Source organism: Paenibacillus artemisiicola (assembly GCF_017652985.1).
Lineage (GTDB): Bacteria > Bacillota > Bacilli > Paenibacillales > Paenibacillaceae > Paenibacillus_Z > Paenibacillus_Z artemisiicola.
In genome coordinates this window covers 55,940-111,429 of sequence record NZ_JAGGDJ010000015.1, presented here as the reverse complement: position 1 = coordinate 111,429, position 55,490 = coordinate 55,940, and the positions used below count along the sequence as shown (strand labels likewise).

The 55,490-nt window shown below is 64.0% G+C and carries 58 protein-coding genes and 1 pseudogene (2 of these 59 running past the window's edge); 40 read left to right on the top strand and 19 right to left on the bottom strand.

The annotated features are described in order from the left end of the window. Positions 1-583, bottom strand: partial view of a LysR family transcriptional regulator gene (locus I8J29_RS18370; protein ID WP_208848988.1) — the 5' portion only. The gene continues 296 nt to the left of window position 1, outside the view; 583 of the gene's 879 nt are visible here — the first part of the coding sequence; its start codon is at positions 581-583; its stop codon lies beyond the left edge, outside the window. Positions 584-707: 124 nt separating this feature from the next. Here I8J29_RS18370 and zwf point away from each other — a divergent pair, with 124 nt between their 5' ends. From zwf to I8J29_RS18310, 12 genes are all read left to right on the top strand, one after another. Continuing rightward, positions 708-2,231 (top strand): glucose-6-phosphate dehydrogenase, encoded by a 1,524-nt coding sequence (gene zwf, locus I8J29_RS18365; protein ID WP_208848972.1) that lies wholly within the window; start codon positions 708-710, stop codon positions 2,229-2,231. Then, positions 2,209-4,200, top strand: coding sequence for a transketolase (gene tkt, locus I8J29_RS18360; protein WP_208848971.1), 1,992 nt, complete (start codon positions 2,209-2,211; stop codon positions 4,198-4,200). Before zwf ends, tkt begins: the two co-directional genes overlap by 23 nt. Positions 4,201-4,352: 152 nt before the next feature. Continuing rightward, positions 4,353-5,018 (top strand): fructose-6-phosphate aldolase, encoded by a 666-nt coding sequence (gene fsa, locus I8J29_RS18355; protein WP_090641890.1) that lies wholly within the window; start codon positions 4,353-4,355, stop codon positions 5,016-5,018. A 43-nt stretch (positions 5,019-5,061) separates the two neighbouring features. Continuing rightward, positions 5,062-6,408, top strand: a complete 1,347-nt coding sequence (locus tag I8J29_RS18350) for a glucose-6-phosphate isomerase (RefSeq protein WP_208848970.1) — start codon at positions 5,062-5,064, stop codon at positions 6,406-6,408. 16 nt (positions 6,409-6,424) lie between these two features. Continuing rightward, positions 6,425-7,837: an NADP-dependent phosphogluconate dehydrogenase gene (gene gndA, locus I8J29_RS18345; protein WP_208848969.1), complete on the top strand. Its 1,413-nt coding sequence runs from the start codon at positions 6,425-6,427 to the stop codon at positions 7,835-7,837. A 154-nt stretch (positions 7,838-7,991) separates the two neighbouring features. Next, positions 7,992-9,482 carry an ABC transporter substrate-binding protein gene (locus I8J29_RS18340; protein ID WP_208848968.1) on the top strand — a complete coding sequence of 497 codons (1,491 nt, stop codon included), beginning with the start codon at positions 7,992-7,994 and terminating at the stop codon, positions 9,480-9,482. A gap of 96 nt (positions 9,483-9,578) precedes the next feature. Next, positions 9,579-9,749, top strand: coding sequence for a hypothetical protein (locus I8J29_RS18335; RefSeq protein WP_208848967.1), 171 nt, complete (start codon positions 9,579-9,581; stop codon positions 9,747-9,749). A gap of 131 nt (positions 9,750-9,880) precedes the next feature. Continuing rightward, the gene (abc-f, locus tag I8J29_RS18330) at positions 9,881-11,818 is read left to right on the top strand and encodes a ribosomal protection-like ABC-F family protein (protein ID WP_208848966.1); all 1,938 of its coding nucleotides are present in this window, start codon (positions 9,881-9,883) and stop codon (positions 11,816-11,818) included. Positions 11,819-12,131: 313 nt separating this feature from the next. Beyond that, a complete protein-coding gene (locus I8J29_RS18325; RefSeq protein ID WP_208848965.1) occupies positions 12,132-12,593 on the top strand; it encodes a DUF2269 family protein in 462 nt (153 codons plus the stop codon). Positions 12,594-12,703: 110 nt separating this feature from the next. Beyond that, positions 12,704-13,690 (top strand): zinc-binding dehydrogenase, encoded by a 987-nt coding sequence (locus I8J29_RS18320; protein ID WP_208848964.1) that lies wholly within the window; start codon positions 12,704-12,706, stop codon positions 13,688-13,690. Between the two features lie 111 nt (positions 13,691-13,801). Beyond that, the gene (locus I8J29_RS18315) at positions 13,802-13,978 is read left to right on the top strand and encodes a YjfB family protein (protein WP_208848963.1); all 177 of its coding nucleotides are present in this window, start codon (positions 13,802-13,804) and stop codon (positions 13,976-13,978) included. 62 nt (positions 13,979-14,040) lie between these two features. Then, complete coding sequence (locus I8J29_RS18310; RefSeq protein ID WP_208848962.1) at positions 14,041-14,400, top strand: DUF1304 domain-containing protein; 360 nt, start codon at positions 14,041-14,043, stop codon at positions 14,398-14,400. Between the two features lie 83 nt (positions 14,401-14,483). On the opposite strand, the gene I8J29_RS18305 is transcribed toward I8J29_RS18310, so the two are convergent. After that, positions 14,484-15,887 (bottom strand): S-layer homology domain-containing protein, encoded by a 1,404-nt coding sequence (locus I8J29_RS18305; RefSeq protein ID WP_208848961.1) that lies wholly within the window; start codon positions 15,885-15,887, stop codon positions 14,484-14,486. Positions 15,888-16,339: 452 nt separating this feature from the next. On the opposite strand from I8J29_RS18305, the gene I8J29_RS18300 reads away from it, so the two are divergent. Continuing rightward, complete coding sequence (locus I8J29_RS18300) at positions 16,340-16,765, top strand: VOC family protein (RefSeq protein ID WP_208848960.1); 426 nt, start codon at positions 16,340-16,342, stop codon at positions 16,763-16,765. 170 nt (positions 16,766-16,935) lie between these two features. On the opposite strand, the gene I8J29_RS18295 is transcribed toward I8J29_RS18300, so the two are convergent. Beyond that, complete coding sequence (locus I8J29_RS18295; protein ID WP_208848959.1) at positions 16,936-18,009, bottom strand: lactonase family protein; 1,074 nt, start codon at positions 18,007-18,009, stop codon at positions 16,936-16,938. A 372-nt stretch (positions 18,010-18,381) separates the two neighbouring features. On the opposite strand from I8J29_RS18295, the gene deoD reads away from it, so the two are divergent. Next, complete coding sequence (gene deoD, locus I8J29_RS18290) at positions 18,382-19,095, top strand: purine-nucleoside phosphorylase (RefSeq protein WP_208848958.1); 714 nt, start codon at positions 18,382-18,384, stop codon at positions 19,093-19,095. Positions 19,096-19,345: 250 nt separating this feature from the next. Here the strand turns inward: deoD and I8J29_RS18285 are convergent, their stop codons facing one another. After that, positions 19,346-20,197, bottom strand: a complete 852-nt coding sequence (locus I8J29_RS18285; RefSeq protein WP_208848957.1) for a helix-turn-helix transcriptional regulator — start codon at positions 20,195-20,197, stop codon at positions 19,346-19,348. Positions 20,198-20,360: 163 nt separating this feature from the next. Here I8J29_RS18285 and I8J29_RS18280 point away from each other — a divergent pair, with 163 nt between their 5' ends. After that, the gene (locus I8J29_RS18280; protein ID WP_240546295.1) at positions 20,361-21,746 is read left to right on the top strand and encodes an MFS transporter; all 1,386 of its coding nucleotides are present in this window, start codon (positions 20,361-20,363) and stop codon (positions 21,744-21,746) included. Here the strand turns inward: I8J29_RS18280 and I8J29_RS18275 are convergent. Together I8J29_RS18275 and I8J29_RS18270 are read right to left on the bottom strand one after the other, a co-directional pair. Further along, positions 21,663-22,667, bottom strand: a complete 1,005-nt coding sequence (locus tag I8J29_RS18275) for a LysR family transcriptional regulator (RefSeq protein WP_208848955.1) — start codon at positions 22,665-22,667, stop codon at positions 21,663-21,665. The genes I8J29_RS18280 and I8J29_RS18275 overlap by 84 nt on opposite strands. A 171-nt stretch (positions 22,668-22,838) precedes the next feature. Next, a complete protein-coding gene (locus tag I8J29_RS18270) occupies positions 22,839-23,762 on the bottom strand; it encodes a LysR substrate-binding domain-containing protein (protein ID WP_208848954.1) in 924 nt (307 codons plus the stop codon). A 112-nt stretch (positions 23,763-23,874) separates the two neighbouring features. Between I8J29_RS18270 and I8J29_RS18265 the strand changes: the two genes are divergently transcribed. The 4 genes from I8J29_RS18265 (at position 23,875) to I8J29_RS18250 (ending at position 26,531) form a co-directional block, all read left to right on the top strand. Beyond that, positions 23,875-24,246: a CidA/LrgA family protein gene (locus tag I8J29_RS18265; protein WP_208848953.1), complete on the top strand. Its 372-nt coding sequence runs from the start codon at positions 23,875-23,877 to the stop codon at positions 24,244-24,246. Then, a complete protein-coding gene (locus I8J29_RS18260; protein ID WP_208848952.1) occupies positions 24,243-24,926 on the top strand; it encodes an LrgB family protein in 684 nt (227 codons plus the stop codon). Before I8J29_RS18265 ends, I8J29_RS18260 begins: the two co-directional genes overlap by 4 nt. Before the next feature lie 14 nt (positions 24,927-24,940). Next, on the top strand, positions 24,941-25,855 hold the full coding sequence (locus I8J29_RS18255; RefSeq protein ID WP_208848951.1) for a DMT family transporter: 915 nt from the start codon (positions 24,941-24,943) through the stop codon (positions 25,853-25,855). 121 nt (positions 25,856-25,976) lie between these two features. Beyond that, positions 25,977-26,531 carry a DUF6199 family natural product biosynthesis protein gene (locus tag I8J29_RS18250; protein ID WP_208848950.1) on the top strand — a complete coding sequence of 185 codons (555 nt, stop codon included), beginning with the start codon at positions 25,977-25,979 and terminating at the stop codon, positions 26,529-26,531. Between the two features lie 113 nt (positions 26,532-26,644). On the opposite strand, the gene I8J29_RS18245 is transcribed toward I8J29_RS18250, so the two are convergent. Together I8J29_RS18245 and I8J29_RS18240 are read right to left on the bottom strand one after the other, a co-directional pair. Then, complete coding sequence (locus I8J29_RS18245) at positions 26,645-27,544, bottom strand: SDR family oxidoreductase (RefSeq protein WP_208848949.1); 900 nt, start codon at positions 27,542-27,544, stop codon at positions 26,645-26,647. A gap of 143 nt (positions 27,545-27,687) precedes the next feature. Then, positions 27,688-28,221, bottom strand: a complete 534-nt coding sequence (locus tag I8J29_RS18240; protein ID WP_208848948.1) for a hypothetical protein — start codon at positions 28,219-28,221, stop codon at positions 27,688-27,690. A gap of 169 nt (positions 28,222-28,390) precedes the next feature. Between I8J29_RS18240 and I8J29_RS18235 the strand changes: the two genes are divergently transcribed. Next, on the top strand, positions 28,391-29,197 hold the full coding sequence (locus tag I8J29_RS18235) for a hypothetical protein (RefSeq protein WP_208848947.1): 807 nt from the start codon (positions 28,391-28,393) through the stop codon (positions 29,195-29,197). A 121-nt stretch (positions 29,198-29,318) separates the two neighbouring features. Here I8J29_RS18235 and I8J29_RS18230 read toward each other — a convergent pair. Continuing rightward, a pseudogene (locus tag I8J29_RS18230) lies at positions 29,319-30,205 on the bottom strand (LysR family transcriptional regulator). A gap of 131 nt (positions 30,206-30,336) precedes the next feature. Here I8J29_RS18230 and I8J29_RS18225 point away from each other — a divergent pair. The 4 genes from I8J29_RS18225 to I8J29_RS18210 all read left to right on the top strand — a co-directional run bounded on the left by I8J29_RS18225 (position 30,337) and on the right by I8J29_RS18210 (position 32,690). After that, positions 30,337-31,008 (top strand): O-methyltransferase, encoded by a 672-nt coding sequence (locus I8J29_RS18225; RefSeq protein WP_208848946.1) that lies wholly within the window; start codon positions 30,337-30,339, stop codon positions 31,006-31,008. Positions 31,009-31,202: 194 nt separating this feature from the next. Then, positions 31,203-31,694, top strand: a complete 492-nt coding sequence (locus I8J29_RS18220; protein ID WP_208848945.1) for a MerR family transcriptional regulator — start codon at positions 31,203-31,205, stop codon at positions 31,692-31,694. A 13-nt stretch (positions 31,695-31,707) separates the two neighbouring features. Then, on the top strand, positions 31,708-32,145 hold the full coding sequence (locus tag I8J29_RS18215; RefSeq protein ID WP_208848944.1) for an SRPBCC family protein: 438 nt from the start codon (positions 31,708-31,710) through the stop codon (positions 32,143-32,145). Between the two features lie 74 nt (positions 32,146-32,219). Further along, entirely contained in the window at positions 32,220-32,690 is a 471-nt protein-coding gene (locus tag I8J29_RS18210) for an SRPBCC family protein (protein ID WP_208848943.1), read from the top strand. 194 nt (positions 32,691-32,884) lie between these two features. Here I8J29_RS18210 and I8J29_RS18205 read toward each other — a convergent pair whose 3' ends face one another. Continuing rightward, positions 32,885-33,088 carry a hypothetical protein gene (locus I8J29_RS18205; RefSeq protein ID WP_208848942.1) on the bottom strand — a complete coding sequence of 68 codons (204 nt, stop codon included), beginning with the start codon at positions 33,086-33,088 and terminating at the stop codon, positions 32,885-32,887. A 375-nt stretch (positions 33,089-33,463) separates the two neighbouring features. Here I8J29_RS18205 and I8J29_RS18200 point away from each other — a divergent pair, with 375 nt between their 5' ends. From I8J29_RS18200 to I8J29_RS18190, 3 genes are all read left to right on the top strand, one after another. Continuing rightward, positions 33,464-34,309, top strand: a complete 846-nt coding sequence (locus tag I8J29_RS18200; protein ID WP_208848941.1) for an aminoglycoside adenylyltransferase domain-containing protein — start codon at positions 33,464-33,466, stop codon at positions 34,307-34,309. Between the two features lie 226 nt (positions 34,310-34,535). Then, positions 34,536-34,988: a DUF4362 domain-containing protein gene (locus I8J29_RS18195; RefSeq protein ID WP_208848940.1), complete on the top strand. Its 453-nt coding sequence runs from the start codon at positions 34,536-34,538 to the stop codon at positions 34,986-34,988. A gap of 93 nt (positions 34,989-35,081) precedes the next feature. Beyond that, positions 35,082-35,420: a hypothetical protein gene (locus I8J29_RS18190; RefSeq protein WP_208848939.1), complete on the top strand. Its 339-nt coding sequence runs from the start codon at positions 35,082-35,084 to the stop codon at positions 35,418-35,420. 102 nt (positions 35,421-35,522) lie between these two features. On the opposite strand, the gene I8J29_RS18185 is transcribed toward I8J29_RS18190, so the two are convergent. From I8J29_RS18185 to I8J29_RS18160, 6 genes are all read right to left on the bottom strand, one after another. Beyond that, the gene (locus I8J29_RS18185) at positions 35,523-36,218 is read right to left on the bottom strand and encodes a metal-dependent hydrolase (RefSeq protein WP_208848938.1); all 696 of its coding nucleotides are present in this window, start codon (positions 36,216-36,218) and stop codon (positions 35,523-35,525) included. Positions 36,219-36,469: 251 nt separating this feature from the next. Continuing rightward, positions 36,470-37,276: an anti-sigma factor gene (locus tag I8J29_RS18180; RefSeq protein WP_208848937.1), complete on the bottom strand. Its 807-nt coding sequence runs from the start codon at positions 37,274-37,276 to the stop codon at positions 36,470-36,472. After that, positions 37,273-37,848 carry an RNA polymerase sigma factor gene (locus I8J29_RS18175; RefSeq protein ID WP_208848936.1) on the bottom strand — a complete coding sequence of 192 codons (576 nt, stop codon included), beginning with the start codon at positions 37,846-37,848 and terminating at the stop codon, positions 37,273-37,275. The genes I8J29_RS18180 and I8J29_RS18175 overlap by 4 nt, the downstream gene beginning before the upstream one ends. 75 nt (positions 37,849-37,923) lie before the next feature. Next, positions 37,924-38,883, bottom strand: coding sequence for a cupredoxin domain-containing protein (locus tag I8J29_RS18170; RefSeq protein WP_208848935.1), 960 nt, complete (start codon positions 38,881-38,883; stop codon positions 37,924-37,926). Between the two features lie 25 nt (positions 38,884-38,908). After that, positions 38,909-40,498 carry a plastocyanin/azurin family copper-binding protein gene (locus I8J29_RS18165; RefSeq protein ID WP_208848934.1) on the bottom strand — a complete coding sequence of 530 codons (1,590 nt, stop codon included), beginning with the start codon at positions 40,496-40,498 and terminating at the stop codon, positions 38,909-38,911. A 112-nt stretch (positions 40,499-40,610) separates the two neighbouring features. Further along, a complete protein-coding gene (locus I8J29_RS18160) occupies positions 40,611-41,024 on the bottom strand; it encodes a hypothetical protein (protein ID WP_208848933.1) in 414 nt (137 codons plus the stop codon). A gap of 199 nt (positions 41,025-41,223) precedes the next feature. Here I8J29_RS18160 and I8J29_RS18155 point away from each other — a divergent pair, with 199 nt between their 5' ends. The 4 genes from I8J29_RS18155 (at position 41,224) to I8J29_RS18140 (ending at position 44,619) form a co-directional block, all read left to right on the top strand. Next, the gene (locus tag I8J29_RS18155; protein ID WP_208848932.1) at positions 41,224-41,676 is read left to right on the top strand and encodes a MarR family winged helix-turn-helix transcriptional regulator; all 453 of its coding nucleotides are present in this window, start codon (positions 41,224-41,226) and stop codon (positions 41,674-41,676) included. A gap of 63 nt (positions 41,677-41,739) precedes the next feature. Continuing rightward, on the top strand, positions 41,740-42,564 hold the full coding sequence (locus tag I8J29_RS18150; RefSeq protein WP_208848931.1) for an NAD(P)H-binding protein: 825 nt from the start codon (positions 41,740-41,742) through the stop codon (positions 42,562-42,564). 310 nt (positions 42,565-42,874) lie between these two features. Further along, positions 42,875-43,348 carry a MarR family winged helix-turn-helix transcriptional regulator gene (locus tag I8J29_RS18145; RefSeq protein ID WP_208848930.1) on the top strand — a complete coding sequence of 158 codons (474 nt, stop codon included), beginning with the start codon at positions 42,875-42,877 and terminating at the stop codon, positions 43,346-43,348. A 56-nt stretch (positions 43,349-43,404) separates the two neighbouring features. Beyond that, positions 43,405-44,619, top strand: a complete 1,215-nt coding sequence (locus I8J29_RS18140; RefSeq protein ID WP_208848929.1) for an MFS transporter — start codon at positions 43,405-43,407, stop codon at positions 44,617-44,619. 119 nt (positions 44,620-44,738) lie between these two features. Here the strand turns inward: I8J29_RS18140 and I8J29_RS18135 are convergent, their stop codons facing one another. Continuing rightward, entirely contained in the window at positions 44,739-45,923 is a 1,185-nt protein-coding gene (locus I8J29_RS18135; RefSeq protein ID WP_208848928.1) for an oxalate decarboxylase family bicupin, read from the bottom strand. Positions 45,924-45,938: 15 nt separating this feature from the next. After that, complete coding sequence (locus I8J29_RS18130; protein ID WP_208848927.1) at positions 45,939-46,682, bottom strand: cupin domain-containing protein; 744 nt, start codon at positions 46,680-46,682, stop codon at positions 45,939-45,941. Positions 46,683-46,868: 186 nt separating this feature from the next. On the opposite strand from I8J29_RS18130, the gene I8J29_RS18125 reads away from it, so the two are divergent. After that, positions 46,869-48,215, top strand: coding sequence for a TolB family protein (locus tag I8J29_RS18125; RefSeq protein ID WP_208848926.1), 1,347 nt, complete (start codon positions 46,869-46,871; stop codon positions 48,213-48,215). 77 nt (positions 48,216-48,292) lie between these two features. On the opposite strand, the gene I8J29_RS33860 is transcribed toward I8J29_RS18125, so the two are convergent. Continuing rightward, entirely contained in the window at positions 48,293-48,691 is a 399-nt protein-coding gene (locus I8J29_RS33860) for a BclA C-terminal domain-containing protein (protein ID WP_338113210.1), read from the bottom strand. On the opposite strand from I8J29_RS33860, the gene I8J29_RS33855 reads away from it, so the two are divergent. The 8 genes from I8J29_RS33855 to I8J29_RS18085 form a co-directional block, all read left to right on the top strand. Then, positions 48,654-49,346 carry a hypothetical protein gene (locus tag I8J29_RS33855; RefSeq protein WP_240546294.1) on the top strand — a complete coding sequence of 231 codons (693 nt, stop codon included), beginning with the start codon at positions 48,654-48,656 and terminating at the stop codon, positions 49,344-49,346. The two genes, I8J29_RS33860 and I8J29_RS33855, sit on opposite strands and share 38 nt — an antisense overlap. Before the next feature lie 340 nt (positions 49,347-49,686). Beyond that, the gene (locus I8J29_RS18115; protein ID WP_208848925.1) at positions 49,687-50,814 is read left to right on the top strand and encodes a tetratricopeptide repeat-containing glycosyltransferase family 2 protein; all 1,128 of its coding nucleotides are present in this window, start codon (positions 49,687-49,689) and stop codon (positions 50,812-50,814) included. After that, complete coding sequence (locus I8J29_RS18110) at positions 50,811-51,503, top strand: class I SAM-dependent methyltransferase (protein ID WP_208848924.1); 693 nt, start codon at positions 50,811-50,813, stop codon at positions 51,501-51,503. The genes I8J29_RS18115 and I8J29_RS18110 overlap by 4 nt, the downstream gene beginning before the upstream one ends. A gap of 13 nt (positions 51,504-51,516) precedes the next feature. Then, on the top strand, positions 51,517-52,116 hold the full coding sequence (locus I8J29_RS18105) for a methyltransferase domain-containing protein (protein WP_208848923.1): 600 nt from the start codon (positions 51,517-51,519) through the stop codon (positions 52,114-52,116). Positions 52,117-52,321: 205 nt separating this feature from the next. Then, positions 52,322-53,305 (top strand): helix-turn-helix transcriptional regulator, encoded by a 984-nt coding sequence (locus I8J29_RS18100; RefSeq protein ID WP_208848922.1) that lies wholly within the window; start codon positions 52,322-52,324, stop codon positions 53,303-53,305. A gap of 112 nt (positions 53,306-53,417) precedes the next feature. Further along, entirely contained in the window at positions 53,418-54,023 is a 606-nt protein-coding gene (locus I8J29_RS18095; RefSeq protein WP_208848921.1) for an SRPBCC family protein, read from the top strand. A 120-nt stretch (positions 54,024-54,143) separates the two neighbouring features. Further along, a complete protein-coding gene (locus I8J29_RS18090; protein ID WP_208848920.1) occupies positions 54,144-54,896 on the top strand; it encodes an ABC transporter ATP-binding protein in 753 nt (250 codons plus the stop codon). Next, positions 54,893-55,490, top strand: the beginning of a protein-coding gene (locus I8J29_RS18085) for an FtsX-like permease family protein (protein ID WP_208848919.1). It continues 1,367 nt past the right edge of the window; 598 of the gene's 1,965 nt are visible here — the first part of the coding sequence; the start codon lies at positions 54,893-54,895; its stop codon lies beyond the right edge, outside the window. The genes I8J29_RS18090 and I8J29_RS18085 overlap by 4 nt, the downstream gene beginning before the upstream one ends.

Below are 55,490 nucleotides of genomic sequence, written 5' to 3'. Positions count from 1 at the left end.
GGATGATGGGGTATTCCAGCAGCTCCTTCATCGTCAGGACCTCGCCCTTCAGCTCGGCGTACAGGTTGCCCGCCACGAAGCAGTCCTGGAGCTGGATGCCTTTCAAGACCTCGATCTGCTCGTCGACGATCGGCATCCGCACGACGCCGACGTCGATGCGGCCTTCCTTCAGGAACGAGATCGTCTCCGGCGTCGTCCCGTGATTCAAGTGCAGCTTGATTCCGGGATGCTTCTGATGGAATTCCTCGAGAAAGGGAAGCAAATAATGCTTGAACAGCGAGTCGCTGCCGCCGAGCCGCAGCTCGCCGCTGTCGAGGTTTTTGAGGGCGGCCATCTTCTCTTCCGCGATCGAGATCAGAATTTGCGATTTCTCGATGTACGAATACAAGATGCTTCCTTCCTGCGTCAACGCCACGCCTTTGGAGTTACGGTAGAAGAGGGTGAGACCGAAGCTGTCCTCGAGCTGCTTGATCGCATGGCTGACGCTCGGCTGCGTCAAGTACAGCGCTTTGGCGGCCTGCGTGAGGCTGCCCGTTTTGGCGGCCCAGTAAAACACCTTGTACAGCTCGTAGTTATTGGTCATAGACATGGTCTATAGCTCCTGTGAAATATATTAATTACTTGTATAGATGTTAATCGTATTATAGTTGAACCAAGGAAGAGAAACCAGCATTTCAGAGAAAGCACGCCGGAAGGAGTCATGAACCATGGAGGCAACGACGTTTGTCTTGTTTGGAGCTACGGGGGATTTGGCGAAACGCAAAATATATCCCGCTTTGTATAATCTGTTCGTCGACGGAAAGCTGCCGAATGCTTTCTCCGTCGTCGGGCTGGGAAGAAGGGAGCTGACCGACGAGACGTTCCGGGAGAACGTCGCCCGGTCGCTCCGGAGCTTCTCGCGCCGCGAGGCGAACGAAGGCGAGTCGCTGGACGCGTTCCTGAACGCGTTCCGCTACAACGTCCTCGACATCGGCCGCAAGGAGGATTACGAGAAGCTGCTGCGGCTGGTCGAAGCGCGCGAAGCGGAGCTCGGCGCCGCGCCGAACCGTCTCTTCTACTTGTCGGTCGGTCCCGAATTCTTCGAGACGATCGCCGCGAACATCCGCGATAGCGGGCTCGGCTCCGCCGACGGCTGGAAACGCCTCGTCATCGAGAAGCCGTTCGGCCACGATCTGCAGTCCGCCCGCGACTTGAACGCGAAGCTGAGCCGCTCGTTCGCCGAGGACGAGATTTACCGCATCGACCACTATCTCGGCAAGCCGATGGTGCAGAAGCTGGAAATTCTCCAGCAGGCGAATCCGGTGCTGCAAGCGCTCTGGACGAACCGGCACATCGCCAACGTGCAGATCACGGCGAACGAGACGGTCGGCGTCGAGGAGCGCGCGGGGTATTACGATCACGTCGGCGCCGTCCGCGACATGTTCCAGAACCACATGCTGCAGCTGCTCATGATGCTCGCGATTCATCTGCCGCACAACAGCACTTCGGACGAAGTGCGCACGAAGAAGCGGAAGGTGATCGAGGCGCTCGAGCCGCTGGCGAAGGAAGACGTGGCCGCCAACGTCGTCCGCGGGCAGTACGCGGCGGGCGAGATCCAAGGCAAGCCGGTCGTCGGTTACACGTCGGAGCCGGGCATCGCGGCGGATTCGGCGAACGACACGTTCATCGCCGCCGAGCTGCACATCGACGATTATTTTTGGCGGGGCGTGCCGTTCTATATTCGGACCGGCAAGCGGATGAAGGAGAAGTCGACGCGGATCGTCATCGAATTCAAAGAGCTGGCCGGCGAGCATACGCAGTCGGACGACAAGACGAAAGCGCCGAACCTGCTCGTCTTCGAGATCAGCCCGAACGAAGGCATCACGCTGCAGCTGAACACGCGGGACCCGCAGCATAAAGGCGAATTCCAGCCGATGCTCGTCAACTTCCACACGAGCCAGCAGGACGTGCCCGAAGCGTACGAGAACCTGATCCACGACGCGCTGCAGGGCGATCCGACGTTCTTCGCGCACTGGGACGAAGTGGAGCTGTCCTGGAAATGGGTACAGCCGATCCTCGACGCCTTCAAGGACGATCTCGTGCCGCTTCGGACGTACGCGGCCGGCACCTACGGCCCGGCCGAGGCCGACGAGCTGCTCGCCCGCAACGGCCACCGCTGGCGGTTCGACGACGCCGACAATCAAACCCAAACGAAAGAAGGAGCCACCTATGCCTACCACGCAAACCATTGACCAACTCGCCATCGATACGATCCGGACCTTGTCGATCGATGCCATCAACGCCGCCAACTCCGGCCATCCCGGCCTGCCGATGGGCGCCGCGCCGATGGCGTACGCGCTCTGGTCCCGCCAGCTGAACCATAACCCGGCGCACGCCAAATGGTTCAACCGCGACCGCTTCGTCCTCTCCGCCGGGCACGGCTCGGCGCTGCTGTACAGCTTGCTCCATCTGTCCGGCTACCAAGTATCGCTGGACGACCTGAAGCAGTTCCGCAAGCTGAACAGCAAGACGCCGGGACATCCGGAATACGGCCACACGGACGGCGTCGACGCCACGACGGGGCCGCTCGGCCAAGGAATCGCGATGGCGGTCGGCATGGCGATGGCGGAGGCGCATCTGGGCGCCAAGTACAACCGCGACGGCTTCCCGGTGGTCGACCATTACACCTACGCCCTCGTCGGCGACGGCTGCTTGATGGAAGGCATCTCGTATGAAGCGATGTCGATGGCGGGCCACATGAAACTGGGCAAGCTGGTCGTCTTGTACGATTCCAACGACATCTCCCTCGACGGCGATCTGAACCTCTCCTTCGGCGAGAACGTCCAGAAGCGCGCGGAGTCGGCGCAATGGCAGTACCTGCGGGTGGAGGACGGCAACGACGTAGCGGCGATCGCGAAGGCGATCGAAGCGGCGAAGCAAAACGAAACGCAGCCGACGCTGATCGAGATCCGCACCGTCATCGGGTACGGCAGCAAGGTGGCCGGCACGAACAAGGCGCACGGCGCGCCGCTCGGCAAGGAAGAGGGCCAAGCGACGAAAGCCGTCTACGGCTGGAACTACGAAGAGGAGTTTTACGTGCCGGAAGACGTCAAAGCGCATTTTGCGGAGCTGAAGCATAAAGGCGCGGCCAAAGAAGCAGAATGGAACCGACTGCTCGAAACGTACAATGCGCAGTATCCGTCGCTCGGCGGGGAGCTGGCGAACGTCATCGACGGCAACGTGACGATCGACGCCGCGGACGTGCTCACGTTCGACCCGGCCAAGACGGTCTCGACCCGCGTGGCCAGCGGCAACGCGATCAATCACTTCGTGAAGCTCGTGCCGTCCATCTTCGGCGGCAGCGCCGACCTGTCCCACTCGACGATGACCGAAATCGGCGGCGAAGGCACCTTCGCGATCGACTCGTACGCCGGACGCAACGTCTACTTCGGCGTCCGCGAGCACGCGATGGGCGCGGCCGGCAACGGCATGGCGCTGCACGGCGGCGTGAAGCCGTTCGTCAGCACGTTCTTCGTCTTCAGCGACTACCTGCGGCCATCCATCCGCTTGGCGGCGCTGCAGAAGCTGCCCGTCACGTACGTCTTCACGCATGACTCCATCGCGGTCGGCGAGGACGGCCCGACGCACGAGCCGGTCGAGCACCTCGCGGCGCTGCGCACGATTCCGGGCTTGACGGTCATCCGTCCGTCGGACGCGAACGAAACGGCCAGCGCCTGGGCGTACGCGCTGCAGCAAAACGAAGGTCCGGTCGCCCTTATTCTGAGCCGCCAGAACCTGCCGGTATACGAAGCGACCAAAGCGAACGTCGGCGACGTCGCGAAGGGCGGCTACGTCCTGACGGAAACGAACGCCAATCCGGACGTCATCCTGATCGGCACGGGCTCCGAAGTATCGCTGGCGGTGAGCGCCAAGGCCGAGCTCGAGCGCGAGAACCTGTCGGTCCGCGTGGTCGCCATGCCGAGCCGCGAGCTGTTCGAGCGCCAGGACGACGCATACAAGCAAGCGGTGCTGCCGGCTTCCGTCACGAAGCGCGTAACCATCGAAGCGGGCATCTCGCTCGGCTGGGACCGGTACGCCGGGCCAAGCGGCAAGGTGCTCTCGATCGACACGTTCGGCGTGTCGGGTTCGGGGAACGACGTGATGGCGCACTTCGGCTTCACGACCGGCAACGTCGTCAAAACGGCGAAGAGCTTGCTCTAGGAGCTGCTTTCCGATTATCGACGATACGCCAACTGTCCGATTTCTAAAAATTTCGTTCCGATCCGATCATGAGGATGTCTGCCGCGTCCGCCGGCCGCGAGCCGGCGGACGGGGCTCAATCATAAAAAACCCTATCCGGAGGTAATGAAACCATGAAATTTTTCATCGACACCGCTAACCTGGCCGATATCAACAAAGCGTACAAAATCGGCGTTCTGTCCGGCGTAACGACGAACCCGTCCCTGGTCGCCAAAGAAGGCGTGAAATTCGAAGACCGCATCGAGGAAATCCTGAAGGCCGTGCCGGAAGTCGAATCCGTCTCCGCGGAAGTGACGCCGGACGCGCTGACGGCCGAAGACATGATCGCGCAAGCGAATGAATTGATCAAGATCAACAACAACGACAAGAACATCACGATCAAGCTGCCGATGACGCTGGCCGGCCTGGAAGCTTGCCGCTACCTGACCAAGAAAGGCGTCAAGACGAACGTCACGCTGATCTTCACGGTCAACCAAGCGCTGCTCGCGTCGCGCGCCGGCGCGACGTACGTATCGCCGTTCCTCGGCCGTCTGGACGACATCTCCGAAGACGGCGTGCAGCTGGTGCAAAAAGTAGCCGAGCTGTTCCGCGTGCATAACCTCGATACCCAAATTATCGCGGCTTCTGTCCGCCACCCGGACCACGTCACCCGCGTCGCGATGGCCGGCGCGCATATCGCCACCGTGCCGTTCTCGGTCATCGAGCAAATCTCGAAGCACCCGCTGACGGACGCCGGCATCGAGAAGTTCGCCGCCGACTGGCAGAAAGCCGTTCGTTAACCCATACAGATAGAAGCCGACAGGCAGGAGGAGAGAAACCGTAATGGGGATTAAATTCGATTATTCGAGCGCGTTGTCGTTCATCGGTCAACACGAAGTGGATTATTTCGGCGAGTTCGTGAACGTGGCGCATCGCATGCTGCACGAGAAGCAGGGGCCGGGCTCCGATTTCCTCGGCTGGGTGGATCTGCCGCTCCAATACGACAAAGCGGAATTCGCGCGGATCAAGGAAGCGGCGGCGCGCATTCGCGGCAATTCCGAAGCGCTGATCGTCATCGGCATCGGCGGCTCGTACCTCGGCGCGAGATCCGCGATCGAAGCGCTGTCGCATACGTTCCACAACCAGATGAAGGGCAATACGCAGGTGTACTTCGCCGGCCAAAACATCAGCTCCACCTACATCACGCATCTGCTCGAGCTGTTGGAAGGCAAGGACATCTCCTTGAACGTCATTTCCAAGTCGGGCACGACGACGGAACCGGCGATCGCCTTCCGGATTCTTCGCGACTACATGGAGAAGAAATACGGCAAGGACGAAGCGCGCAAGCGGATCTACGCAACGACCGACGCCGCGAAGGGCGCGCTGAAGAAGCTGGCCGACGACGAGGGCTACGAGTCGTTCGTCATTCCCGACGACGTCGGCGGCCGGTACTCCGTCCTGACGGCCGTCGGCCTGCTGCCGATCGCCGCCGCCGGACTCGACATCGACCGGATGATGGAAGGCGCGGCCGCGGCCGCGAAGACATACAACAACGCGGATCTGGCGACCAATGAGAGCTACCAATACGCCGCCGTCCGCAACGCCCTCTACCGCAAAGGCAAATCGATCGAGCTGCTGGCGAACTTCGAGCCGTCCCTGCACTACGTGTCGGAATGGTGGAAGCAGCTGTTCGGCGAGAGCGAAGGCAAGGATTTGAAGGGCTTGTATCCGGCCTCCGTCGATTTCACGACCGATCTGCACTCTATGGGCCAATACGTCCAGGAGGGCCGGCGCGATCTGATCGAAACCGTGCTTGCGGTGAAGAAGCCGAAGGTCGAGCTGACGATCGAGAAGGACGCGAGCAACCTCGACGGCCTCAACTTCCTGGCGGGCATGACGATGGACGAAGTGAACAAGCAAGCGGCCATCGGAACGCGGCTCGCGCATGTCGACGGCGGCGTGCCGAACCTGATCGTCGAGCTGGACGAGCTGAACGAATACACGTACGGCGAAATGGTCTATTTCTTCGAGAAAGCCTGCGGCATCAGCGGCTTGCTGCTCGGCGTGAACCCGTTCGACCAGCCGGGCGTCGAAGCGTACAAGGTCAACATGTTCGCCCTGCTGGGCAAACCCGGCTTCGAAGCGCAAAAAGCCGAGCTTGCGAAACGTCTGTCCGCATCGGAACAATAAGAGGAGGTCGTCAACCATGAGCAAACAACAAATCGGCGTCGTCGGACTAGCCGTCATGGGCAAAAACTTGGCCCTTAACATCGAAAGCAAAGGCTTCTCGGTCGCGGTATACAACCGTTCCCCGGAGAAAACGAAGGAACTGCTGGCGGAAGCCGAAGGCAAAAATTTCGTCGGCGCGTACAGCGTCGAGGAATTCGTGAGCGCGCTGGAAGTCCCGCGCAAAATCCTGATCATGGTCAAAGCCGGCCAGCCGACGGACGCGACGATCGAGTCGCTGCTGCCGCACCTGAGCCCGGGAGACATCCTGATCGATGGCGGCAACGCGTTCTTCCCGGATACGCAGCGCCGCAACAAAGAGCTCTCGGCCAAAGGCTTCCGCTTCATCGGAGCGGGCGTATCGGGCGGCGAGGAAGGCGCGCTTCACGGCCCGTCCATCATGCCGGGCGGCCAACGCAGCGCGTATGAACTCGTGGAGCCGATCCTGACGGCGATCGCGGCGAAGGTCAACGGCGAGCCGTGCACGACGTACATCGGCGAAGACGGCGCGGGCCACTACGTCAAGATGGTGCACAACGGCATCGAGTACGGCGACATGCAGCTGATCGGCGAGGCGTACCACCTGCTGAAGGACGTGCTCGGCCTCAGCACGAGCGAGCTGCACGACATTTTCACCGAGTGGAACAAAGGCGAGCTGGACAGCTACCTGATCGAGATCACGGCCGACATCTTCGGCAAGACCGATCCGGAGACGGGCAAGCCGATGGTCGACGTCATCCTCGACTCGGCCGGCCAGAAGGGCACGGGCAAATGGACGAGCCAAAGCGCGCTCGACCTCGGCGTGCCGCTGTCGATCATCACGGAATCCGTGTTCGCGCGCTTCCTCTCCGCGATGAAGGAAGAGCGCGTCGCGGCCAGCAAGCTGCTGGGCGGCCCGGCGCCGGTCCGCTTCGAAGGCGACCGCGAGGCGTTCATCGAATCCGTCCGCAAGGCGCTCTACGCGAGCAAGATCGCCTCGTACGCCCAAGGCTTCGCGCAAATGCGCGCCGCTTCCGAAGCGTATGACTGGAACCTGAACTACGGCGCCATCGCCATGATCTTCCGCGGCGGCTGCATCATCCGCGCCCGCTTCCTGCAAAACATCAAGGACGCGTACGACCGCGATTCGGAGCTGCGCAACCTGCTGCTCGACGAGTACTTCAAAGGCGTCGTCGAGAATTACCAAGGCGCATGGCGCGAAGTCGTGTCCGCCGCCGTGTCTCACGGCATCCCAGTCCCGGCGTTCGCTTCGGCGCTGGCGTACTACGACAGCTACCGCTCCGAGCGGCTGCCGGCCAACCTGCTGCAGGCGCAGCGCGACTACTTCGGCGCCCACACGTTCCAACGCGTGGACCGCGAAGGCACGTTCCACCACCAGTGGATGGAGCAATAATCGTTCGATCAAGAAGAGACGCCCGGCGTGCCCGGGCGTCTTTTTTGCGCGTTCCGCGTTGTCCGGCAGCGGCATACCTCCAACATTTAAGGTAAATTTAGAAAATATTAGTAGATTAAAGTGGTATAATAGGTAGCGTTTGGAAGAAATGCCAATGGGAAACGGAGTGAATGCGTTGAAACGGTTTACGGGAAGGCATTCGGCCGGCATCGTCGTTCTCGCGGCGACGATGACGATGACGATGTCCGGATGCAGTTTGACGGGCGGCGGTACGGACGCGGGCAGCGAAGTCTCGTCCCTCAAGGTCATGTACTACGACGAAAGATCGTTCTATGATCAGTTCGGCACGGTATATTCCGCGCTGCATCCGAACGTCGAGCTGACGGTCGTCTCCAATCAGAATTACTCCAACAAGCCGGTCGCGGATCCCGAGGCGGAGCTGCAAAGCTTCATCGAACGGGAAAATCCCGACGTCCTGATGCTGTCGTCCGATCAGCTGTCGAACATGGCGAAGGACGGCAAGCTGCTCGATCTCGATCCGATGCTCGCGGAGAAAGACTACCACGCGGAAACGTTGATTCCGGGCCTGCTCGATTATTTGAAATCGTTCGGGGACGGCAAGGTATACGGGCTGTCGCCGACGTTTTACAGCCAAGCGCTCTTCTACAACAAAGATCTGTTCGCGAAGTACGGCATCCCGCTTCCGCAGGACAAGATGACCTGGGAGCAGCTATTCGAGCTGGCCCGGCGCTTTCCGACGGACGGCCCGAAGGATAAACGCGTGTACGGGCTTGGCTTGGGGTACGGCGTCGACGCCTATCAGCTCGGCTCCATGATCGGAACGGCCCAGAATCTGACGATGTTCAATCCGGCGAACGGACAGATCACCGCCGACACGCCCTCCTGGAAGCGCATTTTCCAAACGGCCATCGACGGACTCAAGTCCGGGGCGCTGTACATGGAGGATCCGAACAACATGAGCGGGACGAGCACCTACGAGGACTTTTTGCTCCGCGATCCGTTCGTGGCCGGCAAGCTGGCGATGAGGCTCGACGGCACCTACTTGATGGACCAGATCAACGAGGGACGCAGCCGGCTTGAAGATAAAAGCAAGGTCGTCCAAAATTGGGATCTCGTCACGGTACCGGTCGATCCGCAAAATCCGGAGGGCAGCGTGAGCATGAACGTCGGGCAGATTTTCGCGGTGAACGCCAAGTCCGCGAACGCCGATGCCGCCAAGGAATTCGTCCGGTACATCACGAGCGAGGAATACGCCAGGGTCACGTCCAAGCTCCACTCGAACGGCTTTCCGGTGCGGACCACTTACTTGAAGGACGAAGAGAACCATAATTTCAAAGCCTTCTATGCCTTGAAGCCGAATACGCCCAAGCCGTTTCAGGATTACGACGACATCCCGCAGGCGTTCTACATGCGCTTCTCGACCCTTGCCCAACAAGAGCTGAAGAACGCGTACGACGGCAAACAATCGGTCGATGCCGCCCTTGCGGCCGTGCAGACCAAGGGGAAGGCGGCGCTCATGGAGGAGCAGGCGAAGGATAAGGCCAATGGCGGCGGCGCAAGCGCGCAAGGCGGCGAAGCCGGAGGAGCCGCTTCCTCCGCCGAAGCGTCCACAGGCGCCCGGTAGCGCCGAGCTCGGCCGTCCGGCAGGGCGGTTGGCCGGTTGCCATGGTCCCGTCGTCTATGCTACACTTGATCCAATTACGCGAAGGAGGTGAGGTAGGTGAATCACGAATGGGTCAATTCCCGCATTAGCCAGCTGCCGATTGCCATGGCTGGCATTGTGCATGCTTTTTTCGCGAACGGGATCCGTCTGTCCATTTACGACGATACGTTTGACCATTCGCGAGAAGACGCCTGCCTCCACCACAACGGATTGCTTATGAACGGGTGATTGTTTTCGCTTCCGGCCGATGCCGGGAGCCGATCGTCCGGCATCTGTCCAGGAGGGCCGCGGCTTGTTGCCGCGGCCCTTTTTTGTGCGCGCGAGGGCGGGTCTTCCGACCATACCGGGGGGACTTGACCATGATGATCGTGAACATACAGGATTTGAAAAAATACCATGCCGCCCAGCTCGTGCTGGACGGCGCGACGCTGCAGCTGCTCGAGGGCGAGAAGGTCGGCTTGATCGGCCGCAACGGCAGCGGGAAATCGACGCTGCTTCGGCTGATCGCGGGACACGAGCAGCCCGATGAAGGCCTGCTTACCGTACGGAAGGAGCTGACGATCGGCTATTTGCCGCAAATTCCGGCCGAATTCGAGGCCATGCGCGTCTACGACGTGCTGGCTTACGGCTACCGCGAGCTGCTCGGCGTGAAGGCGGAGATGGCGGCGCTCGAAGCGCGCATGTCCGATCCGGACGCGGCCGCGGACTTCGCGGCGATGGAGCGGCTGCTGCGGGCGTACGCTTCGGCGCAGGAACGGTTCGAACAGGGCGGCGGCTACGAGATGGAGACGGCGATCGACCAGGTGGCCGAAGGGCTGCGGCTCGACCGCGGCCTCGACGGACGGCGGTTCGGCAGCTTGTCCGGCGGGGAGCAGACGCGCGTCGCGCTGGCGTCCCAGCTGGTCGTCCGTCCGGAGCTGCTGCTGCTCGACGAACCGACGAACCATTTGGACCTGAAGGGGATCGAATGGCTGGAGTCGTTCCTGCGGCGGTACGAGGGCGCCTTCGTCGTCGTCTCGCACGACCGGTATTTCCTCGATGCCGTCGGCACGAAAATGATCGAGCTCGAGGACGGCGAAGCGTCGACGTACCCCACGAATTACACCGGGTACGTGAAGGAGAAGGAAGCGCGGCTGCTTCGGCAGTTCGCGCAGTACCAGGAGCAGCAGAAGGTCATTAAGAAGATGAAGGAGACGATCCGCCAGCTGGAGGAATGGGGACGGCTCGGCGGCAACGAGAAGTTTTTCAAGCGCTCGGCGTCGATCCGCAAGGCGCTGGAGCGGATGGACGTGCTTAAGCGGCCGGCGCTGGATCCGAAGACGGCGGCGTTCGCGCTGTCGATCCAGGACCGGTCCGGCCAGCGCGTGCTCGACTTCGAGGGCGTGGCGAAGCGGTTCGGGGAGCGGGCCGTCCTGGACGGCGCGTCGGGCAGCCTGCTCTACGGCGAGAAGGTCGTGCTGCTCGGGGACAACGGCTCCGGCAAAACGACGCTGTTCCGGCTGCTTCTGGGCGAGGCCGAGCCGGACGGCGGGCGCATCGAGCACGGCTCGCGCGTCGACGTCGGTTACCTTGCGCAGCAGGATCCGCCGGCCGAAGGCAAACGGACGGTCCTCGACTATTTCCGCGTCGAAGGCGCGTACGAGGAAGGGGAGGCGCGCGGCGTGCTCGCCCGGTATTTGTTCTACGGGGGCGACGTCTTCAAGCCGGTCGCGTCGCTGTCCGGCGGCGAATGGTCGCGGCTGCGGCTCGCGCTGCTCGTTCGGCGGACGCCGAATCTGCTGCTGCTGGACGAACCGACGAACCACCTCGACATCGCTTCGCGCGAGGCGCTGGAGGAAGCGCTGGAACAGTATCCGGGCACGGTGCTGGCGATTTCGCACGACCGGTATTTCATCAATCGCCTCGCGCAGCGCGTATGGGAGCTGAAGCGCGGCCGGATCGCCGCCTATCTCGGCAATTACGAGGATTACAGGGCCAAGCGCGCCGATTCGGCGGAGGAGCCCGTTGAATCGGTCGATGCGAAGCGAGCGATGACGGCTTGGGCGGAAGCGCAGGGAGGGGCGGCGCGCCCGGCGAACCGAAAGACGGAGGCGGCGCAAGGCGGCGGGAAACGGGCCGAGCAGCTGGAGCGGGAGATTGCCGCGCTCGAGGCGGAGCTGGCCGGGGCCGACGAGCGGCTGAGCGGGCTCGATGCCGCCGGCGATGCGGCGGGACTGGCAGCGGGCTGGCGCGAGCGCGAAGCGCTGCAGGCGCGGCTCGACGCGCTGCTGGAGGCGTGGATGGCGCTTGAGCCTTAGGGGCGGCGGTGCATCGCCGCGGCGCCAGAAGCGAAGCGAAAAGCGCAGCCGGCAGCCGTACGGGCGGTCGAGCGTTGCCGCGGCGCCGGAAGCGAAGCGACAAGCGCGGCCGGCAGCCGACGCGGGCGGGAAGCGTCTTACGGCGGCGGCGGAACCGCGGCTCCCCAGGAGCACCCGCGTCGAAGCCGCCGCACCGCGCTGGCGAAGGAAGGGACCTTGAATGAGAGGTTCCTTCCATTTTGCTTATTTACAAACCGAGTGTCGGTATGTATGATGAAGGTAAGCAATTATTTTCCAATTGGGGGTCTCGTACATGAACGGATTATTGCTTCTGCATTTGCTGGGGGTCGTCGTCTTCGTCGGCAACATCGTGACGGCCGCGTTCTGGAAGGTCCGCGCGGACATCGGGAAGAATCCCGCCGCGATTCACGCCGCGACGAAGTCCGTCATGGCAGCGGATTACGCCTTCACGCTTCCGGGGCTGCTCCTGATTATCGTCTCCGGCGTATGGATGGCGGCGCGCGAGCACCTGCCCATGCACGGCCTGAACTGGCTGACCGCGTCGCTCGCGCTGTTCGCCGTGACGGGCGTCATCTGGCTGGCGGTGCTCATTCCGCTGCAGCGCGCCATGATCCGGCACAGCGCCGAGAGCGTCGAGCGCGGCCGCGTCACCGAGGGGTATGCGCGCGCCTCGCGCCTGTGGGCCGCATTCGGCATCGCCGCGACGCTGCTGCCGATCGTCATTTTGTATCTGATGGTTTCCAAGAACTTCTAAGCCCGGCGTCCGTCCGAGCGGGAGCGCGAATGAGAACGATCTCATTTTTTTCTCCAAGCAGCCTCGGTGTGCTATGCTTGAGGGAAAATCACTTTAAAGGAGTCATTCCGATGATGAGATCGATCGTTCTGCGCGCTCCCGGCGAGCCGCATACCCTGACGCCGGCGGACCTGCCGGTTCCCGAGCCCGGACCGGGCGAAATCCGCGTCCGCATCAAGGCCGCCAGCTTGAACCCGGCGGATTACAAAATGGCCAAAAACGGCCATCCGGCCTGGACGTACCCGTTCGTACCCGGACTGGACGCGGCCGGCGTCGTGGATAAGACGGGCGAGGGCGCCGCGCAGTGGCGGGAGGGCGACCGCGTCGTCTACCACGGCAGCTTCGTCCGGAACGGCAGCTTCGCCGAGTACGGCATCGTCAAGGCGAACGCGGCCGCCCGGATCGCGGAGGGACTCTCGTTCGAAGAAGCGGCGGCGTTCCCGTGCGCGGGGCTGACGGCGTATCAGGCGCTGACCCGCAAGATGAACCTCAAGCAGGGCGCCTCCATTCTCATTCACGCCGGGGCCGGCGGCGTCGGCGGGTATGCGATCCAGCTGGCGAAAGCGTTCGGAGCGGGGCAAATCATCACGACCGCCTCGGCCGCCAACTTCGACTACGTGCGGACGCTCGGCGCCCATGCGGCGATCGACTACAATACGGAGGACGTCCGCGAACGCGTCCTGGCGCTGACGGACGGCCGCGGCGTCGACTACGCGCTCAATTCGATCAACCGGCAGACGGCGCAGGCCGACCTGTCGCTGCTCGCGTTCGGCGGCCAGCTGGCCTGCATCGCGGGAGCCCCGGAGACCGTGGCCGATTTTCAGCCGTCCCACAAGACGTTCACGGTGCACAAAATGATGCTCTCGGGCGCGTACCTGGCCGGGGACGAACGGGCCGAGACCGAGCTCGGCATCATGGCGGAGCAGTTCATGGCGCTGATGACGGCCGGCAAAATCGTGCCGATGATCGAGAAGCGCATCTCGCTCGAAGAGGTCCCAGGCGAGCTGACCCGGCTCTCGCAGCGGCATGTCCGGGGGAAGATCGTCGTCGTGCTTTGACGCGCCCCGGCTCGGACCCGCGCGGCTCGTGCCGGCCATTCAACCGTTCGGCGGCTTCGTCCGATATAGTAGGAGCAGGCCGAACGACGGGCGGCAGAATGGAGGACTCGCATGGACATTCCGGCATTGTCGATCTCGCTGGCGCAGGGCAGCCTGGCGCAGGCGGTCGGCATCCAAGTGCTCAAGATGGCCCAGGATCAGGCAACGGCGCAATCGCAGCAGCTCGTCCAAATGATGCAGCAGAGCGCGCAGCCGAACTTGGGCGCCAATCTCGATATTCGCGTCTAGCCCTCATCGTGGTAGAATCGTGGTAGAATGAGGGACGGAAGCCGCATACCGAGGAGGAATGGATGATACTCGCCGCTATTTTCGTAGGATTGGTCGCACTGGAGCACGTATACATCTTGGTGCTCGAAATGTTTCTATGGACGACGCCGCGCGCGATGAGAGCTTTCGGCACGACGAAGGCAGAAGCGGAGACGACGAAAGCGCTCGCCGCGAACCAGGGGTTGTACAACGGTTTCCTGGCCGCGGGACTCGTCTGGGGGCTCGTGCATCCGGACGAGACGACCGGCCGCGCGATCGAACTGTTCTTCCTGATCTGCGTCCTGGTCGCCGCGCTGTACGGCGGCGCGACGGCGAAGCGCTCGATCTGGCTCGTGCAGGGCCTGCCGGCGTTGATTGCGCTCATCTTCGTGCTGGTCCGGTGAACGGCGCGACGCAAGCGCAAAAGAGGCTGCCCACGGGGCAGCCTCTTTTGATTTTCGCACAGTTGCAAGTTATTTGTTGCGGGTTATTTCGCTTGCGGGTACTTATCCAATGCTTTGACGGCATTGGCGATTTCGTCGGCCGCTTGCGCTTGGGTCAGTTCGGCCTTCGGATCGAACTTGCCGTCCGCGTCCAGCTTGACGATGCCGAGGTTCAGCGCGGTTTGCACAGAACCGGAGTAGAGCGCGTCGAGTTGGTCGCCGTCCTTGATGTCGACCGGCGCGACCTTGATCATCGGCAGCTTGCCGCTCTTCTGCAGGCTTTGCACGAGGACGTGCGTGAACGCTTCGCGGGTCGCCTTTTGGTCCGGATTCAGGTCGAAGCTCTTCAGGTCGACCGCGATGCCGAATTGCTTGGCGATCAGATCGGCGCCTTGCGCGGCGGTAATCGGCGCGTTCGCTTCGGCCGGCGCTTGGTGGGCTTTCAGGTAGGCCGTCGCCTTGTCGATCGCTTCAAGCGCCGCGGAACGCGTCACTTCCGTTTTCGGGCCGAAGGTGCCGTCTTCGTTCAACTGCACGATGCCGTATTTGATCGCGCGCTGGATCGAGCCGGAGTAAACGACGTTGATTTGGTCCTGATCCTTGATGTCGACGACGACCGGATTGATCAGCGGCAGCTGGCCGGCCTTCTCGACGGAGCGGACGAGCAGGTCGATGAACGCTTCGCGCGTCAGCACGGCATCCGGCGCGACGTCTTCGCCGAGCTCGGCTTTGGCGCCCAGCGCGCCGCCGATCAGATCGGCGCCTTGCGCGGCCGTCAGCGTGCCGTCGGCGACTTCACCCGGGTGCGCCTTCAAGTATTCGATCGCATTGTAGATTTCCTCGGCGGACTCGGAGCGGGTGATGGCGGCTTTCGGCTTCAGCTGGCCGTCCTTGTCGAGGGCGATCACGCCGTAGCTAAGCGCGCGCTGGATCGAACCGGAGTAGTCGACCGTGATTTGATCGCCGTCCTTGATGTCGATGACGACCGGATTGACCATCGGCAGCTTGCCGCTCGCTTCCATCGCGTGAATGAGCATGTGCGTGAATTCTTCGCGCGACAGCACCTTGCCCGGGTTCAGGTCGGCCGGCAGGCCGATGTTGTTGACGGCGGCGATGATGAACGCGTCCGCGTACCAGGCGTCGTCCTTGGCGTTCTGGAAGTAGTCGCTCGCTTTCGGCTCCTTGAAGAAGCGGACAAGGTCCAGGTTCAGGTCGAGCGCGTTCACGATCAGCTGCACGCCTTGGGCGGCCGTCATCGACGCTTGCGGCGCGAACAGTTCGGCACTCACGCCTTTCACCAGTCCTCTCTCCTGCAAGGAAATGATTTTATCCTTCGCGGCGTCATTGCCGAGATCCGTAAAGCCGGCTGCGGCGAAGCTTTGGCTGGCGAACGTGAGCGACAGGGCGGCGGTAGCGGTAAGCGTCAGCATTTTGAACGATTTCTTCATGTTCTTTCACCTCTAGAGAAGTAGTATTTTCCTATCACACAGCCTCAGACGGGCCCATCTGCAAAAAGGTTGCAGCGCCGGTCGCGAATTTTGTCGGGCGCTTCGCGGGTGACTTCGGGAGCCGGACGGGACACCGATGTTTCGCGCCGAGGCAATGCCGGGCGGCTGCTTCTTCCTTGCTGCAGAATTGCCAATTTCCGAGGCGTTCAACCGCGGGGACGGGGCGGCCGCGGGATAACGGAGCGCGCTTTCGTTCCGGAACGGGATGGATTACAATCGAATCAGGATAAGGGGAAGGGGCGAGGCCGTTCATGAAAGCTTGCCGTCCGCAGCAACCGCAGTTGCAAAGCGGTTGACGGACGCGAACTCTCGCCGGCGGGCGTCCGCGCGCGCGGGAAGAGCGATTGCAAGATGGACGAGAAGAGTTGGATCGAGAGGAGATGAACGATAGGATGAAACCGCGGATTACGGTGTTGACGCTGGGCGTGGACGATCTCGAGCGATCGCTCCGGTTCTATCGCGACGGGCTCGGCCTGGCGACCGAGGGCATCGTCGGGACGGAATTCGAGCATGGGGCGGTAGCGTTCTTCGACCTGCAGGCCGGCATGAAGCTGGCCATCTGGCGCAGGTCCGACATGGCGCACGAGACGAAGCTGCCGCTCGCGCCGCCGAGCCCGACCGAATTCACCATCGGACACAACGTAGGGAGCAGGGCGGAGGTGGACCGGGTCATGGCGCTCGCGCTGGAGGCCGGAGCGACGATCGTCGATCCCGCGCACGACGCGTTCTGGGGCGGGTATTCCGGCCATTTCCAGGACCCCGACGGCCATCTGTGGGAAGTCGTCTGGAATCCCGCCTGGGAGCCGGACGAGTCGTAACGCCCGGAACGGAACGCGCATGCGCGAGGAAAGCAAAAGGCCGCCCGGCGTCGAACTCGATCGACGCCGGGCGGCCTTTCGCATGACGGCAAACGCGATTGACGGACGGCCGCGCTTGCGGGTTTCGTCCGCCGGCCAATAGCCGCGGGGCGGGGGCAGGGCCGTTTAAACTACAGCGCCGCGAAACGGACGCATACCGGCTTGGACACCTGCAGCTCGCTTCCCGTCGGCCGCAGCTTGCCGGTCTCGGCGTCGCGGGCGAACGTCACGACGTTGTTGCCGTCGCGGTTCGCGACGAGCGCGAAGCGGCCGTCCGGCGAGAGGCCGAAGTTGCGCGGATGGCCGCCGAGCGTCGGCGCGTACTCCACCGGCTCCAGCCGGCCGTTCGCGGGATCGACGCGGTAGACGGCGAGGCTGTCGTGCCCGCGGTTGGAGCCGTACAGGAACTTGCCGTCCGGCGACAGGTGGATGTCCGCCGTGCCGTTCTCCCCGGCGTACCCGTCCGGCAGCGTGGAGATCGTCTGACGGACGGTCAGCGCGCCCGCCTCGGCGTCGTAGCCGTAGACGGTGATCGTGCTGTTCAGCTCGTTGATGCCGTAACCCATCGGCAGCTCCGGATGGAAGACGAAGTGGCGCGGCCCGGAGCCCGGGGCGATGCTTGTCTCGGAATGAGGCGTCAGCTTCCCGTCCGCGAGGTCGAGCTTGTAGACGAACAGCTTGTCCAGGCCGAGGTCGGACACGACGGCGTAGCGGTTGTTGCGGTCGACGATGACCGAATGGGCGCGCGCCTGGGTTTGGGCCGGCTTCAAGCTGCTGCCTTCATGCCGGTGGACGTCCGACGTCGCGCCGATGCGGCCGTCCGGCAAAATCGGCGACAGGCCGATCATCCCGCCGTGGTAGCTCGCCGTCATCGCGAACCGGTTCGTCCGGTCGAGCGTAATGTGGCAGGTCGTCGCCGGAAGCGTGATCTCGTCGTTCAGGCGCTCCAGCCGGCCCGCGTCCGGATCGAACCGGTACGCGGCGGCCGCGCCGACGCGGCGGCCTTCCGCGTCCTTGCTTTCCATGATCGTATACAAGGTCCGGGCGGAATCGGCGGGTACGAGGAAGGTCGGATTTTGCAGGCCGTCCGCTTGATCGAGCAGCGTCAGCGCCCCGGTCTCGGCATCGTACGCGCACGCGTACAGGCCGGGTCCGTCCGCGTCCGCGTAAGAACCGATAAAGGCAAAGGATTGTGTTGCCGCCATGGTCAGGCACCTCCAAATCGAATGGGCATTCTACGGTTGCATTTTACCATTATTCGCGGGAAAAGGCATCCCGGACGCGAAAAGTCCCCCCGTTCGCGAAGAACGGATGGACGGATCGCACGCGGGGCTGCCGGCGCGGCATCCCGGCGTCCACCGGCTCGCTTTCGCCGTCCGTCGAGACCGAGCTCCGGCCATAAGCCGGACCCCTCTTCGCGTTCGCCGGCGACGGCTCGCCGCATGTTGTAAACGGTCCCCGTTCATATTATGATAGGGGGCGGATGTTCGAAGATTCGCTAATCCGGCATTCTTACATAGATCGCGACGATGAAGGACATGCTTGGGCCAACTTTACCTACGATGGAGGCTTTCCGAATGAGTATTCATATCAACGCCAAACCGGGCGAGATCGCCGAAACGATCCTGCTGCCGGGCGATCCGCTGCGCGCGCGGTACATCGCCGAAACGTTCCTCGAGGACGCGCGCTGCTACAACGAGGTGCGGGGCATGCTCGGCTTTACCGGCAGCTATAAAGGGCACCGGATTTCCGTGCAGGGCACGGGCATGGGCGTGCCGTCGATCAGCATCTACGCGAACGAGCTGATCCGCGAATACGGCGTCAAGCAGCTGATCCGCGTCGGCACGTGCGGCGGCATGCGCGAGGACGTCAAGGTCCGCGACGTCATTCTCGCCATGACGGCCACCACGGATTCCGCGGCCAACCACCAGCTGTTCCCGGGCTTCACGTTCGCGCCGGCCGCGGATTTCGATCTGCTGCACCGGGCCTACCGGGCGACGGTCGAGAAGGGGCTGGCGGTCAAAGTGGGCAACATCCTGACGGCGGACAACTTCTACCGCGAAAGCATGGATCCGGTCAAGAAGCTGGCCGATTACGGCGTGCTCGCGGTGGAGATGGAGTCCTCGGCGCTGTACACGATCGCCGCCCGCCACGGCGCGAAGGCGCTGTCCGTGCTGACGGTGAGCGACCACCTGTTCAGCGGCGAAGCGGATACGACGGCGGAAGAACGCCAGACGACGTTCAACGACATGATCGTCGTGGCGCTCGAGGCGGCCGTCCAAGGCGCGTAGCGCAGGCTGGCCGGCGGCGGCGCCAAGCGGCCGAACAGCCGAACAGCCGAACAGCCGAACAGCCGAACAGCCGAACAGCTTGACACCGAGCGGCGCGGCCAAACGGAGCGACTACGAGCAAAACCCCCGAACGCCGGCGTTCGGGGGTTTTTCGTCGTGCCGCGAGCCGCGCCGGCAAGGTACAGGGGAGCTTGGCTCCATAAGAATGGTGCCGACCGGCGGGCCGGACTCTCAAGCTGTGCCTTCCGCTCTATCGGGCTTCGCCGTCCGCCTCCAGCAGCCCGCGCATCCGGTCCGCCGTCTCCTCGTCGTCCGGCAGGTTGACCGTCGCCGTCAGATGCGCGGCGTCCGAGACGAGAAACGAAATCTGCACGAAAGCGAGCCGGCCGGCCGCCGCATGATGGTTGATCTTCTTGCCTTCGGGACCGGCCAGCACGTCATGCCGCGGCCACCAAGCCGCGAACTCCGGGCTGATCCGGGTCAATTCCTCGATCAGCGCGACCCACCACGGATCGCCGGGATAGTTGGCGTAGCCGGCCCGGAAGACCGCGAGGCGGTGCCGGGCGTGCGCTTCCCACTTGCCGCGCAGCAGGGCTTTGACGGCTGGCGAGGTGAACGTGCGCCAGAGCGAATTGCGCTCGCGGTCGGACAGCTCTTCGTACGGACCGTAGAGCAGGCTGGCCGCCCGGTTCCAGGCGACGACGTTCAGCCGCTGGTCCGTGACGTAGGCCGGGCTCGCGCCCTGCAGATCCAGGAACCGCTGAAGCGCGGGATCGACGCCGGGGATCCCGGTCTCCCTGCGGCCCGGCAGCTGCCCGAGCGCCAGCAGATAGAGATGACGGCGTTCTGGCTCGTCCAGCCGGAGCGCGCGCGACAGGCTGTCCAGCACTTGCGCCGAGATTCCGATGTCGCGGGCCTGCTCCATCCACGTGTACCAGTCGACGCTCACGCCGGCGAGCTGCGCGACCTCGCCGCGCCGCAGTCCGGGCGTCCGCCTGCGCCCGCCCGCGGGCAGCCCGGCTTGTTCCGGCGACAGCCGCGCGCGGCGCGTCTTCAGGAACTGCGCGAGCTCGCGCAGCCGTTCCTTGTCGCTCATCTTCATGCCGCTTCGCTCCTTCCGCCGGAAACGCTTGACTAGGAGGCTCGCTCCTAGGATAAACCGTTCTCTTATTCCGGCATTCGTCTCATTATACACTGGGTGCGGGGCGGCGGGGGACGCCGCTCCGCACGCAGGATGGGGAAAGCGGGGGGATGAGGAAATGGATATGGAACAAACATTAAGGTTAACCAAGGAAGGCGGAACGAAGCGTCCGCTGCTCCTCTTCGGGCTGTCGCTCGGGTATTTCATGGTCCTGCTGGACACGACGGCGGTCAGCGTCGCGCTGCCGGCGATCGGCGCCGACTTGGGCGGCGGCATGCAGGATCTGCAGTGGGTCGCGAACGCGTACACGATCGCGTTCGCCGGTCTGCTGCTGTCGATGGGCGCGCTCGCCGATAGGCTGGGCGCCAAGCGCGTGTATCTCGGCGGCCTGGCGTTGTTCGCCGCCGCCTCGGCCCTGTCGGCCGCCGCGCCCGGCATCGGCGGGCTGATCGCGCTGCGCGCCGCGCTCGGCATCGGCGGGGCGGCGCTGCTGCCCGCCTCGCTGACGCTGCTCGCGCAGGCGTATCCCGACAAGGCCGCGCGCGCCAGGGCGATGGGCTTCTGGGCGGCGGCGACGGGCGTCGCGATGGCGGCCGGCCCGGTAGCCGGCGGCCTGCTGGTCGACGCCGCCGGCTGGCGCACCATCTTCCTGCTGAACGTGCCGCCGGCCGTCTTCAGCCTGATCGTCACGAATAGGCTGGCGGGGAATCCGCCCCGCGCGGCCGGCCGCGGCCTCGATCCGGCCGGGCAGCTCGCGGCCGTCGCCGCCATCGCTTCGCTGTCCTACGCGCTCATGCAAGGCGATGCGGACGGTTGGCGTTCGCCGCGCATCGTCGCGGCTTTCGCGGTGGCCGCGGCGAGCGTCGCCGGGTTCGCGATCGCCGAGGCCCGCGTCCGGACGCCGCTGCTGCCCCTGCGGCTGCTGCGCAAGCCGGCGGTGGCGGGCGGCCTCGCCGCGGGCATGGCGATCAACGTCGCGCTGTCCGGCCTGCTGTTCGCGCTGCCGTATTACGGCCAGCGCGCGGGCGGCTTGTCCGCGCGCGACGCCGGGCTCGCGCTGCTGCCGATGATGCTGCCGCTCGCGTTCAATCCGATCCTGACGGGCCGGATCGTGGGGCGGATCGGGGCGAAGCTTCCGATGGCGGCGGGCTTTGCCCTGGCGGCGGCCGGCACGCTGCTGCTCGCCCTCGCGGACGCGCAGGCGGGCAGCGCGCTCGCCATAGCCGGGCTCTTGCTGACCGGCTTCGGCGTTTCCTTCGCGATTCCGTCCGTCATGACGGCCGTGATCGCCGCCGTCGCGCCGGAGGAGACCGGAACCGCGTCGGGCGCGCTGAACGCCGCCCGTCAGCTCGGCGCGACGTTCGGCGTGGCGCTCGTCGCGCTGGTGCTGAGCCGGTATGCCGAGCCGGAGGCCGGCCTCCGTGCGTCACTGCTCGGCATGGCCGTCCTGCTGCTCGGCGGCGTGCCGGTCGCGCTCTTCGGCATGGGCGGGGGCAGGCGTTCCGGCTGACGGCGCATCCGGCGGCCCGGCCGCTCGCTCCGGAGCGACTCCGTCCGCTAGCGACCGCTCCCGGACGAAATCGATGAACCGTTTGGCCGCGGGCGACAGGTAACGGTCCCGTCGCCACTTGAGCCCGAGCTCCCACTGCCAGTCCTCGTCCCGGATCGGAATCCAGACGAGGCCGTCCAGCAGAAGGCCGGGCGTCCGCGGCAGCACCGACACGCCGAGGCCGGCCTTGATGAAGCCCGCGACGGTGATGAGGTCCTCGGCGTCGTACGCGGAGGCGAGCGCGAAGTCGGCGCTGGCGGCGCGAGCGCGGATGGAATCCCGCAGGCCGCAGTTTTTGCTCAGCCCGACGAAGGGCTCCCCGGACAGTTCCGCCAGGCGGATCGAAGCCAGGTTAGCGAAGCGATGCCGTTCGGAGACGACGACGTAAAGCGGCATCCGCCGGACGACGATCCATTCGCGGTTGTCCGTTACGGTTTCCTTGGACGTCAGGAGCAGATCGGACCGGCCGCTCTCCAGCTGTTCGTCGATGTCGGCGTTGTCGCCTTGAATCAGCTCGAACCGCACCTTGGGATACCGTTCGAGATAAGCCGTGACGAGCGAGGGCACGAGGTCGACGCCGAGGATGTTCAGATAGGAAAGGGGAATGACGCCCGTATCGGGGCTCGACGATTCTTCGATTTCCTGCATCCCTTTGCGGATGCTCGCCAGCGCTTCGTCGACCCACTTCGCGAACGCGGCGCCGTACCGGTTCAGCCGCAGATTCCGCCCGCCGCGGTCGAAGAGCGGCACGCCGAGCTCGCTCTCCAGCTTGGAAATGGCATGGCTGAGCGCCGGCTGCGTCACGTTCAGCGCCTTCGCGGCCATCGTCATATGCTGCAACCGGGAGACGGTCAGAAAATAGTCCAGCTGCGTAAGCTCCATGAGCCGCGCTCCTTTGTCCATGAATTCTAATCATCGTTTCGTTCCCTACTATAATGCAAGCGTAATGAATGAAGCAACCGAGCGGGAACGCGGGCCTTCGGCCGGCGCTCCCGCCTTGCGCGCCGAGCAGCAAAAAACACGCCGTCTCCGGCGTGTTTTTTTGGCCATGCTTCAATCCGGCCCCGGGCTTACGCCGCCCGTCGCCGCCGAATTACCGCCCTCCAAAAGCTCCCGCGCGAAGGCGAGCCATACCCGCGCCGCATAGGACAGGTACGCGTTCCGGCGCCAGATCATCGCCGGCGCCCACGGAATGGCAGGCTCCGTCGGAATGACCCGCAGCCGGGAACGGTCCAGGTCGCGGCAGATCCGCTCCGGCAGCAGGGCGATGCCCAGATCCACGGCGGCCAGCTCGCTGATGAGATCCCACTGCGTGCTCTTGTACACGGCTTGCGGCAAGAAGCCTTCCCGCTCGCACGCGTCGATGATCCGGTCGTGCAGCACGAAATCCTCGTGGAAGAGGAGGAACCGGTCCTCGCTCAGCTCCGCGAGCCGGACCGCGTCGCGGCCGGCGAGCCGGTGCGCGGGCGAGACGACCAGCAGCAGCCGCTGCTTGCCGAAGCAAAACGATTCGAACCGTTCGGGGTCCGCCGGCAGCAAGGTGACGCCGATATCGAGCTTGCCCTCGGCGACTTCCGCCTCGACGCGTTTGGCCCCGTACTCGAACAGCTGCAGCGCGATGTTCGGGTAGCGCTCGCGGAAGCCGCCGATCACGCCCGGAAAGAAGCTGACGCCGACCATCGGCGGCAAGCCGATGCGGATGCGGCCGCTCTTCGCTTCCGTCAGCTCGCCGAGCCGCGCGGTCATGTCGTCGAACGTCCGCACCATCTGCTGCGCCTGCGCAAGCAGGATTTCGCCCGCGTCCGTCAGCACGATCCGCTTGCCGCTGCGTTCGAACAGGACGACGCCGAGCTCGTCCTCGATCGTCTTGATCGTCTTGCTGATCGTCGGCTGCGAGACGTACAGCGCCTGCGCGGCCTTGGTGAAGCTCTGGCGGCGGGCGACCTCCAGAAAATAATGCAGCTGCCGGATATCCACGCGCGATGCCTCCCATCTCTCATAGCCAAACGGAATGAAAACGATGCTGTAAATGTATTTTACCTATGAAAGAAGCTGCTGTACACTTTCGTTTAGAAAGGGGCTTACAGCATTGCGCAAATCGATTTCCATCCTGTTTCAAGTGCTCTTCTTCACGGCGCTCGCCCGGCTGATGAACGAGCTTGTCGCCTGGCTTCGCATACCGGTTCCCGGCAGCATTCTCGGCATGCTGCTCGTGTTTGCGCTAATCCGGCTGCGGGTGCTGCCGCGGCGGCGGCTCGAGGGGGGCGCCGACTGGCTGATCGCCACGATGCTGCTGTTCTTCATTCCGCCGGCCGTCGGCATCATTGCCTACCGGCAGCTGCTGGCCGACGACGGCATCCGCATCGCGCTCGTCCTCGCGGCGGGCACGGCGGTCGTGATGCTGTGCAGCGGCTTGATCGCGCAGAGCATCGCCAAGCGAAAGGAGTCCTCGCAGCCATGACGACCGCCATCGCAAGCTTCCTCGCCACGGTGCTCGTCTACGCGCTGGCGAATCGGCTGTATAGGCGCCGGCGGATCCTGCTCCTGTCGCCGCTCATCGTGACGCCGGCGTCGCTCGCGCTGCTGCTGCTGGCGACGCGGACGGATTTCGCGGCGTACAATGCCGGGGCGCACTGGCTCTCCGACATGCTGCAGCCCGCCACCGTCGCGCTGGCGGTTCCGCTCGCCCGGCATTTCGGCCTCGTGAAGAAGCATGCGGCCGAGATCGCGGCCGGCGTGCTGTCCGGCTCGGCGGCCGCGGTCGGGTCGACGCTGTGGCTGGCCAAGGCCATGAAGCTCGATCCGCAGCTCGTGAACAGCCTGATTCCGCACTCGTCGACGACGCCGATCGCGATGAACATCTCGCAGGCGATCGGCGGCATTCCGGCGGTCACCGCGGTAGCGGTCATGATCACCGGCATTTTCGGCTCGCTCATCGGTCCGGGCGTGATCCGGCTGCTTCGCATCCGCAGCGACGTCGCCCGCGGCGTGCTGCTCGGCACGAGCGCCCACGGCGCGGGAACGTCCAAGGCGTTCGAGCTGAGCAGCGTATCGGGCACGGTATCGAGCATCGCCATGATATTGGCCGCGGTCGTTACGTTATTCATCGCGCCGTGGCTGCTGACCTATTTCGAATCTTGAGGGGGAACCTAGGCATGACACGCTCAACCGGTATGCAAACCGCGCTTATGATCGCCTTCCTCGTCCTCGTCTGGGGCGTTAACTGGCCGTTGTCCAAATACGCGCTCGCTTACGCGCCGCCGATCTTGTTCTCCGGCATCCGTACGCTGCTCGGCGGATTGCTGCTGCTCGCGGTCGCCATTCCGCGCTACCGCCGGCTGCGGTTCAAGCAGACTTGGCGCATCTACGCCGTCTCGGCCGTCGTGAACGTCGTCTTGTATTACGGCTTGCAGACGATCGGACTCGGTTATTTGCCCTCGGGGCTGTTCTCGGCCATCGTCTTCCTTCAGCCGGTGCTGGTCGGCCTGTTCTCCTGGCTGTGGCTGGGCGAATCGATGAACGGGCTGAAGGTCGCCGGCCTGGTCTTAGGATTCGCCGGCGTCGCCGTCATATGCGGCGGATCGGGGAGCGCATCCGGTCACATCTCCGCCGCGGGCATCCTGCTTGCCCTGGGCTCGGCGCTCAGCTGGGCGCTCGGCACCGTCTTCGTCAAGAAATCCGGCGCCGCCGTCGATCCCATCTGGCTCGTCTCCATGCAGCTGCTGTTCGGCGGCGGATTCATGACCGCGCTGGGCAGCCGGGTAGAACGCTGGTCGGACGTCGCGTGGAGCGCGGACTTCATCGCCGATCTGCTGTTCATCGCGATCTTCGTCATCGCCTTGGGCTGGCTCGTCTTCTACCGGCTCATGGATTCGGGCGACGCCAGCAAGGTGGCTTCGTATACGTTCCTGATTCCGCTCGTGGCGATCTTGACGGGCTGCCTGTTCTTCGGCGAGCCGTTCTCGCTCTCGCTGCTGGCCGGACTGATCCTCGTGCTCGGAAGCATCTTCCTCGTCAATCGCCGGCCTTCCCGCCGCGCGCCGCGCCGTCTGGCGCACGCGGCGAAGTGACGTTCGCTCGGCGTTCGCGGCAGGAAGCCGTTTAAAAAAATAAACGGCCGATGCAACCAATCGCGTCTCCGGAGCGTCTACCCATAATATGGAATTTATGCGATGGGAAGGAGAAGCGGGCATGCGGACATTACTCGGGTTCGTCGCGATCGCCATCGGCGTCGTCGGCGCGCTGTCGCCCGCGACGTCATGGCAGATGTCGGCCGGCTGGAGGTTTCGGGACGCGGAGCCGAGCGGCGCGGCGCTGAGCGCGCATCGGCTGGGCGGGGTCCTTGCGATTCTTGCCGGCCTCGTCCTCCTCGTCTCCAGCTGTTCGTCCGGCGGCGACGGCGCGGCCTACCGGGCGCAGTTTCAGGCTAAGCTGCTGGCCGGCGAGGCGGCGGACATACGGGTCGGGCAGCCGGGGCGTCCGTACGCGCTGAGCGCCGAGGAACGGCAGGAGGCGGCCGACTTGATGGGACATGCGCCGATGCGCGCGTTCGAGCCGGGCAACGCTTACGGCGCCGCCGGCGAGGCGACGGTCGTCTTCGAGGACGGGTTGACGGAGCAGCTGCTGCTGTTCGGTCCGTCTGGCGGCGTCGAGCTTCATCTCCGCTCCGGCGAAGCGTACGCCTTCGACAGCCCGGAGCTGGGCAGCCGGTTCCGCGACTGGATGCGGAAGGCGGACGAGCGGTAAACGGCCGTGCAGCCGCAGACCGGAAGCAGCGACGGCCGCGCCTGTACGCGCCAAAAAGACCCCGTTTCGGGGTCCTTTTTCGTCTGCGATAAGTCGGCGGACCGTCCGCTGTCTCAGGTCTCGGTCATGACCCCGCCGTTCACGTGCAGCACTTGGCCCGTGACGAACGACGAATCGTCGGAGGCGAGATAGACGTAGGCCGGCGCCAGCTCGAACGGTTGGCCGGCGCGCTTCATCGGCGTTTCGAGCCCGAACGTCTTCACGTACTCCGCCGAATAGCTGGACACGATAAGCGGCGTCCAGATCGGACCCGGCGCGACGGCATTGACGCGGACGCCGCATTTGACGAGCTGAAGGGACAGGGAGCGGGTGAACGAGACGATCGCGCCCTTCGTCGAGGAATAGTCTACGAGCAGCGGCGCGCCGGCGTAGGCGGTGACGGATGCGGTGCTGGTGATCGTGCTGCCGGGACGGAGATGGGGAAGCGCCGCCTTGGTCATATAAAAGTGAGGGAAAATGTTCGTGCGGTACGTGTCTTCCAGCTGCGCGTCGGAGATGTTCAAGATGCTGTCCTGCGGAAACTGGACCCCTTGGTTCAGGACGAGCGCGTCGAGCTTGCCGTAGCGCTCCAGCGTCCGCTTCACGACTTCCGCGGAGAACGCCGGCACGCGCAGGTCGCCTTCGATGGGCAGGCAGCTCCGCCCGTACCGCTCCACCGTCTTTTGCGTCGCGGCGGCGTCTTCGCGCTCGTACAAGTAGACGATGGCGACGTCGGCGCCTTCTTTGGCGAAGGCGATGGCGACCGCGCGGCCGATGCCGCTGTCCCCGCCTGTGATGATCGCGACCTTGCCCGCCAGCTTCCCGCTGCCTTTGTAGCCGGGATTATCCGAGATCGGCGTCGGCACCATCAGATATTCAAGACCGGGCTGGCGGTCTTGATGCTGGGGCGGGAACGTCACCGGCACCTGCTCGCATTTCGTCTCTTGACTGTAATAGGGGTAACCCGGGATCATCGCTGTACCTCCGTGATGGATTGATGATACAGGATATTCACCCATGGGCGGGAAGGTGTGGCCGGACGGGAAGGTCGCGCACGCGGAAGCTTGCAGGCTTGGCGGGCGAAGCGGCCGCCAAGCCGTTTTAATGGCGTAACGAGCTAGACCGATGCGAAAAAACGGACGAGGCCGAGCAGCGCGAACCCGAACAGCGACGCGCCCGCGCCGATGCCGGTCACGGCGCTGTTCGCGACCCGCAGCCGCGGCGCGACGAAAGGCGCGGCCGCCGCGACGGCGACGAGCAGCGCCGCCAGCACGTAGAGGCCGGCATCGTCGAAGACATGGCGCAGTCCGATGAAATGCACGCCGACGATGAACGCGATCCACGGCGCGACGAGGCCGGAGCGCCTGCGGCGGATCAGCAGGTAGGCACCTATGCCGCAGACGGCGATCTCCGCGTAGACGGAGATCAGATAGCCGCGGAGCGGGCCGTCGTCCGCCAGCGCGGAAGGCGCGTCCCAATGCGTGACGCTCAAGTAAACGCCGTACAGGCAGAGCAGCAGGGCCGTCCCGGAAGCGATCCCGAGGTATTTGCGCCAGTGCGGGCGCGGGTTTTCCTGGGCCCAGCCGAACCAGACGAAGCTGAACAGGCCGAAGACGGAGACATACATGGCATGATCGCGGACGAAATCCATTTCAGATCCTCCCTTTGGAAATGCGGATTTGGAGTTCCGTTAGCCATTGCGGAGTTGGAAAATAAAAGCAGGTTGCTTCCAGCATACCATGAACGGAACGATTGTGTACCTTGCGGCGATATGTTAAGATATTGAAAGTGATAATCATTATCATGGGGGCGGATAAACCATGACGACAGCGTACGATTTTTCGTTGGTGAAAACCTACTTGCATATCTCGCCGGAGGGCGCGGAGCACGTGCTGGACGAAATGCCGGCGACCGGCTTCTTCGACGCCGCCCGCTTGGACGGCATGCTGCGCAAGACGGGGGAGATCGTGCGGGCGACCGACTACAAGCTGCCGGGCTCGTTCTTCGGCACGACGCTGTGCCATCTGAGCGTGACGAAGCTGATTTTCCTCGCCATGTACGGCAAGATTCTTCGGCTGAACCTCGATAACCTGACGTTCCAGATCGATTACGAGGAAGACCACGGCCACCCGCATCTGGGCTACCGGCTCGACGGGATCGACGCGGCGGAGCTGCCCGAAGGGAACGCCGACGGCTTCGTGGCGGAGGATTGGCGCGCGTTCATGACGGACACCGTGACGCCTGCAGTCCGGGCGATCGCGCAGGCTTCTCGCATGAACGCGGAGGTCATCTGGCAGCAGTTCGGCAGCATCGCCGGCGTGGTCAAAGACTTCGTGGGGAAGATGCGGCTGCCGGCGGAGGTAACCGAACGGTTCGACCATCATTTCCGGCTGCTGTCCGAAGCGATCCCGGCGGAGGCCTTCGGCCGCAAGCGCAACCCGTTCCAATGGGAGACCCGCTACGTCGACAATCCGTACCAGCCCGGCGAGCGCTGGATGATGCGCTCCGGCTGCTGCCAGTACGACCGCCGCGAGGGCGGGACCAAATGCTTCGTCTGTCCGCGCATGACGCCGGACGAACGGGCCTGCGAGGCGCAGCGCATTCAGGCGGAATCCGCCGCCGTCTAGTCGAACGTCCCATATGCCAGCCATCATCGTTAACAATCATTCAAGAGCCGTTGTTGCCGCTCCCTCGCCGGGGCAGCGAACGGCTCTTTTTGCGCCGTTCGGACGCGGACGGGAGCCGCCTTCAGGCTTCGCTTCGGATCAGGTTCACGAGGTTGGCCGCCGCGGCGGGAAGGGGCTCGTCGCGGCGCGTGCATACGGCGATCGAATTGACGAGCCGGATATCCTTCACATGGACGCGGCTGAGCTCCCCGCGCCGGACGTACTCGCGCACGACGAGCGAGGAGACGAAATTGGCGCCGTAGCCCGCGATGACGGCCATGATCGCTTCGTGCAGCCGTTGAACCGCAGCGGGATGCGCGGCGCGGGAACGTTGTACGTCCGGCAGAGCGCCAGCAGCCGCTCGCGCGTCGAGCTGCCTTCTTCCCGCATGACGAACGGCTCCCGCATCATGTCGCGAAGCGACACCTCCCGGTTCGCGTACGGGTGATTCGGCGCGACGACGAACCACAGCTCGTCTTGGAAGAGCTGCTCGGCCAGAATCGCGTCCGGGTGCTCTTCAGTCAATCCGCCATAAACCGCGATATCGGCGTCCATGTTCAAGAGCTGCCGGAACGCGTCGGCGGAATTGGTCGTCGTGATCGTCATCTCGACGTTCTCGTAGCGCTGCTTGAATTTGGCGATCCAAGCGGGGATGAGAAACTGCGCCGGCAAATACGTCGCGGCGATCCGAATATGGCCGCGCGCGCCGCCGCGGAATTCCTCGCAATATTGTTCGATCTGCTGCTCCGTCGCGAACAGCCGCTTGGCCAGCAGCGCAAGTCCGGCGCCGGCTTCGGTCAAGGCGATGCCGCGTCCGCTCGGCTGCAGCAGCGTCATGCCCAGCTCTCTCTCGAATTTCTTGACTTGGGCGGTAATGGCCGGTTGGCTGATGCTGAGCAGCTCGGAGGCGCGGGTCACGCTGCCCGTGGACGCGATCACGTGAAACAGGCGCAGGGCGTGCAGGTTCATGGGAAGGCTCCTTCCGCTTGACTTATATATTTAATCTATGAGTGCGAGATAAAGATATATTTTATTTATCATTATAGGGACTCTACAATGGAAGTGGAAGCTCAACCCATTCGCTAAAGGAGAGGATCAGCATGAACGAAGCCTTTACGTGGAGCCTTGTCGACGAGTATATCGAGGACCGCCTCATTCCGCGGGACCCGGCGCTGGACGAGGCGCTGGACGCGAACCGCCAAGCCGATCTGCCGCCGATCGACGTGTCCGCCGCCCAAGGCAAGCTGCTGCAGCTGTTCGCGCGCATGGCGGGCGCGAAGCGCATACTCGAGATCGGGACGCTCGGCGGGTACAGCACGATCTGGATGGCTCGGGCGCTCCCGGAGGACGGCACGCTGGTGACGCTGGAGCTGGATCCGCGCCATGCCGCCGTCGCCGTCGCGAACGCGGCGCGGGCCGGTCTGGACCGCGTCGTCGACGTTCGCGTCGGCCCGGCGCTGGAGCAGCTGGCGGAGCTGGACGCGGAAGGAGCGGCGCCGTTCGATCTGATCTTCATCGACGCGGATAAGCCGAACAATCCCGCGTACCTGACGTGGGCGCTGCGCTTCTCGCGTCCCGGCACGGTAATCGTCGGGGACAACGTCGTCCGCGAAGGGGCGGTCATCGAACGTCACAGCACGGATCCCCGGGTGCAGGGCGTCCGCGCCTTCTTCGACCTGCTCGCGCAGGAGCCGCGCATCTCGGCGACCGCGATTCAAACCGTCGGCTCTAAAGGCTACGACGGCTTCATGATCGGCATCGTGAACGGTTGACGGGTTCGCGGGCCGGACGATTGCCCTTGCGGCGCTTCCGCTTGAAGCGCCGCAAGGGCGTTTTGGCGTTCGGCGGCCGGCGGCGAGGAAAATTTTTTTCGCTTTTCGGGCATAAGGCGCTTGCACCTTACGTAACGTCATGTTTTATAGTAAAGGTACCGGTAAACGCGAAGCGCGAACGAAAGGGGAGGGTTATGGGGCGAACATGGAAGGTCGGCGAGCTGTCGAAGCTGACGGGCTTAACCGTCCGGACGCTGCGGTTTTACGACGGAATCGGGCTGTTCTCGCCGTCGGCGTTTTCCGAGTCGGGTCACCGGTTGTACGATGAAGCGGACATTGCTCGGCTGCACCAGATTTTGGCGTTGAAGGAATTGAACCTGTCGCTGGACGAGGTGAAAGCGATCCTGGCCGGGGGCGAATACAGCCCGTTCGACATCGTCGCGGAGCAGATGGCCCGCGTGAAGGAGACGATCCGGATCCAGCGGAAGCTGCTCGACGAGCTTGAATACGTCGCCGACTTGATGGCGGAGAAGGAACGGCTGTCCGTGGACGATTTCCTCGGCCTGCTGCAGACAATGAAGAAGAGCCACGAGAAATACGTTTTCGAACGGAAGCGAAGCGTGGAGAGCAGCCTGGACCGGCTGGGCGGCTTTCTGGACGGCGAGCTTGCGGACGAGCCATTATAGGAGGAATGTTGAGATGACGAAACGTACAACCGAGCATGTTCAATTTGTCGTGGAACGCGTCTACGGCGCGAAGCCCGAGCGCGTGTTCGCGGCGTGGTCGGATCCCGCGAAGAAGGCGCAATGGTTCGCCAAGGCCGACGTGTTCGAGTTCCGCGTCGGCGGCCGCGAGAGCAACCGCGACCGGCTGCCCGACGGCATGAGCGTGAATTTCGAGGCGCAGTATCAGGAGATCGTGCCGAACGAGCGGATCGTCTACTCGTATGCGCTTGATCTGGACGAGGCGCGGGTATCGGTCTCCGTCGTCACCGTGGAACTGCGGGCGGAAGACGGCGGCACGCGGCTCGTGTTCACCGAGCAGGGCGCTTTCCTGGACGGCCGCGACACGCCGGCGATGCGGGAGCACGGCACCGGCATCATGCTGGATGCGCTGGGCAAGCTGGTCGCGGAATAAATCCAGACGTCAATTCCGAGCCCGGCGGCGGCATGCGGCCGGCCAACCAGATTCAGAGGAAAGCAGGGATCATCATGAACGATCAGGCCAACCGAGGAACGATCGCGGCGGGCGAGAACGAGCTTGTCGAGGCGCGCGTCATCGATGCGCCGCGGGAAACGGTGTTCCGGGCGTGGACGGACCCGGCGCTGCTCGCGCGCTGGTGGGGTCCGCGCGGATTCACGAATACGTTCAGCGGCTTCGATCTCCGGCCCGGCGGCACGTGGGAATTCGTCATGCACGGCCCGAACGGCACGGATTACCCCAACACGAACGTGTTCGTGGAGATCGCGCCTCCCGAGCGGATCGTCCTCAAGCATGTCAAGGCGCCGGTCTTCGTGCTGACCGCCTTGTTCGAGGACGTCGACGGCAAGACGCGCGTCGTGTTCCGTCAGCAGTTCGAGACGGCGGCCGTGTACGAGCAGGTGAAAGCCTACGCGGGCAAAGGCAACGAAGAGAATCTGGAGAAGCTGGCCGAGGTCGTCGCCAGCCTGTCCGCGGACTGAACCGGTCCGGCGGGGACGGTTGCGAAGCCGATCCGCGGACTCGGGCAACGAACGGTGAAGCGAGAAGATGCGGCGGAATGCCTCATCGCCGAGGGCGGCGGCTGCGGACGGAATGGTGATTCCGGAAGCGGCCGCTTTTTTTGTTTTGCGCTCGCCGGCGACCGGCGAGATCAGGCAAACCGGTAAACCGGCCGTCAACCGTCGCCGAGCTGCCGGAGCGCGGACGCGCGCACGATGCCGGCGATCGGTACGAACCGGATGCCCTCCGCATGCCGCAGGGTAACCGTCCAGCGCGTCAAGTCCTCCACCAAACCCGTCAGCCGGTCGCCTTCGTCCGTCTGAATCGTGACGAGCCGCCAGTCGTCCTTGGCCTGCAACAACTTCGTATGTAGGGTCATGTTACCTCCTGCGTATCGCCGCGAACGAAACGAGGCGCGGCTGAATGGATCGCGGCCGAACAAGAAAAGGCCGCGCCCCTGATCGGAGCGAAAATGCGCGTAACGGAAAGCGTTTTCGGAAAGCCACTCATACGTTTCGGACGATCGTCTCCGGGACCGGCGGTCGGGCGCGATTTTGCGGCGATGGACCCGGGCGGCATTCGGCGAGCCGCTTCGCCGGGACTAGGCCGGAACGTAACCGCCGCGTCAAAATAAGAAAGACGCGGGCGAATTCTTTCTCTTTTTGGAAACGGTTCCCGCTCATATGATGGGAAGGGGAAGCCGGGTATGCGGATCGGCCCTTACGCTATTTCTGATCGCGAGGTGAATGAAGAGGTGACGGAACGTTTGCCGGAAGCCGTTCGCTCGAGCATGCGCAGGCTGGGCGAATCGCTGCACAGCCGGATGCCGGGTGTCGTGGAAGCCGTGTACGTATATGGCTCGGCCGCGCTGGATGCCTACGTCGCGGGCTCGAGCGACATCGATTTTCTCGTCTTCGTGACGCGGGCGCTGACGCCCTCCGAGCAGGAACGGATTCGCGAAGCGCACGCGGAGCTTGAACCGGCGCTGGGCGGAACCGAGATCATGGGCGCGTATATCCGGGCGGAGGATGCGGGCAAGCCCGCCGAAGAACTCCTTCCGATCCTCTCGTATGCCGACCGGAACCTCAAGACGGACGGAACCGGCGACATCAATCCGGTCACGTGGTGGATTCTTCGGAGACGCGGCGTCTGCGCGTACGGCAAGCCGATCTCCTTTCGCTACGAGCCGTCTTCCGAGGCGCTCGTCCGCTACGTTATCGCGAACATGAATACCTACTGGGCCGGGTGGATCGACCGCTTGGAGCAAATCCGGCTTTCGCCGGAAGCCGCGGAAGAGACCGTGCCGCCCGACCAGCTGGACTTCGCGGTGGAATGGTGCGTCCTGGGGATGCTCCGGCAGTGGTATACGATTCGCATGGGCGACGTCACCAGCAAAATCGGCGCCGGGGCATACGGGCTCGCGCAATTGCCCGAGCGGTGGCACGGCCTGATCCGCGACGCGATGGCCATCAAGCGGTTAGAGCCCGCGGGACGATATGATTCCCGGCTCAAGCGGCTGGAGGAGCTCATCGGATTGCTGCGGTTGATCCATGCGGAGAGCAACCGCCACTGGCACGAGCATTACGCCGATGAAGGTTGAGAAGGAACGGATCCCGAGCCGGAACCCGCGAGGTTTCGGCTTTTCCGCGTGCTGCCGCGTTCGGTCGGAGAGCTGGAAGCGGCTGCCGGGGGACACGTGTTTCCGGGTCCGTCTCCGCACGCTTTTAACACGGCCCTGACATGATGTTCGGGACTAGCGCAACAAAACCTGCAATCGCGCGTAAAAAATGGAAATTCCGTTTATCGCGCTAAGGGGGCTTCCGGTTATGCTCAAGACCAGGATCATCATCGCGCAATCCGTCGCGATCGCGGCGCTGCTGATCGGGGTGGCGCTGCTGCTTCATCCTATCGTGCCGGGGAAGGCGGCTGCGGACGAGCCGGTCATCTATCGGCTGGACAAAGCGGATCTCGCGCGCGTCGAACGGCTGGTTCGCAAATTCGGCGATGGCTACGGCGATAACCTGATGATCGTGTCGCCGACCCTGGACAGCGGCCCGTATGTTCACGACGTCAATTCGAACGGCCGGGAAATCCGCTGGGTCGTCGATCCCTCCAGGGACGGCTGGACCGTGGACAAAGGCAAAACCGAATATGACTGCGGCGCCATTCGCATGCATGACAGGGACCCGAACTATATCGACGTTCAACTGTCCAGATGCAGCCATCACGCCGCGGACGAACAGCTCACCGTGCTGACGTTTTCGAAGGAAGATTTATAGCTAGCGCAATTTCATGCGGCCAATAGGCGTGACGCCGTCGTCGATGCTTCGCGCAAGGCAAATCTTAGGCTAGTTGGAAAGGGGACAGTCGACATGGAATTACCCGGCCTGGTTATCGAACGCGACTCGCAGTTTGTGAATGCCGCGCGGAATTATCGGGTTATGGTCGACGATGCCGAAATAGGGAGGATCGAGGATGGCGAAACGGTAAGGATACCGCTTGAGCCTGGCGAATACGAAGTGTACTTGAAAATCGACTGGTGCAGAAGCAATAAAGTCGCCGTTTCGATGAAGACGGATCAAGACCTGACATTAAGGTGCGGGTGCGCGATTCGAGGCTGGCATTATCTGAATCCGTTCAGCATGCCGTATTATATATTCTTTCGGCGGCATAAGTATTTGTATTTGCTTGACAAAGAGCCCGTAACATAAGCTCGTCGCAGCTGCATGTACAAAAAAAACCGGAACCCGCGGGGTTCCGGTTTTTGCCGTATAGGGCTGTCCGCCTATCGGCGAGGAACGCCGGTGCCGGGCTTAGACTTCGAGCTCGTCGCCCGGCGCCATCGCTTTGCCTTTCAGGCCGCGCTCTTCGAGCCGGCGCACGAACTGCTCCGCGTCCTGGTTGATGCCCGGGAACGTGCTGTGGTGAATCGGCACCGTCAGCTTCGCGTTGTACCACTCCGCCGCCTGGAGTCCGTCCTCCGGACCCATCGTGTAGAAGTCGCCGATCGGCAGGAACGCGACGTCGATCGGGTGGCGTTCGCCGATCATCTTCATGTCGGAGAACAGCGACGTATCGCCCGCGTGCAGAATCGTCAAGCCTTCGGCGAAGATGAGGAAGCCGGCCGGCATGCCCGCGTACATAATCTGTTTCGTTTCCTCGACGACGATGCCCGAGCTGTGGAACGCCTGCACCATTTTCGCTTTCGCGAAGCCGAGGTCGAACGTGCCGCCCATGTTCATGCCGATGGCATTCTTCACGCCTTGCCACGACATGTACGCCGCCAGCTCGACGATGGAGACGACCGGCGCGTCGTTGTTCGCTTTGGCGATCGGAGCCGCGTCCAGGATATGATCCATGTGGGCGTGCGTCAGCAGGACGGCGTCGGTCCGAATGTCGTCCGGCTTGACGGTCGCGACGGGATTGCCGCTCAGGAAGGGATCGATGACGAGCGATTTGCCGCCCGTGTGGAGTTGCAGACAGGCATGGCCATGATAACGGATTTTCATAACATCGCGCTCCTTCATAAAGTTACTTGCGAATAAGACTTCCGTGGTTAATAGTGACATAAAAGCGGGGGCGATTTCAAATGGCCGCCGACGATCAAGGAGGAGCGCGGGTCAAGGCGACCGATGGAAGCCCCGGCCGCAAGCAAAACCGCCCTTCCGGCGGTCCGGCTCGCGGACCGTCCCGGAAGGGCGGCGAAGCATGCCCGGCGATCGCCATCACATCCCGGCCGCCGCGCTATTCAGGGGCTCGGTCACACCGAGCCGTACATTTTATGTCCGCGCGGCTGGCTGCCGCGGTCGTCCGGCTCGAGCGTGATGCCGATGGCGTCGAAGTCGAGGTCCTTGCCTTGAATCGGCATCGCCAGCAGCCCGATGCCGCGGCTGTCCCGGCCGATCCGGAACGTGCCGGCGCTGCTGCGCTGCCCGTCCTTGACCAGCCACACCTGATAGGCTTCTTCGCCCTCGGTCGGCGACGCGCCGAACACGTAGACGACGAACTGCCGGCTCTGCCCGTTGTCGATGATGCAGGCGACGCCGGAGGAATTCCCGGCGTCCTGCGACGCGGGCTTCAGCGCGACCAACTGCTCGATGTTGGACGCGGAGACGTTCAGCGCCCGTTCGATCGGCAGCGGGTTCAGCGTTTGTTCGCGGCGAAGCTCGACGTTCCAGACGGACAGCAGCACGATCGCGGCGGCCGCGGCCGCGAACAGGGCGGCCGCCGGCTTGAGCGTCCACGCCGGACGGGGGCGGCGATCGGCCGCGGCCGTCCGTTCCGGTTGGATCGCCGGGGCGTAGCGAGCCGCGGCGCCACCGGCGGCTTCCGCGTCGGCCGCGCGGACGGCGTCCATGACTTCCTGCTTCAGAGATGCAGGCGGTTCCATCATTTCCATAGCGGCGGGAAGCGCCTCCCAAACGAGGTTCAGATCCTCAAGCTCCTGCCTGCACGCGTCGCAGCCGGGGAGATGACGCTCGAAGGCGCGGCGTTCTTCGTCGCCGCACAAGCCGGCCACGTAGCTCAGGCAGTCTTCGCATTCCGGCGATTTTCCTCGATCCGTCATCCCGTTCCCACTCCTTCCGCGGACAGATGTCTTCGCAATATTTTCAACGTCTGATGCAGCCTGTTCTTGACCGTTCCGAGCGGCTGGTTGTACAGCGCCGCCAGCTCGCTCAGCGTGTAGCCCTGCCAGTAGAAATGCTCCAAAAGCGTAATTTGCTGCTTGCTCAAGTGCCGGTACGCGCTTCGGATCTGCTCCTTCACGAAGTGATGCTCCGCAAGCTCTTCGGGCGTCTGGCTTCGCCGGTCGGGAATGCGTTCGAGATCTTCGCGCAAATAATGGACGATGCCCAGGTTATCCCTGCGCCGCTTGCGCAGCAGGTCCGCCGTGAGGTTGCGCGCGATCGTCAGCAGCCAGCTCGTGAATTTGCCTTTGTCGGGATCGTAGCCCGATTCGGTCGTCCACAGCCGGAGATAGACGGCCTGCACGATATCCTTGGCGGCCGCTTCTTCCTTCAGCGCTTTCCAGGCAAAGGAATAGACGAGTCCCGCATGCCGGTCGTACAGCTCCGAGAGCGCGGCATGCTGCTTGCCTTTGACGAGAAGCATCAATTCGTAATCGGACAGATTTTGCATCGGACAGCCTCCGCAACAGGCAGGTTATGGTCTTTATTGTAACGGGAACGGGGCGGCGGCGCACCATTCGAATTTCTACTGGACGGTAATGACGCCCTTCATGCCGGGATGCGGCGTACAGTTGTAGCTGAACGAGCCCGCGTCCTTGAACGCGACCGTCTTCGAGGCGTCCTTGGCCAGCAGGCCGGTATCGAACACGCCGTCGACCGACGTCGCGGTATGCTCGATCTCGTCGCGGTTGATGAAGGTGACGCTGTCGCCGGCCTTGATGTCCAGCTTGGCGGGCGAGAACGCGAAGTCCTTGATCTCGACGGTGTACGTTTTGGGCTTGGCGGTTTCGCCGGCGGCCGGCTTGTCGTCCTTCCCGGCGGTTTGGGGCGGCTTCGCCTCGCTTTGCGGCGGCTTCGCGGCGGTCTTGCCGTCGTCCTCGCCCGGCTTCGGCTTATCTTCGGTGCCGCTCTTGCCGGTTGACGGGGCCGCGGCGCCGCCGGTTTTACCGCCGTCGTTTTTGCCAGAGCCGGAGCCGGCGGAAGCGGCCGGTTTGTCGTCCGCTTTGTCGGAGGCGGACGGGTGATCGTCCGCGCCGGATTTGCCGGAGCCGGAGGCGGCCGGTTTATCGTCCGCTTTGTTCGAGGCGGACGATAAACCGGCCGCGGCCTTGGGCGGATCCGCAGGCTTATTGGCTGCGCCGCCGCCGGAATAGTCCGGCATCGCGCCGTCGTTCGCGGCCGTCGATTGACCGCCGTCCGCGGAAGCCCCGCCGTTCGCGGAGCCGCTGGCATCGCCGCCGGCGTTTCCGGCCGCGTCGCCGCCGCCGTTCGCGGTGCCGGAGCCGCCGCCGTTATCGGCGGCCGCGTTTTGGCTCCCGCCGGCATTGCCCGTCTCGGCGACGGCGTTGCCGCCGCCTGCCTGTTCGTTCGCGGCCGCGCCGTTCCCGGAATTGCCGCAAGCGGCAAGCGCCAGGCAGCAGGCCAGCAGCAGCAGGCCGAGGCCCGCGATCGTCGAACGCCGTCTCGGTCTTGTAGGCATGGTCATCGCGTTCGCACCTCCTTGCAAGTCTTTATTTGACGATGATCTGACCGGTCATGAACGCCTTGTGCGGCTCGCAATAATAGTCGTAAGTGCCCGGCTTGTCGAGCGTGATCGTGTACGAGTCGCCCTTCGCGAGGAGCGGGAGGGCGAAGGCGCCGTTGACCGCCACCGCGTTGTGCTTCATGTCGTCGAAGTTGGTGAAGACGATGCTCGAGCCGGCTTCCACCGTGAGCGGTCCGGAGCCGAACGAGTAGTTCTTGATGTCGATATGGTACGTCTTCGGCACCGGCGCCGTCGTGCCGGCGAATTTGACCGGGTCGACCACGAACCAGACGCCGCCGACGTTCTGCCCAAGCGCATCGCCGTGCTTGACGTCCTTGACGAAATAATAGAGCGGGTAGCCTTTAAACGTGGACTGCTTGCTGCCGTCGGCGCGGGTGATCGTGCCCCAGTCGGCGGCGTTCACGCCGGTCGGCAGGTCGGAACCGGAGGCCGTGTAGGCCGGCCAATTGGCGAGGCAATCGCCCGCGCAATTGCTCTTGCCTTGCGTATCCTTATCGAAGTAATAGAGCGTGCGTCCCGCGGCGTCCGTCAAGTAGTTGCCGAGCGTCGCCGAAGTGCCGAGCATCGCGGCGTAACTCTGCTTCGCGACGAACCAGACGCCGCCGACGGCTTCGCCGAGCGTGTCGCCGGCCTTCTGATCCTTGGCGAAATAGTACAGCGGCCAGCCTTTGTACGTCGTTTGCGTCGTGCCGTCCGTCCGCTGCAGCACGCCGAAGTCGGCGGCGTTGAGCGTCGCCGGGATTTGCAGGTCCTCTCCGCCGTCGTAGATCGGCCACGATTTCAGGCAGTCGCCCGTGCAGCTGTTCGGATCGGGCGCGTCCTTCGTGAAGAAGTAGAGCGTGCGGCCCGCCTTGTCGGCGAAGAGCGTGCCGAGCTTCGCGTCGCGGTGCAGGCGGATCCGTTCGCCGCCCGGGAGCGCCGCCGAAGCCGGCAGCACGCCGGAGGCTTGCAGCATCGCCATGTACGGCATGCCGTCGGACGCGTTCGCCGCGAGCGCTTCGATCAAAGCCGTGGCGATGTGCGCGTTCGTGATGGAGGCGGCGCCGGCGATCTGATCCAGCCCCTTGCCGGCGGCGTAGGATTCGGTCTTCGCGTAGTCGAAGTCGGTGCCGGAGCGGTAGCCGAGCGCTTCGAGCAGCACTTTGTACAATTGCTGGGAGCTGATGTTCGCGAGCGGCATGAACGTATTGCCGCCCGTGCCGTTCCAGCCGAGCTCGGGGTGCGCTTTCAGGAAGGCGAGCACCGCCTGGTTGCTTTTGCCGACGGAACCCGCGTCCGCGAAATTGCCCGTGCCTTGGTAGGCGGTTGCTTCCGTCAAACGGCCTTGCAGGCGCAGCGAAATGATCGCCGCTTGAATCCGCGTCGCGGATTTGGCCAAATACGCGGCGTCCACGCCGTTGCCGTCCCCGAGCAGCAGGCCGAGCTTGGCGGCCGTGTCGGCATCCGTCGTCGCGGCCGGAGCCGCGGCGTCGGCGGCATAGACGCCCGCAGGCACCAGCATGGCGAAGCAGAGCGCGAGCAGCAGGCCGAGCCGCCCCAATCGTTTTCCGTTCATCTTCATTCCTCCTTGGGTAGTGGGTCATCCACACAGAGAAACGCCCGAAGCGCGAAAGCGGTTCGAGGCAATCGGAAAATAGTTTAGGGGTTCCGGCGCGCAAGCCCCGCGCTCAGTCGGCCGGACGCCACCGCGCCAAGCGGACCGCGCGGATGCGCGCCTTCGCGTGCGCCAAGCCTTGGCCGGCGTCGACGGCGGTCTGCATGCCGTCATAATGCCGCCGCAGGAAAGCGCCGACGGCATCGCCGAGCGCGGCCGCGCGGGCTTCGCCAAGGCCGAAGACGGCGGCCAAGCCAGCGGGTTCGTATCCCTCGTCGAGCCGGTGAAGCTCGGGGATTCCCGAGGGCGCGCCGCAGGGCAAAGCATACAGGTGATACCGGCGGCCGTCCTTCTCGAATTCCAGCAGGCAGGCGCCGTCCAGCCCGGTCAGCTTCGCCGTGTTCGTGATCTTGGCGTCCGCCGCTTCCGGGTAGCCGGCTTCGTTCATGAAGACCTGCCAGTGCCGGGTGATAGCGTCCAAATACATCGTCGATCGCTCCTCGCTTCAATGCCGCCGCGCGGACGGGGGCGTAACTCCGGTCCGCGGCGGCTTCTTTACGTTTCAGTATGGCCAGCTTCGGCAGGCATGCGATCGTTCGGATGCGCATCGGACCCGATTGACAATGTCGCCGGAAATGGCATACAGTATTATTAGTTAAATGTTTAACTAGTTTGGAGGTCCGCGCATGTCGGAGCTATGGAAGTATGTGACGGAGCAGCCACTCGAGACGCAGGCGTTCTTCGCGCTCGTCGAGACGACCGCGGAGCTGGTCGCCGTATCGGAGAAATATTGGGCGTCGAACGGCATGAACGGCGCGCGCATGCGCATGCTCGTCGAAATCGCCAAGGCCGGCGGCGCGATTCTGCCGTCGGAGCTCGCGAGCCGGATCGGCGTGACGAAAGCGAACGTCAGCGTGCTCTTGCTGCCGCTCGAACAGAGCGGCTACATTCGCAGCTCGAGCCATCCCGAGGACGGAAGGAAGCGCAGAATCGAGCTGTCCCCGGAAGGGGAGCGCGTGCTTAGGGAGCTGCTGCCGGGGAATCGCGCGGCCGTCGCCGAGGGCATGCGGCGCTTGGACGAAGCCGAGATGAGACAGCTTCTGGGGCTGCTGCGCAAATTGCGTCAAGACGGTCCCTAAACCGTTTTGTCCGCCCTGATAGTTAAACGTTTAACAATCTAAGGCGAAGGAATGATCGTTCGGATGAAAATCGTACTCACGGGCGCGACGGGCCAGTTGGGGAGGCATGTGCTTCGCGAGCTGCTTTACCGCGTGCCCGCTTCCGATGTGGCCGTAAGCGCCCGAAACCCGTTCGCGGACGATGACTGGGCGTGCCGCGGGGTCGAAGCGCGATACGGCGACTACGACGTCCCGGAATCGCTGGCGCCTTCGTTCAGGGGAGCCGACAAGCTGCTCCTGATCTCATCGCCGCATCCGGACGACGAGACGCGGCTGCGCCAGCATGCGGGAGCGATCGAGGCCGCCCGCCGGGCCGGCGTCCGCCATGTGGTCTATACGAGCATCTTCCGCGCGGAACGCGGGCGGCTGCCGCTTCACCGGCTTCATCTGCGGACCGAGCGGCTGATCCGGGAATCGGGGCTCCGCTTTACGATCTTGCGCAACGCGTATTATATGGACGTCATCAAGATGCTCGGCATCCGGGAAGCGGCGGCGAGCGGAGAATTGTGGAGCCCGCCCGGCGCGTGGACGTTCAATACGGCGGCGCGCGAAGATTTGGCCGCGGCTGCCGCGTCGGTGCTGACGGAGGACGGCCACGCCGGACGGACGTACGAGCTCGTCCCGCCGAACGCGTGGACCGCGCGAGCGCTTGTGCAGGCGATCGAGAAGACAACCGGCCGAAGGGTGGTCTACCGGACCAACGCGGCCATGGACAGCCCCGTATACCGCATGCTGGCGCAGGCGGACATGCGGTTTATCTCGGACGACTTGGACCGGCTCGCGGGGCGGCCGCTCCGAGCCATGCAGGACGAAGTGCGGGCGATGCTCGATCCCGCGCATCGGCCGTGACCGGGCGAAGATGGCGCGGGCGAAGAAGGAGCGTAGCCGGCATCCCGAATTCCTCATGGACGGCTGTCATGGCTGTCCATGCGCAGCCGTTCCTTCCGGAGCGGTTTAATCGTATGGACGGGCCGCGCTCTTCCGTCACGCCGACGCCCGTTCGCTCGTTACATGCGCATAGGCGGCAGTCCGTCCGGTCATTCGGCGCGAGTACGGCGCGGCGGATGCGGAGGGACTGCTGTTTTGCCGATTGACAGATTTAGTTGCCTATCATATAGTTGTCTAAACAACTAATTTAAGAAGCGAGGTGATCCGACGGATGAGCGGGGAACGGAAGAACCCGAACCGGCTGCCGATCGGCTTCGAGATGGGCGTCACGCACCGCAAGCTGGCGGCGCTGTTTCAGCATCGGCTCGGCTCTTACGGGATTACGCCGGAGCAGTGGTCGGCGCTGAACCAGATCGACCGCGCGCAGGGGCTGATCCAGAAGGAGATCGCCGAACGGACGTACAAGGACAAGCCGACGACGACCCGGATCCTGGACCATCTGGAGAAGAAGGGCTTGATCTATAAAAAGCAAGGCGAGCACGATCGCCGGTCGTACGTCGTCTTCAGCACGGACGCGGGCAAAGCGCTTATCCGGGAAACGACGCCGCTCGAGGACAGCGTGACGGCGGACGTCATGCAGTGCATCTCGGAAGCGGAATACGAGACGATCATGGAGCTACTGCAGCGGATTCAACGTCATATCGGCGGCAAGCTCGACTGCGGCGCGGAACCGGAGACTGACTAGCGCCGGATTCCGCTCGAGCGGATCTACGAAAATACATGCGTAATGGAGCGATGAACATGCAGCGAGAACCGCAAACGGCGGCTTTATGGACAAGGCCGTTTATCGCCTTGACGGCTTGCTTTTTTCTATTATTTCTAGGGTTGCAAATGCTGTTGTCTTCGTTCCCGTCCTACGTCAAGGAGGAATTTCAGGCCGGCAACGTACAGGTCAGCCTGGTCACGTCGGTCTTCGCGCTCGCGGCGATCGTGTCGCGGTTCGCGACGGCCGCGCTTATGCGCCGGGTGCCGCGCATGACGCTGCTGCTCGCCGGGCTGGTCATCGCGGCGGCGGCGACGGGGCTGTACACGGCGGCCGGATCGTACGGCACGCTGCTCGCGCTGCGGATCGGCTACGGCATCGGCTTCGGGATGGCGAGCACGATCCTGCCGACGCTCGTCTCCCGCATTATTCCGCGAGGCCGGATGGGCGAGGGGATCGGCTACTTCGGCTTGTCGACGAGCCTCGCGATGTCAATCGGGCCTTCCATTGGATTGAACGTCATGAAGCAGGCGGGCTTCGCGGAGCTCACGATGCTCGGGCTGATCGCCTCGGCGCTGATTTTCCCTGTGCTGTGGCTCTCCAGGTCGAAGCGCCAAGACGAAGCCGCGGCCCGGCCGGACAAGCCTGCCGAGGAGCGGAAACCGCATGCCCCGCGCGGCGTCAACCGCAAGCTGATCTTCCCGGTCCTGCTGAACGTGATGCTCTCGGTCACGTACAGCGGCCTGCTTAGCTTTCTCGCGCTGTACGGCGATTATGTGCACATCGGGCAGGTGGGACTGTTCTTCCTGTTCAATGCGATCACGATCATTCTCGTCCGTCCGTTCTCCGGGAAGCTCTTCGACAGACGCGGCCATGCGGCCGTGCTCCTGCCGGCCGGCTTGTTCGTGACGGCGAGCATGGCGCTGCTCTCGAACGCGCACGCGATGCCGATGCTCATCCTGTCGGCGCTGCTCTACGGCGTCGGGTTCGGCGCCATTCAGCCGACGATCCAGGCATGGATGCTGCGTTCTTCCTCGCCGGAGCAGTACGGCACCGCGAACAGCATGTTTTACAACTCGACGGACTTCGGCGTCGCGCTGGGCGCGATCGTGCTGGGCGCGATCTCGTCGGCTTCGAATTATGCGGTGATGTACCGCTATTCCGCGGGCTGCATGGCGCTGTTCGTCGTGCTCGTCCTGCTGCAGACCTTCGCGTCCGCGGGCCGCGCCAAGCCGGCGGCGGTCGAATCCTAAGCGTCGCCGCGACGGATGGGAACGCTTCGGCATTCGGCGTCCCCGCTCAGACATGCGAACACCCTCCGAACGGAGGGTGTTTTTCGTTTCGGCTATGAAAAGGCGGGCATGCGCGGCGTTCAGCGCTGCGGGTATTTCACGACCGGCCACTTGACCTTCCGCAGCGAGTGCATGAGCTCGGGAGACGCGTTGAGGTTGGACTGCACGAGCTGATGCGGCGTGAGCGCCATCCATTGATTGAGCGAGACGTCCTCGAACCGCGGCGCCTTGAACATTTCGAGGAACCAGACCGTGTCCGTGCCCGTGTTTTGGACATAGTGGCCCATCGCGAACGGCACGTAGCCGACGTCGCCCGCGCGGTAGTCGAACGTCCGCGCGATGCCGTTGCCGCCGAACACCGTCATGCGGGCCTGGCCGGACAAGTAATACTGCCATTCGTCGTTATTGGGATGCCAGTGAAGCTCGCGCATCGCGCCGGGCTTGATCTCGACGAGCGCCGCGGCGATCGTCTTGGCGATGGGGAAATTGCCGGAATCCGCGATCCGGACGGTACCTCCGGGGGTTACGATCGGTTCCTGGGCGAGCAAGGAATGCTTGAACGAGAGCGGCACGGTGCCGTACGGCGACTGAACCTCCTGGCTTTCGATCGAGCCTGGCACCTGATCCTGATAAATGTACACCTGGCCTTTCGGAATGCCGGCGAACGCCTGTTCCGGAATGCCGAAGTTCGCGGCGAGGACGTCCTTCGGCGTGTGGGCGAACCAATCGGAAATCGACAAGGTGTTCAAATCCGAGAAACTGCCGTCGTCGAAGACGAGCAGAAACTCGCAGCCGCCCGCCAGCGCTTGAATGGAATGCGGCAGTCCCGCGGGAAAATACCACAAATCGCCTTGTTCGATGTCCGCGATAAAATTGCGGCCTTGCCAATCCACCGACGTGACGCGGGCGCAGCCCCAGATCATGAAGGCCCATTCCGCCTGCTGATGCCAGTGCAGCTCGCGCACGCCGCCGGGGCGAAGGCTCATGTTGACGCCGGCCAGCGTCGTGGCGATCGGCAGGTCGCGCACCGTGATCTCGCGGGACCAGCCGCCTTTGTTCAGCTGCATGTGGGTATCCGAGAAGGACATTTTCAAGTTCGGCAACAGGCCGTTATCCGTGGCGGGAGGAATGAGCATGTTGATGTTCTCCCTGTCGCGCATTACGTCGCGCGGACCGTAGTCGGGGCCGCCGAAGCCGTCGCTGACCCGGTACGGCTGCGGGACGAACGCCGCCGGGTTTACGTTATTCGGTTGATCTTGCGCCATGTCGCGGACCTCCTGTTAGCCATTATAGTGACCGTAACCCCAGCCGCCGTGCGGGCCGGAGCCGGGGAACTGCGGGTAACCGTAAGCGGGGTGCTCCCGATGGGCGTACGGCTGCTGCGGATAAGGGACGCCGGCATTGGACGGGCCGGCCATGGCGCCAGCGGTTTGGCCGTGGTGATAGCCGGCGTGCTGCGGCGCCGCGGCCGCCCCCGCGACCTGGTTGTTGGCGCAGCCGACGGGCGGTCCGATGAAGACCGAATTCGTGATCGGCGCGACCGCGGCTTTCCAAGTCGCTTCGTCGAGGCAGTAGGTGTGGGCGTACACGCTGGCCGGCGTCAAGCGAAGCAGATCCGAGCCCAGGATGACCTCCGGCACCGGAGCGTCGAAGATCGCCAGCAGATGCGTATTGTCGACCGTCGCGATCTCGTAATGCCACCAGCCTTGGGGAATGTTCGCGACCTGGCCCGGCGCGATCGGGAAATTCAGCAGCTGCTTCGTGAACGGATTGATCAAGGATACGACCGCCGCGCCCGAGATGCAGTACACGAGCTCGGAAGCGTTCTGGTGGATATGGGGCTCGACGACGTTGCCCGTGCTGAGGTAAATGTCGAGCAGCGAGACGTTGCCGAGCGTGTTGAGCTGCTGAATGCCGAGCGCGTTGATGAGATTCCGCGAGTCTTTCGTGAAAATATTGTTGTTTTTCAGATCGTACGTGAACTGCGCGTTCGGGGAGGTGTAATCCATATAGGACACTGCCATGTTGCATCTCCGCCTTTCTGCCTGGATGAGTCTATCCGCATGGGCTAATGCCCTGACGGTTCTAATGTATGTGCCCGGCTGGGCGCGCGTGCCAGGACGCGTTCGATAAATTGGCGCAATTTGGCACATACTGAAGCTGCCGGGCGGCGTTCGCGACTAGAGCCCGGGGGAAAGAGGTCATGCATCATGGACGGATTCACCTTTCGCGGCGGGAGGCGGTTCTGCTCGCGGGTCGCGATCGTCGCGGCGGGCGTCTGCCTGCTCGCTTTTCCGCTGGCCGCAGGAGCGGCGGAACCGGGCCCATCGTCCGGCTCGGAAAGCGTTCTGCTGCCGGGGCCGGCGGGAGCCGCGCAGAAGGCCGCCTTCGTCCGCGGAGGCGCGCTGTGGGTCAAAGAGCAGGGCCGGGAACGGCGCTTGACGGCCGACGGGAGCTTCGCGCGCAACCCGGCCTGGTCGCCGGACGGCCGCTGGATCGCCTATAACGCGGGCGAAGACGAACGGCAGCTGTGGGTAACGGAAGCGGTCTCGGGCAACGCGCATCTCGCGGCTCCCGAGGGCGGCAGCCGCTTCCAGTGGTCGCCGGCCAAGGACCGGCTCGCGTATCTCCGGGACGAGAAGCTGTACGCGGTCGGCGCGGAAGAAGGCGACGAGCCGGCGGAAATCGCGGCGGGCATCGGCAATTTCGGCTGGCTGCCGGACGGAAGCGGATTTCTCGTGTCCACGGCCGCCCAGCTGCAGCCGGACGGCTGGACCCCCGTCACGATCGGGCGGATCCTGCTGCCTTCGGGGACGGCGGATCCCGTGCAGGAGGAGCCGCTATACGTGCTCCCGAAGCAGATCAACGAGCTGATCGTCGTCGGCACGACGGCGTTCAAATGGTCCGCGGGGGGCCGCTGGATCGCGTTCCTGGCGACGCCGACGGCGTCCTTGTCGGCAGACGGCAATACGTTGTGCGTGCTTTCGTCGGACGGCAAGACGTTTCTCCCGGTCGACCAGATGGCGCACAACGAGCAGTGGTACCGATGGTCTCCGGTTTCCGGGCCGCAAGCCGGCGATCGGCTGGCCTATATCGCCGGGATCGGCCGGGAAGCCTCCTCGAACAAACGGCTGACCGTGACGTCCGTGCCGGCGCTGAAGCCCGCTTCGTATACGCCTGCCGGCTACGTCGACCAGAGCTTCTCGTGGTACGGAGCCGAATCGATCGTCGCGTCGCGGGCGAAGGAAGGCGCTTGGACGGGCGAGCCCGGCAAGCGGCCGATGCCGTTTCTCGCGCGCGTCGATTTGACGGACGGCACCGGGACCGCGATTACCAAGCCGCCGAACGGACGCGGGGATTTCGGGCCGGTTGCCCTGCCATCGGCCGAGCTCGGCTGGGTCCGTTCCGACCGGACCCATTCCGATGTGCTCCTTGCGAACTCCGCCGCCGAGGCCAAGAAGGCGAAAGCATGGATCAAGGGCATCGACGCCGGCGACGATTTTTACGAGCAGTGGAACTGGCTGCCGGTGCTGCGGTTTTACGGGCAAGCGGATTGAACGAAGCCTTGGGCGCATGACAAAGGCTGCGGAGGATGCGATGCATCCCCTGCAGCCTTTTTTGGCATGGCGGCGATTTAAGAGAGCAGCACGATGGTCAGCGCGGCGCCGGCGGCGCCGCCGGTAAGCGTGGCCGCGCCGAGCAGGCCGAAGAACTGATGCGTGATCGTGGAGCCTGCCGTAAGCGTCGCAATGACCATGTTGTTGAATTCCGCCAAGGAGACCGCCGGCGCCACGATGGAAGGCGTATACGGCGTCCCATTGATCAATAGCCGGGTGCTCATTAACAAGGCGAGCGTGACGTTGACTTGATAGGAAATCATGTAGCTTCCCGTCACCGGCACGGTAAACGTGTCGTGGGCTCCGTTGACGGTAATGCCGCCGTTCAAGATCTGATTGTTCGGCAGCGCAACATCCGTGCCGCCGAGCACGACGGCGATGACGCTGCCGCTCGTGTTCGCGGCGAACCCGTTCACGTTCGTCCCGGTAGATATGGAACGCGGGGTGGCGCGTATCCGCGAAGAGCCCGAGTCCGAGCGAAGCGGCGCGCACGCAAAAATGCCGATCCTCGCCCCACAGGGACAAGTTCGGTATCCGGTCGAACGATATCGGATGGTCCAGCGCCTCGCGGGAGAGGAGGGTGCAGGCGCCCAAGCCGCCCACCTCGTACACGCCGGGAACGCGCAGCTTCGCGAGCAGCTTCCCCTGCTCGGCCAGCGCTTCTTCGGGATCGCCGTCCGTTTGCCAGGGCCAGTAATGATCCTTCAGCCACACTTGCGGCAGCGCCATGCCGCCCGGGTACCACTGCGTCCAGAAGATCGCGGAGACGATCGGCTTCCCGGCTTCCAGCAGCGATTCCATGGTTTCGGGATGGAGCAGCAAATCGGAGTCGACGAGGAACAGCGCGTCGTAGCGTTCCTCGCGCGCCAGGCGGATCAACCGGTTTTTCCATCCGGCGACCTTGGCGATCAGCCCGTCGTTCCAATAATGCGTGACCTCGTCCCGCCGGTAGGCGCCCGAAGCTTCGCCGTGCTCCAGAAGCCTGACGGAGGAACGGCCTTCGGCGCCGGCGGCTTGCGCGAAGTTCCGCAGCAGCGACATCGGACGCGGGATCCTCGTTGTCGTCGATAAAAGCGTAATCGCAGCACCAGGTCCCTTGGCGCAGCCTCGCCAACGATTGAAGAAACAACGCGAGCGTTTCTTCGTGCTGACGGACGGGGCTGCCGATGAGAATGCGCCGCGCGGTCATGCCACCACTCCCTTCGCATCATGGAATATTGATGGGTATGTGCCATAAATTAGTAATATTCATTGCGCCGGGAGAGGGAAAAGCAGGCGCTGTCCGCTTTGCGACCGGCCGGTCCCGCCCGCGCGCGCCGCGGGCAAGCAGTTCCCGCCGCGCGTCCTCGGGGCGGCGGGACCGGCAGAAGCATATCCGCGCGCATTCCTTGACGGGGAGGAGCACGTCCGCATGATCACGATCAGCTTGTGCCTTATCGTAAAGAACGAAGAGGACGTCCTTGCCCGCTGCCTCGATTCCGCGAAGGCCGCCGTTGACGAAATCGTCGTCGTGGATACGGGTTCGACCGATGCGACCAAGTCCATCGCCGCCCGCTATACCGAGGCGGTGTACGAGTTCGCGTGGATCGACGATTTCGCGGCGGCGCGCAACTTCGCGTTCGGCAAGGCGACCTGCGAGTACATCCTTTGGCTGGACGCCGACGACGTCTTTCTCGCGCCGGACCTGGAGAAGCTGCTTGCGCTGAAGCGCGCGCTTCCGCTCCGGACGGACGCGGTGTCCATGGAGTACCATCTGGCGAAGGACGAATACGGCACGGTGACCGGCTCGCTGCGCCGCAACCGGCTCGTCAGACGGTCGAGGGGGTACCGCTGGATCGGCGCCGTCCATGAATACCTGGACGTCCGCGGCGTCTCCCTGGATTCCGACATCGCCGTCACGCACGCCAGCACGCGGCATGACTGCGACCGGAATCTGCGCATCTACGAGCAGCGGCTCGCGAAGGGCGAACGGTTCGGTCCGAGGGACCTGTTCTATTACGCCAACGAATTGTACGATCACGCGCGTTACGAAGACGCGATCGCGCAGTACGAACGGTTTCTCGGGACCGGGGAAGGCTGGTCGGAGGACAACGTCGCCGCCTGCGGGAAGCTGTCCGATTGCCATGCCGCGCTGGGCGAGGCCGAGCGGACGCTGGAAGCCGCGCTCCGTTCCTTCCGCTACGGCAGCCCGCGGCCGGATTTTTGCTGCCGCATCGGCTATTGGCATCTGCAGCGGGGCGGCCCCGGCATCGCGGCCTACTGGTACGAAGCGGCGCTGAACGCGCCGAAGCCCGAACGGGCGTGGTCGCTGCAAAACAAAGCGTGCGCGACCTGGCTGCCCCATCTGCAGCTGTGCGTCTGCTACGACAAGCTCGGCGATTACGAGCGGGCGTACGCGCATAACGAAATCGCGCGGGCGCACCGGCCGTCGGATGCCGCGGTCCTGCATAACAAGACGTATTTGGAAGGCGTGCTGCGCCGGTCCGGCGGCGAAGCGGCGCCTGCGGACGCCGAGACGCGCGAGGAGGTGGCCCGATGAACGATCGCGCAAGCGAACGGCAGGCCGCGGGCGACGCGGCATCGTCGCGGTTTTTCACCGAACGCGATCCCGGCGCGGCCGAATTCGTGTTCCCGCTTCCCGCGCCGTGGTGGAGCCGGCCGTACGAATACGCCTGGTGCGCGGGCTTTGCGGAGCCCGAAGCGGTCGTGCTGGACGCGGCGTGCGGAATCTCGCACCCGTTCAAGTTCTATTTGGCCGATCTGTGCGGGGAAGCGCACGCGTGCGACTGGGACCCGCGCATCGCGTCCGAGACGGAGATCGCGCTGGACGTGGTCCGCGATTTCGGCAAGGGCGCCGCGGAGACGCTCATGCGGACGGGAAGCCTCGGGCGGCTGCGGCTGGCGCGGGCGAGCATCGCGGCGCTGCCGTACCCCGCGGCGCATTTCGACGCGGTATTCTGCATTTCGGTGCTGGAGCATTTGTCCCCGGCCGATTTCGAGGCGGCGCTTAGCGAGTTTTTCCGGACCTTGAAGCCGCGGGGGAAGCTCGTCCTGACGTTTGATTATCCGACGGTCGATCTCGGCCGGTTCCGCGCGGCGGCGCTCGCGAGCGGATTCGAGTTCGCGGGAGCGTTCGACGATGCGCTGCCGGCGGACGCCGTCACGTCCGACCTGTGGGGGCGGCTGTACTGTTTCCGGGCGCTGCTGTTGAAGCCCGGGGCGCGATGACGAAGGAGGAGCCATGACGTTCGATTATATCCGGTATTGGGAAGACGCCTATAAAGGCGGCGCGACGTCGGGGAGCGGGTCGTTCGGGGACCTGGCCGCGTTCAAGGCGGAGGTCGTGAATGGGCTCGTCGCCCGGTATAACGCGCGGCGGGTCGTCGAATTCGGCTGCGGCGACGGCAATCAGCTGCGGCTCATGCGCTATCCGAGCTATCTCGGCCTCGACGTCTCGGCGTCGGCGGTGCGGATGTGCGCGGAGCGGTTCGCCTCCGACGAATCCAAGAGCTTCATGCTGTACCGGCCGGGGCTGCTCGTAAACCGCGGCTTCCTGGAGGCGGACATGACGGTATGCCTCGACGTGCTGTACCATATCACGGACGAAGCGGATTACCGGGCGACGCTGAAGGATCTGTTCGGTCCGCGGCCGGAGGTCGTCGTGCTCTACACGCGGCTGACCCGCGGCGACGAGCCGCAGGTCGTCGAGACGATCCGGGACCGCGACGTATTTCACGATCTGGCGGCGTTTCAGGATTACTTCGTGCACGAGATCATCCCGCAGCGGTTCAAGGCGCAATCGTCGGCGGACTTCATTATCCTGCGGCGCGGAGCGGATTAAGGCGCGGCCGGGCGCCGGATGGCCGTCTTAACGCTTCGGCGCCGGCGAGCCGTCCCCGATCGGCCGAAGAGCATCGGACCTTTTCCCGCGGACCGGTGCTTTTTGGCATGGAAGAATAAGGGGGCCGCCCTTGACACGACGCGCCGGCGCGCCTATGGTGGGTTCAACCGGAGATTTCGCAGGAAAGAAATGGGGGAAGGCGCGTATGTCCAAAGCCGATAACATGCTGGCGATCCTGATGCTGCTTCGCGCCCGCAGGCGCATGACGGCCAGACAGCTGGCCGAGGAGCTGGAGGTGCATAGGCGCACCGTGTACCGCTGCATCGACGGCCTCTGCGCCGCCGGGGTCCCGGTCGTCTCGGAGACGGGGCGGGACGGCGGGTATTATTTGACGGAGGCGTTCAAGCTGGAGCCGCTGTTCTTCGACCCGGAAGAACAGAAGGCGCTGCTCCACGCGATCCAGTTCGCGAAGCGATCGGGCTATCCGTACGAGGAAGCGATGGAGCGGGCGGTGGGCAAGATCAAGCGCAGCGCCGATGCCGGACAAGCCGAGCGGCTCGAGAGGCAGCGCGGGTACGTGGACGTCGTGCAAGGCCCGGCCGACGCCGCGCTCGCCGGCTTGCTCGAGCTGCTCGAGACCGCCATCGACGGGAGCCGCAGTCTCGAGATGGCGTACGCGACGGGCCGGTACGGCGAGCTGACGCAGAGACGGTTCGATCCGTACGGGCTCGCGCGGTGGAAGGGCAAGTGGTACGCCGCCGGCTATTGCCATCTGCGCGGAGAGCTGCGCAGCTTCCGGGTCGACCGGATACGCGGCTTGGAGCTGGCGGACGGCGCGTTCGCACGGCCGGAGGGGTTCTCGGCGGGCGCCTTTCTGCTGGACGGCCTGCTGCCGCCGGAAGCCGGGGACGCGGCGGCGGACGGGGGCGTCACCGTCCGCGTCGCGGGCACGCAGCAAGCGCTGGACGAGCTGTGCGCCCACTGGCTGTTCGGCCGGGCCTTGGCCGAGCGCACGGAGCGGACGGCCGCCTTCCGGCTCGACGAGGAGAGCCTGTACGCCGCCGCGCCGCATTACCTTCTGTCGCTCGGCGGGCAGATCCGCGTCGAGGCGCCGGCGGAGCTTCGGCGCTGCTTGCGGGAGCTCGCGGAAGCGCTCCTTCATCAATACGCGGACGAACCGGCCGGATGAAAGGGCTGCTTCTATATGAATAAATACCTGAACCGATTGAAACGCTGACCTCGGCTGTCAGCGTTCGCGGTGTACAATGGAACCGGGAAATCGAATCGGAGGAGGGGAAGGCATGGTCGGTCAAACGTATCGGCAGGCGTTGCGCGAAACGACGGGAACCGCGTGGGAGGACTGGCTCGCGCGGCTTCAAGGAGATGTGGATCCCGCGTGGTCGCATGAGCGGATCCGGGCGCATATACGCGACAACTACGCCGTCGGGGACGACTGGGCCGAATGGCTCGCGCTCAGTTACGGGCAGCTGCTCGGTCGAATCCCCGTCGGGGTAACCAAGGACGCGGGCGTGCAGATCGGCCTGCGCCGGACGCTGCGCGCGCCGAAGGAGCAAGCATGGGCGTATTTGACGTCCGCCGATGGGCTGCCGAAGTGGATCGGCGCCGGAGCGGACATGCGCTGGGAGGCCGGCGAGACGTACGAGACGGAAGAAGGGGGCGGCGGGACGATCGCGGTCGCGGAGCCTAAGCGCAAGCTGCGGCTGACATGGAGAAGACCGGCGTGGGAGCCGGCTTCGCGGCTGCAAATCTATACGCTTGAAGCCAAATCCGGCGGGACGACGGTATCCGTCCATCAGGAAATGCTGGAAGACGTCTACGTGCGCGAAGTCATGCGGCGGTTCTGGGAGGACAAGCTGCAAGCGATGAAGCGCGCGCTCGACGCCTGATCGCTCCGTCCTCGCGAATGAGGCCAACGTGACAAAACCGTCACCTTGCGAAGCCCTTCTTCAATGGATGCGGGACATCGTTCCCGACTATAGTAGAGGTAGCGAAAGGGAGGGAACGCCATGAACGCGGCCGCAATCATCCGCACCGAAAACATTTCCAAAGCTTACGGCAAGACGACGGTTCTCAAAAACATCGATCTCACCGTTGCGCACGGCGAATTTACCGCCGTCATGGGACCGTCCGGTTCCGGCAAATCGACGCTCATGAACGTGCTGTCGACGATCGACCGATTTACCGGCGGCGACGTCTGGCTGGAGGGGCAGTCGCTGCTCGCGCTCGGCAAGAAGGAGCTGCGCCGGTTCCGGCAAAACCGGATGGGGTTTATTTTTCAAGATTACAACCTGCTCGACACGCTCACGGTTAAGGAAAACATCCTGCTGCCGCTGTCGCTGCGCAAGGTGAACCCGCGGGAGATGGAGGCGCGGCTCATGCCGATCGTCCAGGCGCTGCGCATCGCCGACCTGCTGGACAAGTATCCGAGCGAGCTGTCCGGCGGACAGAAGCAGCGGACGGCCTGCGCCCGCGCCATCATCACGAAGCCGGCGATCGTCTTCGCGGACGAACCGACCGGCGCGCTCGATTCCAGGTCGGCGACGCAGCTGCTGGAAGAGCTAGCGGAGCTGAACCGCAAGTTCGGCGCGACGATTCTGATGGTGACGCACGACGTCTATGCGGCGAGCTATTGCAAGCGGGTCATCTTCCTGCGCGACGGGGCGATCGTGAACGAGCTGTACGCCGGGGAGCAGCAGCAGCGCGCGTTCTACGACCGCATTCTCGAAACCCAGAGCCTGCTGGGAGGAAAGCCGCGATGAGCCTGCTGGAACTGACGCTCAAGAACGTACGCCGCAGCTTCGGGCTCTATACGATCTATTTGCTCGCCATGGTTATCGGCGTCATGATCTTCTTCTCCTTCGCGTCCGTCATGTACAACGGCGATATCCTGGACGCGCTCGAGAACCGGCAAAACTTTCAAACCGGCTTCGCGATCGCGTCCGTCGTCATCGTCGCGTTCATCGTCCTGTTCGTGCTCTATGCCAATTCGTTCTTCATCCGGCAGCGCAAAAAGGAGCTCGGCTTGTACATGCTCTACGGCATGAACGAGCGGCATCTGCTGCTCATGCTGCTGTACGAGACGCTGGCGCTCGGCGCGGCCGCGCTCGTCGCGGGGGGACTCGCGGGCGGGCTGCTGTCCAAAATCTTCGGCTCGCTGCTGATGAATCTGATGGAATACGACCAGGTCGTGTCGTTGTCGTTCCCCGTGCCGGCCATCCTCGCGACGATCGGGATGTTCGTCGTCCTGACGGCGGCGATCGCCGTCCAGAGCTACCTGCTGCTCTCCCGCGTGCAGTTGATCGACCTGTTCCGGGCGCGGGAGAAGACCGAGAAGCCGGTCAAGACGTCGGCCG

Coding starts and splice junctions, on each gene's coding strand:
- I8J29_RS18175 (WP_208848936.1), bottom strand. CDS start 37,848: ATGCAAAATCTGTCCGATTACGAATTGATGCTTCTCGTCAAAGGCAAG.
- I8J29_RS18185 (WP_208848938.1), bottom strand. CDS start 36,218: ATGAAAATCCGTTATCATGGCCATGCCTGTCTGCAACTCCACACGGGC.
- I8J29_RS18130 (WP_208848927.1), bottom strand. CDS start 46,682: ATGGCAGTGTCCTATATGGATTACACCTCCCCGAACGCGCAGTTCACG.
- I8J29_RS18090 (WP_208848920.1), top strand. CDS start 54,144: ATGAACGCGGCCGCAATCATCCGCACCGAAAACATTTCCAAAGCTTAC.
- I8J29_RS18150 (WP_208848931.1), top strand. CDS start 41,740: ATGAAAATCGTACTCACGGGCGCGACGGGCCAGTTGGGGAGGCATGTG.
- I8J29_RS18110 (WP_208848924.1), top strand. CDS start 50,811: ATGAACGATCGCGCAAGCGAACGGCAGGCCGCGGGCGACGCGGCATCG.
- I8J29_RS18180 (WP_208848937.1), bottom strand. CDS start 37,276: ATGACGGATCGAGGAAAATCGCCGGAATGCGAAGACTGCCTGAGCTAC.
- I8J29_RS18145 (WP_208848930.1), top strand. CDS start 42,875: ATGAGCGGGGAACGGAAGAACCCGAACCGGCTGCCGATCGGCTTCGAG.
- I8J29_RS18220 (WP_208848945.1), top strand. CDS start 31,203: ATGGGGCGAACATGGAAGGTCGGCGAGCTGTCGAAGCTGACGGGCTTA.
- I8J29_RS18275 (WP_208848955.1), bottom strand. CDS start 22,667: ATGGAGCTTACGCAGCTGGACTATTTTCTGACCGTCTCCCGGTTGCAG.
- I8J29_RS18225 (WP_208848946.1), top strand. CDS start 30,337: ATGAACGAAGCCTTTACGTGGAGCCTTGTCGACGAGTATATCGAGGAC.
- I8J29_RS18300 (WP_208848960.1), top strand. CDS start 16,340: ATGAAACCGCGGATTACGGTGTTGACGCTGGGCGTGGACGATCTCGAG.
- I8J29_RS18170 (WP_208848935.1), bottom strand. CDS start 38,883: ATGACCATGCCTACAAGACCGAGACGGCGTTCGACGATCGCGGGCCTC.
- fsa (WP_090641890.1), top strand. CDS start 4,353: ATGAAATTTTTCATCGACACCGCTAACCTGGCCGATATCAACAAAGCG.
- I8J29_RS18195 (WP_208848940.1), top strand. CDS start 34,536: ATGCTCAAGACCAGGATCATCATCGCGCAATCCGTCGCGATCGCGGCG.
- I8J29_RS18155 (WP_208848932.1), top strand. CDS start 41,224: ATGTCGGAGCTATGGAAGTATGTGACGGAGCAGCCACTCGAGACGCAG.
- I8J29_RS18260 (WP_208848952.1), top strand. CDS start 24,243: ATGACGACCGCCATCGCAAGCTTCCTCGCCACGGTGCTCGTCTACGCG.
- I8J29_RS18340 (WP_208848968.1), top strand. CDS start 7,992: ATGGGAAACGGAGTGAATGCGTTGAAACGGTTTACGGGAAGGCATTCG.
- I8J29_RS18205 (WP_208848942.1), bottom strand. CDS start 33,088: ATGACCCTACATACGAAGTTGTTGCAGGCCAAGGACGACTGGCGGCTC.
- I8J29_RS18210 (WP_208848943.1), top strand. CDS start 32,220: ATGAACGATCAGGCCAACCGAGGAACGATCGCGGCGGGCGAGAACGAG.
- I8J29_RS18125 (WP_208848926.1), top strand. CDS start 46,869: ATGGACGGATTCACCTTTCGCGGCGGGAGGCGGTTCTGCTCGCGGGTC.
- I8J29_RS18320 (WP_208848964.1), top strand. CDS start 12,704: ATGATGAGATCGATCGTTCTGCGCGCTCCCGGCGAGCCGCATACCCTG.
- abc-f (WP_208848966.1), top strand. CDS start 9,881: ATGATGATCGTGAACATACAGGATTTGAAAAAATACCATGCCGCCCAG.
- I8J29_RS18315 (WP_208848963.1), top strand. CDS start 13,802: ATGGACATTCCGGCATTGTCGATCTCGCTGGCGCAGGGCAGCCTGGCG.
- I8J29_RS18285 (WP_208848957.1), bottom strand. CDS start 20,197: ATGAAGATGAGCGACAAGGAACGGCTGCGCGAGCTCGCGCAGTTCCTG.
- I8J29_RS18325 (WP_208848965.1), top strand. CDS start 12,132: ATGAACGGATTATTGCTTCTGCATTTGCTGGGGGTCGTCGTCTTCGTC.
- zwf (WP_208848972.1), top strand. CDS start 708: ATGGAGGCAACGACGTTTGTCTTGTTTGGAGCTACGGGGGATTTGGCG.
- I8J29_RS18140 (WP_208848929.1), top strand. CDS start 43,405: ATGCAGCGAGAACCGCAAACGGCGGCTTTATGGACAAGGCCGTTTATC.
- I8J29_RS18165 (WP_208848934.1), bottom strand. CDS start 40,498: ATGAACGGAAAACGATTGGGGCGGCTCGGCCTGCTGCTCGCGCTCTGC.
- I8J29_RS18160 (WP_208848933.1), bottom strand. CDS start 41,024: ATGTATTTGGACGCTATCACCCGGCACTGGCAGGTCTTCATGAACGAA.
- I8J29_RS18100 (WP_208848922.1), top strand. CDS start 52,322: ATGTCCAAAGCCGATAACATGCTGGCGATCCTGATGCTGCTTCGCGCC.
- I8J29_RS18190 (WP_208848939.1), top strand. CDS start 35,082: ATGGAATTACCCGGCCTGGTTATCGAACGCGACTCGCAGTTTGTGAAT.
- I8J29_RS18095 (WP_208848921.1), top strand. CDS start 53,418: ATGGTCGGTCAAACGTATCGGCAGGCGTTGCGCGAAACGACGGGAACC.
- I8J29_RS18350 (WP_208848970.1), top strand. CDS start 5,062: ATGGGGATTAAATTCGATTATTCGAGCGCGTTGTCGTTCATCGGTCAA.
- I8J29_RS18305 (WP_208848961.1), bottom strand. CDS start 15,887: ATGAAGAAATCGTTCAAAATGCTGACGCTTACCGCTACCGCCGCCCTG.
- I8J29_RS18255 (WP_208848951.1), top strand. CDS start 24,941: ATGACACGCTCAACCGGTATGCAAACCGCGCTTATGATCGCCTTCCTC.
- I8J29_RS18250 (WP_208848950.1), top strand. CDS start 25,977: ATGCGGACATTACTCGGGTTCGTCGCGATCGCCATCGGCGTCGTCGGC.
- I8J29_RS18280 (WP_240546295.1), top strand. CDS start 20,361: ATGGAACAAACATTAAGGTTAACCAAGGAAGGCGGAACGAAGCGTCCG.
- I8J29_RS18115 (WP_208848925.1), top strand. CDS start 49,687: ATGATCACGATCAGCTTGTGCCTTATCGTAAAGAACGAAGAGGACGTC.
- I8J29_RS18295 (WP_208848959.1), bottom strand. CDS start 18,009: ATGGCGGCAACACAATCCTTTGCCTTTATCGGTTCTTACGCGGACGCG.
- I8J29_RS18135 (WP_208848928.1), bottom strand. CDS start 45,923: ATGGCGCAAGATCAACCGAATAACGTAAACCCGGCGGCGTTCGTCCCG.
- I8J29_RS18240 (WP_208848948.1), bottom strand. CDS start 28,221: ATGGATTTCGTCCGCGATCATGCCATGTATGTCTCCGTCTTCGGCCTG.
- I8J29_RS33855 (WP_240546294.1), top strand. CDS start 48,654: ATGACGCTGCCGCTCGTGTTCGCGGCGAACCCGTTCACGTTCGTCCCG.
- I8J29_RS18235 (WP_208848947.1), top strand. CDS start 28,391: ATGACGACAGCGTACGATTTTTCGTTGGTGAAAACCTACTTGCATATC.
- I8J29_RS18245 (WP_208848949.1), bottom strand. CDS start 27,544: ATGATCCCGGGTTACCCCTATTACAGTCAAGAGACGAAATGCGAGCAG.
- I8J29_RS18215 (WP_208848944.1), top strand. CDS start 31,708: ATGACGAAACGTACAACCGAGCATGTTCAATTTGTCGTGGAACGCGTC.
- deoD (WP_208848958.1), top strand. CDS start 18,382: ATGAGTATTCATATCAACGCCAAACCGGGCGAGATCGCCGAAACGATC.
- gndA (WP_208848969.1), top strand. CDS start 6,425: ATGAGCAAACAACAAATCGGCGTCGTCGGACTAGCCGTCATGGGCAAA.
- I8J29_RS18310 (WP_208848962.1), top strand. CDS start 14,041: ATGATACTCGCCGCTATTTTCGTAGGATTGGTCGCACTGGAGCACGTA.
- tkt (WP_208848971.1), top strand. CDS start 2,209: ATGCCTACCACGCAAACCATTGACCAACTCGCCATCGATACGATCCGG.
- I8J29_RS18105 (WP_208848923.1), top strand. CDS start 51,517: ATGACGTTCGATTATATCCGGTATTGGGAAGACGCCTATAAAGGCGGC.